The organism is Bacillus sp. F19, from assembly GCA_023823795.1.
Lineage (GTDB): Bacteria > Bacillota > Bacilli > Bacillales > Bacillaceae > Bacillus_P.
Genome location: CP085710.1, coordinates 4,958,784 through 5,016,454 on the forward strand (window position 1 = coordinate 4,958,784; position 57,671 = coordinate 5,016,454).

55 protein-coding genes and 3 pseudogenes (2 of these 58 cut by a window edge) are annotated in these 57,671 nt (G+C 40.0%); 16 read left to right on the top strand and 42 right to left on the bottom strand.

Features of this window, described 5'->3' with window-relative positions:
• Positions 1-234, top strand: the 3' portion of a protein-coding gene (locus LIT25_25445; protein USK36411.1) for a general stress protein. Its footprint begins 114 nt before the window's first position; the window shows 234 of its 348 coding nt (coding positions 115-348); its start codon lies beyond the left edge, outside the window; the stop codon is at positions 232-234.
• Positions 235-271: 37 nt separating this feature from the next.
• On the opposite strand, the gene LIT25_25450 is transcribed toward LIT25_25445, so the two are convergent.
• The 4 genes from LIT25_25450 to LIT25_25465 all read right to left on the bottom strand — a co-directional run bounded on the left by LIT25_25450 (position 272) and on the right by LIT25_25465 (position 2,962).
• A complete protein-coding gene (locus tag LIT25_25450) occupies positions 272-949 on the bottom strand; it encodes a uracil-DNA glycosylase (protein USK33798.1) in 678 nt (225 codons plus the stop codon).
• Positions 950-971: 22 nt separating this feature from the next.
• Positions 972-1,274, bottom strand: a complete 303-nt coding sequence (locus LIT25_25455) for a metalloregulator ArsR/SmtB family transcription factor (protein USK33799.1) — start codon at positions 1,272-1,274, stop codon at positions 972-974.
• A gap of 17 nt (positions 1,275-1,291) precedes the next feature.
• Positions 1,292-2,056: an SDR family oxidoreductase gene (locus LIT25_25460; protein USK33800.1), complete on the bottom strand. Its 765-nt coding sequence runs from the start codon at positions 2,054-2,056 to the stop codon at positions 1,292-1,294.
• 105 nt (positions 2,057-2,161) lie between these two features.
• Positions 2,162-2,962 (bottom strand): glycosyltransferase, encoded by an 801-nt coding sequence (locus LIT25_25465; GenBank protein ID USK33801.1) that lies wholly within the window; start codon positions 2,960-2,962, stop codon positions 2,162-2,164.
• A gap of 163 nt (positions 2,963-3,125) precedes the next feature.
• On the opposite strand from LIT25_25465, the gene LIT25_25470 reads away from it, so the two are divergent.
• Together LIT25_25470 and LIT25_25475 are read left to right on the top strand one after the other, a co-directional pair.
• Entirely contained in the window at positions 3,126-3,443 is a 318-nt protein-coding gene (locus LIT25_25470) for a general stress protein (protein ID USK33802.1), read from the top strand.
• 254 nt (positions 3,444-3,697) lie between these two features.
• Positions 3,698-4,183: pseudogene (locus LIT25_25475) on the top strand (L,D-transpeptidase).
• Positions 4,184-4,428: 245 nt separating this feature from the next.
• Here the strand turns inward: LIT25_25475 and LIT25_25480 are convergent.
• Both LIT25_25480 and LIT25_25485 read right to left on the bottom strand, forming a co-directional pair.
• Positions 4,429-5,364, bottom strand: a complete 936-nt coding sequence (locus LIT25_25480) for an SDR family NAD(P)-dependent oxidoreductase (protein USK33803.1) — start codon at positions 5,362-5,364, stop codon at positions 4,429-4,431.
• Positions 5,365-5,414: 50 nt separating this feature from the next.
• A complete protein-coding gene (locus LIT25_25485; protein ID USK33804.1) occupies positions 5,415-5,987 on the bottom strand; it encodes a TetR/AcrR family transcriptional regulator in 573 nt (190 codons plus the stop codon).
• 160 nt (positions 5,988-6,147) lie between these two features.
• Between LIT25_25485 and LIT25_25490 the strand changes: the two genes are divergently transcribed.
• Positions 6,148-6,963, top strand: coding sequence for a bifunctional hydroxymethylpyrimidine kinase/phosphomethylpyrimidine kinase (locus LIT25_25490; protein USK33805.1), 816 nt, complete (start codon positions 6,148-6,150; stop codon positions 6,961-6,963).
• Between the two features lie 148 nt (positions 6,964-7,111).
• Here LIT25_25490 and LIT25_25495 read toward each other — a convergent pair whose 3' ends face one another.
• The 7 genes from LIT25_25495 to nfsA all read right to left on the bottom strand — a co-directional run bounded on the left by LIT25_25495 (position 7,112) and on the right by nfsA (position 13,616).
• Entirely contained in the window at positions 7,112-8,062 is a 951-nt protein-coding gene (locus LIT25_25495) for an aminoimidazole riboside kinase (GenBank protein USK33806.1), read from the bottom strand.
• A 568-nt stretch (positions 8,063-8,630) separates the two neighbouring features.
• Complete coding sequence (locus LIT25_25500) at positions 8,631-9,161, bottom strand: chromate transporter (GenBank protein ID USK33807.1); 531 nt, start codon at positions 9,159-9,161, stop codon at positions 8,631-8,633.
• Complete coding sequence (locus LIT25_25505; protein USK33808.1) at positions 9,158-9,724, bottom strand: chromate transporter; 567 nt, start codon at positions 9,722-9,724, stop codon at positions 9,158-9,160. The genes LIT25_25500 and LIT25_25505 overlap by 4 nt, the downstream gene beginning before the upstream one ends.
• Before the next feature lie 27 nt (positions 9,725-9,751).
• Positions 9,752-11,362 carry a gamma-glutamyltransferase family protein gene (locus tag LIT25_25510; protein USK33809.1) on the bottom strand — a complete coding sequence of 537 codons (1,611 nt, stop codon included), beginning with the start codon at positions 11,360-11,362 and terminating at the stop codon, positions 9,752-9,754.
• A 169-nt stretch (positions 11,363-11,531) separates the two neighbouring features.
• Positions 11,532-11,981: an Lrp/AsnC family transcriptional regulator gene (locus LIT25_25515; protein ID USK33810.1), complete on the bottom strand. Its 450-nt coding sequence runs from the start codon at positions 11,979-11,981 to the stop codon at positions 11,532-11,534.
• 163 nt (positions 11,982-12,144) lie between these two features.
• Positions 12,145-12,807: a type 1 glutamine amidotransferase domain-containing protein gene (locus tag LIT25_25520; protein USK33811.1), complete on the bottom strand. Its 663-nt coding sequence runs from the start codon at positions 12,805-12,807 to the stop codon at positions 12,145-12,147.
• Between the two features lie 59 nt (positions 12,808-12,866).
• On the bottom strand, positions 12,867-13,616 hold the full coding sequence (gene nfsA / locus LIT25_25525; GenBank protein ID USK33812.1) for an oxygen-insensitive NADPH nitroreductase: 750 nt from the start codon (positions 13,614-13,616) through the stop codon (positions 12,867-12,869).
• A gap of 249 nt (positions 13,617-13,865) precedes the next feature.
• On the opposite strand from nfsA, the gene LIT25_25530 reads away from it, so the two are divergent.
• Positions 13,866-15,161, top strand: coding sequence for a YjiH family protein (locus LIT25_25530; protein ID USK36412.1), 1,296 nt, complete (start codon positions 13,866-13,868; stop codon positions 15,159-15,161).
• A gap of 104 nt (positions 15,162-15,265) precedes the next feature.
• Here LIT25_25530 and LIT25_25535 read toward each other — a convergent pair whose 3' ends face one another.
• The gene (locus LIT25_25535; protein USK33813.1) at positions 15,266-16,213 is read right to left on the bottom strand and encodes an alpha-L-glutamate ligase; all 948 of its coding nucleotides are present in this window, start codon (positions 16,211-16,213) and stop codon (positions 15,266-15,268) included.
• A 440-nt stretch (positions 16,214-16,653) separates the two neighbouring features.
• On the opposite strand from LIT25_25535, the gene LIT25_25540 reads away from it, so the two are divergent.
• Positions 16,654-16,938: a spore morphogenesis/germination protein YwcE gene (locus LIT25_25540; protein USK33814.1), complete on the top strand. Its 285-nt coding sequence runs from the start codon at positions 16,654-16,656 to the stop codon at positions 16,936-16,938.
• Between the two features lie 55 nt (positions 16,939-16,993).
• Here the strand turns inward: LIT25_25540 and qoxD are convergent, their stop codons facing one another.
• Genes qoxD through qoxA form a run of 4 tightly spaced genes read right to left on the bottom strand, consistent with a single transcriptional unit; the run spans position 16,994 to position 20,976 of the window.
• Entirely contained in the window at positions 16,994-17,305 is a 312-nt protein-coding gene (qoxD, locus tag LIT25_25545; protein ID USK33815.1) for a cytochrome aa3 quinol oxidase subunit IV, read from the bottom strand.
• Positions 17,295-17,936 (bottom strand): cytochrome aa3 quinol oxidase subunit III, encoded by a 642-nt coding sequence (gene qoxC / locus LIT25_25550; protein ID USK33816.1) that lies wholly within the window; start codon positions 17,934-17,936, stop codon positions 17,295-17,297. The genes qoxD and qoxC overlap by 11 nt, the downstream gene beginning before the upstream one ends.
• Before the next feature lie 14 nt (positions 17,937-17,950).
• Entirely contained in the window at positions 17,951-19,897 is a 1,947-nt protein-coding gene (gene qoxB / locus LIT25_25555) for a cytochrome aa3 quinol oxidase subunit I (GenBank protein USK33817.1), read from the bottom strand.
• Between the two features lie 20 nt (positions 19,898-19,917).
• Positions 19,918-20,976 carry a cytochrome aa3 quinol oxidase subunit II gene (gene qoxA / locus LIT25_25560; protein USK33818.1) on the bottom strand — a complete coding sequence of 353 codons (1,059 nt, stop codon included), beginning with the start codon at positions 20,974-20,976 and terminating at the stop codon, positions 19,918-19,920.
• Positions 20,977-21,611: 635 nt separating this feature from the next.
• Between qoxA and LIT25_25565 the strand changes: the two genes are divergently transcribed.
• Complete coding sequence (locus LIT25_25565; GenBank protein ID USK33819.1) at positions 21,612-23,801, top strand: DNA topoisomerase III; 2,190 nt, start codon at positions 21,612-21,614, stop codon at positions 23,799-23,801.
• Between the two features lie 519 nt (positions 23,802-24,320).
• Here LIT25_25565 and bla read toward each other — a convergent pair.
• Positions 24,321-25,250 carry a class A beta-lactamase gene (gene bla / locus LIT25_25570; GenBank protein ID USK33820.1) on the bottom strand — a complete coding sequence of 310 codons (930 nt, stop codon included), beginning with the start codon at positions 25,248-25,250 and terminating at the stop codon, positions 24,321-24,323.
• A 323-nt stretch (positions 25,251-25,573) separates the two neighbouring features.
• Between bla and LIT25_25575 the strand changes: the two genes are divergently transcribed.
• Positions 25,574-27,385 carry a BlaR1 family beta-lactam sensor/signal transducer gene (locus LIT25_25575; GenBank protein USK36413.1) on the top strand — a complete coding sequence of 604 codons (1,812 nt, stop codon included), beginning with the start codon at positions 25,574-25,576 and terminating at the stop codon, positions 27,383-27,385.
• Positions 27,366-27,746, top strand: a complete 381-nt coding sequence (gene blaI, locus LIT25_25580) for a penicillinase repressor BlaI (protein USK33821.1) — start codon at positions 27,366-27,368, stop codon at positions 27,744-27,746. The genes LIT25_25575 and blaI overlap by 20 nt, the downstream gene beginning before the upstream one ends.
• 430 nt (positions 27,747-28,176) lie before the next feature.
• Here blaI and LIT25_25585 read toward each other — a convergent pair.
• Positions 28,177-28,491 (bottom strand): annotated as a pseudogene (locus tag LIT25_25585) (DNA topoisomerase III).
• Between the two features lie 664 nt (positions 28,492-29,155).
• Here LIT25_25585 and LIT25_25590 point away from each other — a divergent pair.
• Both LIT25_25590 and LIT25_25595 read left to right on the top strand, forming a co-directional pair.
• Positions 29,156-29,515, top strand: coding sequence for a DUF1801 domain-containing protein (locus LIT25_25590; protein USK33822.1), 360 nt, complete (start codon positions 29,156-29,158; stop codon positions 29,513-29,515).
• Between the two features lie 155 nt (positions 29,516-29,670).
• Positions 29,671-31,221 (top strand): ATP-binding cassette domain-containing protein, encoded by a 1,551-nt coding sequence (locus LIT25_25595; protein USK33823.1) that lies wholly within the window; start codon positions 29,671-29,673, stop codon positions 31,219-31,221.
• 403 nt (positions 31,222-31,624) lie between these two features.
• Here the strand turns inward: LIT25_25595 and LIT25_25600 are convergent, their stop codons facing one another.
• The 5 genes from LIT25_25600 to LIT25_25620 all read right to left on the bottom strand — a co-directional run bounded on the left by LIT25_25600 (position 31,625) and on the right by LIT25_25620 (position 36,858).
• Complete coding sequence (locus LIT25_25600) at positions 31,625-32,407, bottom strand: polymer-forming cytoskeletal protein (protein USK33824.1); 783 nt, start codon at positions 32,405-32,407, stop codon at positions 31,625-31,627.
• Between the two features lie 15 nt (positions 32,408-32,422).
• Complete coding sequence (locus LIT25_25605) at positions 32,423-33,046, bottom strand: YhbD family protein (protein ID USK33825.1); 624 nt, start codon at positions 33,044-33,046, stop codon at positions 32,423-32,425.
• 260 nt (positions 33,047-33,306) lie between these two features.
• Positions 33,307-34,215 carry a phosphotransferase gene (locus tag LIT25_25610; GenBank protein ID USK33826.1) on the bottom strand — a complete coding sequence of 303 codons (909 nt, stop codon included), beginning with the start codon at positions 34,213-34,215 and terminating at the stop codon, positions 33,307-33,309.
• A 5-nt stretch (positions 34,216-34,220) separates the two neighbouring features.
• Positions 34,221-35,444 carry a DEAD/DEAH box helicase gene (locus LIT25_25615; protein USK33827.1) on the bottom strand — a complete coding sequence of 408 codons (1,224 nt, stop codon included), beginning with the start codon at positions 35,442-35,444 and terminating at the stop codon, positions 34,221-34,223.
• Between the two features lie 103 nt (positions 35,445-35,547).
• Positions 35,548-36,858 carry a cytochrome P450 gene (locus LIT25_25620; protein USK33828.1) on the bottom strand — a complete coding sequence of 437 codons (1,311 nt, stop codon included), beginning with the start codon at positions 36,856-36,858 and terminating at the stop codon, positions 35,548-35,550.
• A 153-nt stretch (positions 36,859-37,011) separates the two neighbouring features.
• Between LIT25_25620 and LIT25_25625 the strand changes: the two genes are divergently transcribed.
• Both LIT25_25625 and LIT25_25630 read left to right on the top strand, forming a co-directional pair.
• Positions 37,012-37,182 (top strand): hypothetical protein, encoded by a 171-nt coding sequence (locus LIT25_25625; protein ID USK33829.1) that lies wholly within the window; start codon positions 37,012-37,014, stop codon positions 37,180-37,182.
• Positions 37,183-37,380, top strand: a complete 198-nt coding sequence (locus LIT25_25630; GenBank protein USK33830.1) for a YwbE family protein — start codon at positions 37,183-37,185, stop codon at positions 37,378-37,380.
• Here the strand turns inward: LIT25_25630 and LIT25_25635 are convergent.
• The 3 genes from LIT25_25635 to LIT25_25645 form a co-directional block, all read right to left on the bottom strand.
• On the bottom strand, positions 37,377-37,586 hold the full coding sequence (locus tag LIT25_25635) for a hypothetical protein (protein ID USK33831.1): 210 nt from the start codon (positions 37,584-37,586) through the stop codon (positions 37,377-37,379). The genes LIT25_25630 and LIT25_25635 overlap by 4 nt on opposite strands.
• A 393-nt stretch (positions 37,587-37,979) precedes the next feature.
• The gene (locus tag LIT25_25640) at positions 37,980-38,552 is read right to left on the bottom strand and encodes a hypothetical protein (protein ID USK33832.1); all 573 of its coding nucleotides are present in this window, start codon (positions 38,550-38,552) and stop codon (positions 37,980-37,982) included.
• A gap of 12 nt (positions 38,553-38,564) precedes the next feature.
• Complete coding sequence (locus LIT25_25645) at positions 38,565-39,746, bottom strand: ParM/StbA family protein (GenBank protein USK33833.1); 1,182 nt, start codon at positions 39,744-39,746, stop codon at positions 38,565-38,567.
• A gap of 424 nt (positions 39,747-40,170) precedes the next feature.
• Between LIT25_25645 and LIT25_25650 the strand changes: the two genes are divergently transcribed.
• Positions 40,171-40,728, top strand: a complete 558-nt coding sequence (locus LIT25_25650) for a GNAT family N-acetyltransferase (GenBank protein ID USK33834.1) — start codon at positions 40,171-40,173, stop codon at positions 40,726-40,728.
• Positions 40,729-41,026: 298 nt separating this feature from the next.
• Here LIT25_25650 and LIT25_25655 read toward each other — a convergent pair whose 3' ends face one another.
• Complete coding sequence (locus tag LIT25_25655; GenBank protein ID USK33835.1) at positions 41,027-42,232, bottom strand: class I SAM-dependent rRNA methyltransferase; 1,206 nt, start codon at positions 42,230-42,232, stop codon at positions 41,027-41,029.
• A gap of 204 nt (positions 42,233-42,436) precedes the next feature.
• Between LIT25_25655 and LIT25_25660 the strand changes: the two genes are divergently transcribed.
• On the top strand, positions 42,437-42,691 hold the full coding sequence (locus LIT25_25660; protein ID USK33836.1) for a GlsB/YeaQ/YmgE family stress response membrane protein: 255 nt from the start codon (positions 42,437-42,439) through the stop codon (positions 42,689-42,691).
• 117 nt (positions 42,692-42,808) lie between these two features.
• Here the strand turns inward: LIT25_25660 and LIT25_25665 are convergent, their stop codons facing one another.
• The 3 genes and pseudogenes from LIT25_25665 to LIT25_25675 form a co-directional block, all read right to left on the bottom strand.
• Positions 42,809-42,898, bottom strand: a complete 90-nt coding sequence (locus LIT25_25665) for a hypothetical protein (protein ID USK33837.1) — start codon at positions 42,896-42,898, stop codon at positions 42,809-42,811.
• Between the two features lie 56 nt (positions 42,899-42,954).
• A complete protein-coding gene (locus LIT25_25670; GenBank protein USK33838.1) occupies positions 42,955-43,269 on the bottom strand; it encodes a hypothetical protein in 315 nt (104 codons plus the stop codon).
• A 310-nt stretch (positions 43,270-43,579) separates the two neighbouring features.
• Positions 43,580-44,239, bottom strand: a pseudogene (locus LIT25_25675) (zinc-binding dehydrogenase).
• 184 nt (positions 44,240-44,423) lie between these two features.
• Here LIT25_25675 and LIT25_25680 point away from each other — a divergent pair.
• Positions 44,424-44,882 carry a hypothetical protein gene (locus LIT25_25680; GenBank protein USK33839.1) on the top strand — a complete coding sequence of 153 codons (459 nt, stop codon included), beginning with the start codon at positions 44,424-44,426 and terminating at the stop codon, positions 44,880-44,882.
• 43 nt (positions 44,883-44,925) lie between these two features.
• On the opposite strand, the gene LIT25_25685 is transcribed toward LIT25_25680, so the two are convergent.
• The 10 genes from LIT25_25685 to LIT25_25730 all read right to left on the bottom strand — a co-directional run.
• The gene (locus LIT25_25685) at positions 44,926-45,615 is read right to left on the bottom strand and encodes a pseudouridine synthase (GenBank protein USK33840.1); all 690 of its coding nucleotides are present in this window, start codon (positions 45,613-45,615) and stop codon (positions 44,926-44,928) included.
• 349 nt (positions 45,616-45,964) lie between these two features.
• Positions 45,965-46,456, bottom strand: a complete 492-nt coding sequence (essA, locus tag LIT25_25690) for a type VII secretion protein EssA (protein ID USK33841.1) — start codon at positions 46,454-46,456, stop codon at positions 45,965-45,967.
• Entirely contained in the window at positions 46,446-49,343 is a 2,898-nt protein-coding gene (esaA, locus tag LIT25_25695) for a type VII secretion protein EsaA (protein ID USK33842.1), read from the bottom strand. The genes essA and esaA overlap by 11 nt, the downstream gene beginning before the upstream one ends.
• On the bottom strand, positions 49,340-53,824 hold the full coding sequence (essC, locus tag LIT25_25700) for a type VII secretion protein EssC (GenBank protein USK33843.1): 4,485 nt from the start codon (positions 53,822-53,824) through the stop codon (positions 49,340-49,342). The genes esaA and essC overlap by 4 nt, the downstream gene beginning before the upstream one ends.
• Positions 53,825-53,851: 27 nt before the next feature.
• The gene (essB, locus tag LIT25_25705) at positions 53,852-55,162 is read right to left on the bottom strand and encodes a type VII secretion protein EssB (protein USK33844.1); all 1,311 of its coding nucleotides are present in this window, start codon (positions 55,160-55,162) and stop codon (positions 53,852-53,854) included.
• Between the two features lie 14 nt (positions 55,163-55,176).
• Entirely contained in the window at positions 55,177-55,416 is a 240-nt protein-coding gene (locus tag LIT25_25710) for a ubiquitin (GenBank protein ID USK33845.1), read from the bottom strand.
• 86 nt (positions 55,417-55,502) lie between these two features.
• Positions 55,503-55,796, bottom strand: a complete 294-nt coding sequence (locus LIT25_25715; protein USK33846.1) for a WXG100 family type VII secretion target — start codon at positions 55,794-55,796, stop codon at positions 55,503-55,505.
• Between the two features lie 296 nt (positions 55,797-56,092).
• A complete protein-coding gene (locus LIT25_25720; protein ID USK33847.1) occupies positions 56,093-56,611 on the bottom strand; it encodes a hypothetical protein in 519 nt (172 codons plus the stop codon).
• An 18-nt stretch (positions 56,612-56,629) separates the two neighbouring features.
• On the bottom strand, positions 56,630-57,289 hold the full coding sequence (locus tag LIT25_25725; protein USK33848.1) for a hypothetical protein: 660 nt from the start codon (positions 57,287-57,289) through the stop codon (positions 56,630-56,632).
• Between the two features lie 263 nt (positions 57,290-57,552).
• Positions 57,553-57,671, bottom strand: partial view of a Zn-dependent hydrolase gene (locus LIT25_25730; protein ID USK33849.1) — the end only. It continues 1,177 nt past the right edge of the window; the window shows 119 of its 1,296 coding nt (coding positions 1,178-1,296); its start codon lies beyond the right edge, outside the window — the gene reads right to left on this strand; it ends in the stop codon at positions 57,553-57,555.

Genomic DNA, 57,671 nt, shown 5'->3' on the forward strand with positions numbered 1-57,671 from the left:
GAGCGTACAAACCGCATAGCTGACAACGCTGAAGCAAATACCATCGGCATCTCTGAATTAGGTCTTGGGAGTGCGGCCGGCAACATTTTCAGCAAAAAAGGCGATGAGCTTCGCACAAAGTTAGAAGAAGTCGGATTCAGCTCAGCAGAAGCTGAACGCTATGAAGAAAAGCTTGATGAAGGTAAAATCTTATTGCTTGTTACAGATCATGAGCGTGTAACGGGCTGGGTATAATCAGTTAAGAGGAGGTGCGGACAGCACCTCCTCTTTTTTATCTGTTTCTTATTTCCCAGTCAATTTCATTCCGTCCCATTTCCTTCAGTGCCTCATTCGCTCTTGAAAACGGCTTGCTTCCGAAGAATCCTTTTCTGGCGGAAAAAGGACTGGGGTGCGGCGATTCAATCACTATATGCCTGGCTATATCAATCAGTGCTTTCTTTTCTGCTGCATGCTTTCCCCATAAAATAAACACGACTGGCTGTTCGCGCTCATTCAGAAGCTCAATGATGCGATTTGTGAACGTTTCCCAGCCCTGCCCTTTGTGTGAGGCTGCCTGACCTTTTCTCACTGTCAAAACAGTATTCAATAACAGCACACCCTGCTTAGCCCATTTTTCAAGGGAACCATGATTTGGAGGATCATATCCAAGATCATCCTTCAATTCAAGAAAAACATTACGGAGCGATGGCGGCTGCTTGACACCTTCCTGAACAGAGAAGCTAAGGCCGTGAGCCTGGTTTGGCCCATGATAAGGATCCTGGCCAAGGATCACTGCTTTTACATCTTCATAAGAAGTGAATTGCAGAGCGTTAAACAAATCGTCCTTGTCTGGATAGATGGTCTCTGTCTCATATTCTGTTTTCAGAAATTCTCTCAGCCTCTGATAATATGTTTTTTCAAATTCCGGCTTTAGCCACGTCCACCAGCCGTCATGAAGCTGCTGTTTCATCTGTTTTCACCCTTTCTTAAGGTTAAATACAGGTTTCTTCTACTAAGATAATTAATTTTTTCAGCAGGGTAACTGAATCTTCAAGTGCTAATGAATAGAACCTCTTCGTGCCCTGCTGTTCAATCGTCACCAATCCCTGATCCTTCAATATTTTCAGATGATGGGAAATAGCTGGTCTTGAAAGCCTGGATTGATCGGCAATTTCATTCACAGTCAGCCGTTCTGTTTCTGCTAATAAAAGAATAATGTCCTGTCTCGCGGGATCGCCGAGAGCATGGAATAATGGGATGCATGAACGAAACGTATCAATGGCTTGGTCTCCCATTTTGCTTCACACCTTTCTTAAGCGCGCTCTTGCGTCTTCCGCACAATGCCTGTTACCGTTTTACGCGGCATGAATCGTACAGCTGCTGCAAGAATTGTATTTTTAAAGCCTGGAATAATCAGCGTCTTCCCTTTTTTCATCCCTTCATATGCCGCATCAGCAACGGTTTTCACATCCATTACTCCGCTTTTAAAGAGCTTGGATTGTCCAAGATTGGCGCGTTCGCTGAAGCTTGTTTTAGTAGGGCCGGGACATAAAACATAGACTGATACACCAGTGCCTTTCAGTTCATTTTCAATTGCTTCACTAAATGATAACACATAAGCTTTTGTCGCGTAATAGACAGCCATCAATGGACCGGGCTGAAAAGCGGCAGTGGAGGCAACATTTAAAACCTGGCCTGATTTTTTTGATATCATATCAGGTAAAAATAATTTGGTTAACAGCGTGATTGATTTGATATTCAAATCAATCATATTCAGTTCCTCTTCCGCAGACGTGTTTATAAAATCCCCATATAAACCAAAACCGGCATTGTTCACTAAAACATCGACATGAATCTTCTTCTGCTGCAATTCCTGAAACAATTCATGAATTTGATTCATATTACTTAAGTCCAGAGCTTTGACGATTGCTGTCGTATTTTTAAGTTCGTCTGCCAGTTTCATTAGTTTCATTTCGTTTCTTGCTGTCAAAATTAGACGGAAGCCATCCTCTGCATACTTATAAGCAAGTTCTCTTCCAATTCCATCTGAAGCTCCTGTAATTAATACGGTTTTCATTTATATAAACTCCTTTTTGTTTATTAGTTTAAATGTTTAAACATATGATATCATAGAGATTATAACTTTGCAATCATCAAACAAAAACTCCTGCCGCAGCAGGAGTCAGATTAATCTCGATATCATTGGCTTCCCGTCCCAGACAAGCAGGCTTAGCGCCTCTCTTGCCTTTAACTCGGGTTCTTCTAATAAAACAAAGAAGTTTTTTTGAGGAAGCTCTCCCAATTGATGCTTTTCACTGAGCTTTTCAAGGTAAGATTGTCTTCTTTCATTAAGAGCTGCAGATTGATGATTGCCTGTATCAGAAAAAGCATAAATAACGCTTGCTACCGGTACCCGCTTCACTTGAAATTTTCCTGAAACTCTTAAAAAGAAGTCCCAGTCCCAATAATTGTGAACCTCTGGATCAAAATATCCGATCGACTGATGGACATTTTTTAAATATAAGCTTCCTGATGGCACAAACGTTGAGAAGCGCCTCATTTCTTTAGCATCATATGTATAGGCAAATAATCTGCGGCTGATTGGCACGCGTACTTTGTTTTGGTCCTCAAACCCGACAATCTCAACATCTGAATAGACAAGATGCGCATCTGTCAGTTCATGAACCATTCTTTCAATATGCCCAGGGGTGAAATAGTCATCATCATCACTCAGCATAATAGCATCGCCTTCTGCCTGTAAAGCTCCGGCGTTGCGGGCATGAACATGTCCTGCATTTTCTTCTAGATCAATGATGCGTATTGGAAGATCATGATAGGCATCCTTTAAAGAGTCTACCGGTTCCCCCCCATCATTCACAACAATAATTTCATATGGGCGGTATGTTTGACGGGCAATAGATTCTAATAGCTCGGCAAGAGTGTAAAGACGGTTATACGTCACAATAATAACTGAAACACGCAATCCGGATCTCCTCTTTTCCTATTTATTTCTACTGCTCATTAAATCATAAAAGGAAAAGATTGCTCAAGGCTGATACTTTAGACTCATTTATGAACCAGCTTGTTTTTAATACTTGTACATTGGGTATTTATTAACTATCAGCAGAAAAAGGAGAGAGATTAAAATGAAAACATTTGTAGTTGAAAATGGTGTTCAAGCAACTGAAAAAATCAATCACCTTGAAGTTGAAGGGTTTGTGAGAGACGATATTTATCTTTTCGCACATGACCCGAACCGCTCAAAACATCTCACTTCCGGTACAGATACTGAAAGTGTCGGCGTTTCCGAGCAAGGCGTATTTTCATCAATGAAAAATGTTTTCCGTTCACGTGGAGATGAGCTTCGCTCGAAAATGGCATCTCTGGGTTTAACAGAGAACGAAGCAGCTCATATGGAAGAAGAACTTGATAAAGGCAAGGTAGTAATTGTAGCACACCAATAATTCATACAATCTATATTTCCCCCTACTAATATAGATGTATAGGCGGGTCTCATATCTCATGAGACCCGCCTTTTTTATATTTTATAATTATTGATGGAACAATTTAACAAAAAACTCCGTCTTATGCTATGAATAGAGTAAAAAGAGAAATGCCTTTAATTATCAGCATTAGACAAGAAGATTCTACATGTTCCTCATTCTTTGTCTGGTAATCTTTTCTTGTACTTTTTTAAATAAAAGGGGACTAGAGAGAAATGAAAAAATGGTTTGTGCTGTTTGCCGCTCTTTTCTTATTTGCATCTTTTGCCGTGCCAGCTAAAGCAGACGCTGTGCCTCAGCTCATCATCATTAACAAGAGCACGAATAAACTTGCATTTTTTGACAGCGGCCAGCTTGTTAAAGTATTTAATGTCGCAACAGGGAGAGATAATTCGTTTACCCCGGAAGGAACGTTTCCAATTGTAAACAAGATTAAAAATCGTCCTTATTACAAAGACAATATTCCAGGAGGCGACAGCCGAAATCCGCTCGGAGACAGATGGCTCGGTCTTCATGCTCTTGGCACCAATGGAACGACTTATGCCATCCATGGCAATAACAATCCTAATTCCATCGGAACTTATGCCAGCGCAGGCTGTATTCGCATGCATAATGAAGAAATTCGCTATCTATTCGACCAGGTACACACAGGCACCTCTGTTATCATTCTTCACTCAAACCAATCCTTTGAAGCAATAGCTGCCGCAAACAACTATCCAAATACTGTACCCGCAGATTCAGCACCTGTTCAGGAAGAAAAGAAACCGCAGTCTCCTGCTAAAGAAAAACCCGCTCCCGCACCTATAGAAGAGCCAAAACCTGAGGCACCAAAACCTGAAGAAGAAGATCCTTTATCGTGTATCAAAAGCAAAATTCAAGGCAAAATCTATTTTCCAGATATTCATGTAAAAATAGATGTTGCGTGTCCTGCAAAAACCAGCTGACCTTAATGGCTGGTTTTTTGCATGGAGGAAATGACTGCTCTTATGCCCAAGTCAATTGGAGTTCTAGGAAGCGGACCAATTTCTTTTTCATATTTGGATCCTGATAAAAGGACCGGTTTTTCAGTTAAATACATCATTTCAACCGTTTCCCTCATTATTTTGTCGAAAAGACCAATGAAGGAAATCATGCCCTTTTTAACAGTTATCACTTTTTTGCTGTAGCCAGTTGCATCACGAACCACTTTAACGAATTCTTTCCCAGTCAGTGTCCCCGCACCTGGAATATTCCAATTCTGCTGATAGGCATGAGGAGTGAGGGCGAGCTCTACTGCAGCTTTCGCACCATCAGGAGTATAAATATACTCTCTTTCAAGATCCAATGAGCCTACAAATTGGGAAGTGCGATTTTGCAGCATTTGATTGAGCGTAAAATGTATATAGGTGTTTTCAGCTTTTGGACCATAATAATCAGGAAAATGAATAATGAGATAAGGAATTTCTGCTGACTTCACCATCTGTTCAAGCTGAAGTCTGATTTTCCCCTTTTTCGTATGCGGTTTTTTTGAGGCTGCCTCTGTGACCGCCTCTGTTTGTCTTCCATAGGCGTATATATTGTCAGCGAGAATGAAGCTTGAGTTTTCCTGTTTAACAGCCTGCAGCAAGTTTTGCATAATATGCGGATGTCCATCCCCCCACTCAGGATAAGGAATATTAATACTGTGAAAGATAAGATCTTTCTTCCTGCAAGCCTCTGCTACTTCATCTTGATTCATTGCATCGCCTGGATGAATATTCACTTCTTTTAAATGACCAAAAAGATCTTTTAACTTTTGTTCATTTCTTGCAAAAGCTGTAACCTCAAATCCTCTGCTTTTAAGTTCCATGACAAGCGCATACCCCATTCCGCCGGATGCTCCAAAAACAATTGCATGCTTCATTTTCATTCTCCTCCCACTTATTAACCAGTGTTCAATTAAAGACAAAAAAATTAAGTTAAACCTTTCATTAGAAAAAGAACATGTGACTTCATCAAAGGCTCCACCTCTTTAAATTTCATCCCTGTCTTGCAGTAATGCGTTACAAATCCATGAAGGGATAAAAAGACAGACCAAATAACAGTTGCTGAAACCTGTTGTTCTGATAACGCATAAATAGACTGAGCAAATTTTTCGTAGCTCACGTTAGGCTCATGAATCAAATAGCTTACAACCTCTTCATCCTTTGTTAAAAACATGAGTTCATACTGACTTTGGTTTTTTAATCCGAATTCAATATATCCCTCCAGTATTTTTTTAATTTTCACTTCGTTATCTAGTCCTTCCTGGTCTAATACATCCTTCAGTTTTTCATCCAGGAGTTTGAAATCTGCTTTAACAAGCGCGTAAAAAAGCTCAGCTTTATTTTTAAAATGATAGTAGATGGCTCCGTGACTATAATTCAGTTCTTTTGCGATTTGCCTCATTGAAACGTTCTGATAGCCTTTTTCATGAAATAATTGATGTGCAGCTTGCATGATGGATTCTCGCGTAAGCTCTTGATCGACTGCTCTTCTTGCTGCCAAATTGACCACCTCGCTTTATTTAACCATTGTTCAAAAATATTATATGGGCATCTTATCCATTTTGCAACCTATTCCTCATCAATGGCTAACCTTTTTCGAAATTGATATAATAGCTTTGAAAGATTCGTTTTCAATCACCTGGATGGAGGTACACACACTTATGACAATGAAAAAAGCCTTAACATTTGCGGGATCAGATAGCAGCGGCGGTGCTGGTATTCAGGCAGATTTAAAAACATTTCAAGAACGCGGAGTATATGGGATGACGGCTTTAACAGTCGTTGTAGCGATGGATCCGAATAATGAGTGGCATCATCAAGTATTTCCCGTGGAATTAGATACCATTAAAGCTCAGGCAGCAACCATCGTTGAAGGAATCGGTGTGGATGCAATGAAAACAGGCATGCTTCCAACTGTAGATATCATTAAACTTGCTGCTGAAACAATAAAAAAGAATAATCTTGAAAATGTAGTAGTTGATCCTGTTATGGTGTGCAAAGGAGCGGACGAAGTTCTGTACCCTGACCTTGCGGATGCATTGCGAGAAATCCTTACACCGCTTGCAACAGTTGTTACTCCAAACTTATTTGAAGCTGGCCAGTTAAGCGGCATCGGGACAATTACAACGGTTGACCAAATGAAGGAAGCAGCAGTGAAAATCTTTGATTTGGGTGCTAAATACGTGCTTGTCAAAGGCGGCGGCAAGCTTCAGCATGAAAAAGCAGTGGATGTTCTTTATGATGGAACTGAATTTCAGATTCTTGAAGGCGAGCGCATCGATACTTCTTATACACATGGTGCAGGCTGCACGTATTCAGCTGCCATCACGGCAGAGCTTGCAAAAGGCGCATCTGTTAAAGAAGCCATCTATACAGCTAAAGAATTTATTACAGCAGCCATCCGCCATTCCTTCCCTCTTAATGAGTACGTTGGACCGACGAACCATGCTGCATTGCGATTATACGAGAGTGAATAAAAGGAACCGGCCTATGGCCGGTTTTTGATTTAGTTACGCCAGTTTAATATGATGTGACACCTGATTTTTATTGCCGAAAATAAAGACTGCTTATCCAAACGGCAGCCTTCCAGCGCATTATAAATCCCATTTCTTCTAATCAAATACTTTATGCATTGTTTAGAATGTCATTTACCTCTTGAAGAGTCGGCAAAGCGGTCATTGCCCCTTTAACAGATGCAGCCAGTCCTCCTGATACACTTGCAAACCGGCCAATGTCCTGTAACTCATTTTCCGAAAGCGAGCTTAGATTTCCATCATACTCATTTAATTTATATAAAATACCTGAAACAAACGCATCTCCTGCGCCTGTTGTGTCAACTGCATTTACTTTCATTGCATTAATTCTTGCATTCACGTTCTGTGTAAACGCATAGCTCCCTTCACTTCCGAGTGTTACAAGCAGCAAAGGAATGTTATAGGCAGAAAGCTTCTCTACTCCTTTTTCAATCGTTGCTTCTCCCGTTAAAAATTCAAGTTCCTCTTCAGAAATCTTGATCAGATCGGCAGAATCAAACATAGAAAGGATCGTTTCACGTGCAGCATCCTCGTTTTCCCATAAGCTCAATCTTAAATTGGGATCGTATGAAACAATCATTCCGTTCTTTCTTGCAAGCTCAACTGCCCGGATCGTGGCGTTTCTAGAAGGCCCGCTGATCATGGAAATAGAATCATAATGAAGGATTTTACTGCATTCAAATAGCGATTCGTTCAATTCTTCCCATTTTAAAAAACGGTCTGCACTTGGATCAATATAAAAATCAAAAGAACGCTCTCCATTTTCAGCCAATGTAATAAATACAGCCCCTGTTCTCGCTTCATCTGTCAGCAGCATATGATCTGTATGAACCCCAAAAGAGGCTAAAGTATCTTTTAAAAAAGTCCCGAGTACGTCATTTCCCACTTTTCCAAGAAAAGCAGACTCAGCTCCAAGTCTGGCTAACCCAACAGCAACGTTTGCAGGCGCACCACCTGGGCTCTTTTGATAGATCAAATTATCTGAATCAACTGGAATGAAATCTATTAATGCCTCTCCTAAACTGATAATCCCTTTTTTCATGAATGCAGCTCTCCTCTCAAGTGAAAAAAATCAGGCACCAAATAGCCTGATTTTTAGTTATAGCTTACTCAATTCTTTTTTTAGATAACAAGTCCTACTTTGGTTTCTTCTTCTTTTCTTCCAACAATGCTGAAAAAGCACAAATACATGTGTTTTTTGTAAATTCGTGTAAACGTTTTTAAAGTTTTTGTTAAATTATTAGATATTCACACCTTATTCCACAATTCGACAACGGTTATCCACAGAAGTTATCAACATATCCACAAATTCTATCCACATTTTGTGTGGGTACAATTGTTCCCCACTATATATGCAGAGGAAATACATTTATTCACAGGTCTGTTGATAAGTCTAAAACTATTGTGGTTAACTCAAATTTAACACAAGAAAAGCGGAACCGCCGTTTAGCTCAGGCATGGCTGAAAAGTCCGGGTTTGACTTTTTGGCTGGATTTGTTCTGGCCGAGGAGCTGGGCGATGGAGCTAGACATCGAACTGCAAATTTTTTTTTGCTAACTATAAAAAACCCTCTTCCATTTTTGGAGAGGAACCAACAGAATGGAACCAGACTATGAAAGAAAAACCCCTCCATAAAGCAGAGCTCCGGCTATGACATAGGCAGGATGAACTTTCATTTTTTCAAGCAGGACGAAACTAAGGATAAAGAGCAGCAGAGTATGCCAAATTCCAAAACCAAGAACTGCATTATCCAGGAATTGATAGGTCATGACTCCAAGCATAACCGCGATGACAGGCCTTACAACCGTGGAAAGCCTTTTTACCTGAGGCGATTCCTTATATTTCATTAAAACCTTTAAAAGAATCAGCATTAAGATCAATGAGGGAGCAATAGTGGCAAACAGCCCAACTGCTGCCCCAAGAAAGCCTCCCTGCTGATAGCCGATAAAGCCGGCCATTTTTGTTGCGATCGGGCCTGGGAGTGCGTTTCCAAGTGCCAGTGTCTCACTGAATTCACTGACGGTCTGCCATTCATAGCGGTCGACAACTTCTTTTTCAATAAGAGGAATGGAAGCTGGACCTCCGCCAAACCCGAAAATGCCCGGAAGGAAGAAAGCCAAAAAAATGTGCCAGTAAATCATGAATGCATCCCCTTCTCGTTCTTTCCACCGCTTTTCTCTTTATAAAAAATAGCCCACATCAGCAGAACGCCAATTAAAATACCCGGATGAATATGAAGAGCTTCCATTAAGACAAGGGATGCTCCCATAAGGATAACCGTTTTAACCAATCCAAAGGACTGCGATGATTTCTTCGCGAAATCCCATGTAAGAGTTAGCAGCATGACAGCAACGACCGGCAGAACGGCTTGAGACATTCCTTTGACCCACGCCTCATCTTTATAAGCATTTAAGGCTGTCAGCAGTAAAATCATCAAGAATACGGTTGGAAGCGCTGTTGCAATTACAGCATTCAGCATGCCTGCATAGCCTCCGATCCGATATCCGATGTAACCGGCCATTTTCGTTGCTATTGGACCCGGAAGTGTATTCCCGAGTGCCAATACATCTGAAAATTCATCATCATTCATCCATTTAAATCTTTCTACCACTTCTTTATGCACAAGCGGAATGGTCGAAGGACCACCCCCAAACCCAAGCATGCCTGACCTGAAAAATGCGATGAAAATATTCCACTGTTCCACAAAAAGGTCACCTCATTCTCTCTTCACTTACCAAGACGCAATTGATCCATCTGCTCTTGGCTCTGTACCGCCAGTAAGCACACCTGTATCAGGATTCCTCCAAATAATCTGTCCGCGTCCAAATTGGCCTGTATCCACTGTCTTTTGAATTTGATGCCCTTTTCGGACTAAAGCCTGGGCAAGATGCGAAGGAAAATGCGGCTCAACAAGGACCTTTTTTTCCTCAATCCACTGCCAGCGCGGTGCATCAAGAGCTGCCTGCGGATGCAGGTGAAAATCAATGGTATTCATGACTACCTGCAGATGTCCCTGCGGCTGCATATACCCGCCCATTACTCCAAAAGGCCCGACAGCCTGATTATCCTTTGTCAAAAAACCCGGAATAATAGTGTGGTAGGTTTTCTTCCCTGGCTTTAAGGCATTGGGATGTGTTTCATCAAGAGAAAAATCATGCCCTCGGTTTTGCATAGAGATCCCCGTTCCCGGAATCACAACGCCTGAACCAAATCCCATGTAGTTGCTCTGTATGAAAGAGACCATATTGCCTTCCCCGTCTGCTGCCGCCAAATAAACAGTGCCTCCCCTTGCAGGCTCATATGCTTCCGGTAAAATCGCCTCATCTTTTATTTCTGCTCTTCTCCTTTCTCCGTATTGTTCTGACAGCAGCTCTTCAGTTGTGATCTTCATCTCTTTTGGATCTGTTACGTATGCTTTCCCGTCTGTAAAAGCGAGCTTCATCGCTTCAATTTGTTTATGGTATGTATCTGCATTGTCCTTCTCGGTTACCAAATAGCCTTTTAAGATATTGAGACCAAGCAAAGCGACTATCCCCTGGCCATTAGGCGGGATTTCCCATACGTCATATCCTTTGTAATGCACTGAAATCGGATCGACCCATTCTGCTTCATAAGAAGCAAGATCTTCTTTTGATAGAAAACCTCCATGCTTTTCGACAAAGGAGCTGATTTCCTCTGCTAATCGTCCGCGGTAGAAGCTTTCCCCGTTCGTTTCTGCTATCTCCCTTAATGTAGCTGCATGATCTGGAGAACGCCAGATTTCCCCGATTTTAGGGGACCGCTGATTTGGTGCAAATGTAGTAAACCACGCTTCAAACTCAGAACCTGTTAGAGTGGTTTTGAATTTTTCATAAGCAAGAGACCAATATTTTCCCAAAATTGGAGTCAAAGGATATCCTTCTTCAGCATATGCAATCGCAGGAGAGAGCACTTCTTGAAGAGGAAGTCGCCCAAACCGCTTTGATAGCTGTACCCAAGCAGCAGGAGCACCTGGAACTGTTATAGGAGTTACTCCATGAACAGGCATTTTTGGGTATCCTTTAGCCTTTACAGCCTCAATGGAGAGCGCTGATGGGGCAGGGCCGCTTGCATTTAGACCATACAGGTTCCCATTTGTCCAAACCAGAGCAAATGCGTCTCCTCCAATTCCATTAGAGGTTGGCTCTAGAACCGTTAAGGCTGCGGCAGTTGCTATCGCCGCATCGATAGCATTGCCGCCTTTTTTCAGGATATCCAATCCAGCCTGCGCGGCAAGAGGCTGTGAGGTTGCGACCATTCCATTTTTCGCAAAAACAGTCTGCCGCTCTGAAGGATATGGGTGATTTAAATAATCAAAGTTCATATTGTCAGATCCCCTTATAGTCATAGTGTTTTAAAATCTATCCATAAGCAAACAATTGTTAAGCATCTTTCTTTTTATAGTTAACTTTTGTAATATCCATCTCCTATTTTAGATTATATCTGAATATGTTAAATATTCAATCTATTCGAGGTGCAAACAGCTCACTAATCTATAATTTCAGTCCATTCCTGCTCTTAAATCTGCGGAGTAAGATGTGGCTCTCAACCCTCGTTATCCCTTCTAAAGCATAAAGCTCATGATTAATGAATTTTTCAAGAGCCGTGAAATCCTCAACAAGCACGTGCATATGAAGAGTACTCGGTCCTGTCATTTGATAGCAGCTCACGACTTTAGGATTGTCTGCAAGCATTTCAGCAACCTCTAGTAAAAAGGCAGGCTCACAATCCACTTCAAAGAATGCAGATACAGACCTGCCAACCTTCTCTGAATTGACGACTACTGTAAATCTTTCGATTACACCCTCATTTATTAATTGATTGACTCTTTCTCTTACGGCAACCCGGGAAAGCTCTAACTCTTTTCCAATATCCACATAGGACATGCGGCCATTATCCGTCAGCAATTTTATGATTTTCCGGTTGGTCTCATCTATTTTCAATCTCCCCACCCCTTTCATTAGAAGCCATGTCTAACCCTCCAAATAATAATTTCATTATACTCACAGCAGCTTTTTTAAAAAAGGTGTTCCATTAAAAGTTTCTCACGTTCCACGTGAAACAAAAACCAACAAAAAAAGACCAATTAAGGTCTTTTTCAGCAGTTTATTTTGATAACACTCTGACAAATTCTTTTGCCGTATTTGTACTTGATTGCGGATTTTGACCAGTAACCAGCTTACCGTCAACTTCTACATGCTCAGTAAATTTTGGAGTGGTCACAAATTCTGCACCAAGCTCTGTAAGCTTTGTTTCTAAAAAAAAAGGCATGTATTGATCCAATTTGGTGTCCACTTCTTCTTCATTCGTAAATCCAGTTAATCGTTTGCCATCCACTAACGGTTTTCCATTTGAAAGGACAGGACCAACGAAACCAGCAGGACCGTGGCAGACAGCGCCAATGACTTTATCAGATTCTGCGAAATGAACGAGCAGATCCTGCAGTTTTTTATTAGAAGGGAAATCAAACATGGTTCCATGACCGCCAGGAAGGAATATAGCTGCATACTCATCTGCTTGAATTTCATCCAGCATCTGAGTATCTTTCAGCCTGCTGATGGGCTCTGACCATATATCCTGTTCCACGCCTTCTAAGCTGCTGGGATCAAGAGGAACATCTCCGCCTTTAGGACTTGCTACGGTAACCTCATAACCATGCCCTGTAAATTCCTCATACGGTTCAGCAAATTCTGACAGCCAAAGGCCAGTTTTATGTTCATCTGTAATTTTGTTTGCAGTGGTCACAACGACTAAAATTTTTTCTGCCATTCTTACCGCTCCTTCATGAGTAAAATCAAATTTATTCATACGAAGTAAGTTTTCCCGGCTTATCTTTTATTAAACCCTTTTGATTCAACAAACTCTTTCATATACATTCTCGCCGGCTTAGAAAGCATGGCTGCCATTAGACTTGTCCAAGTATCCGTTCTCTTTCCTTCAGTCCGCTCATGGTAATAGGAGGAGATGACGCGATTATAGTCTTCTAATTGCCGGATATATTTTCCGCCGTCGGATTCGTAAGCTTCTTCATGGTATATATGTTCCGGCTGAATTCTTGGCTTTTTATCCGGATTTTGGGCCGGATGGCCAACAGCAAGCCCAAATAGAGGCACGACTCTGTCTGGTGTTTTAAGCAGCTCTGAGACCTCGTTTAAGCTATTTCGCAATCCTCCGATATAAACGGCGCCAAGTCCCATCGATTCAGCTGCAATGACTGCATTTTGTGCTGCAAGCGAAGCATCTATTGCAGCCACCATGAATTTCTCTGTGCTCTCGAGCGTTTCATCTAAGTTCACGCCTTCCATCTCAGCCAATACTTCATGCCGATGCAGATCTGCGCAAAAAATAAAGAAGTGTCCGTTCCGAGCGACATAAGACTGATTGCCTGCAAGCTCTGCCAATCTCTGTTTTGTTGCTGGATTTTTCACGCCAATTATGGAATACGCTTGAATAAAACTAGAAGTCGAAGCTGCCTGGGCACATTCAATGATTGTTTTGATTTGTTCATTGCTGAGCGGTCTTTCTTCAAATTTTCGAATTGAGCGATGGGATAAAATCGTGTCAATTACTTGGTTCATTATTCAGGTCTCCTTTATTATTTGTTTTAACTATCTTACCTAAGTTCTGATCATCTTGCAGTTAATAGGATTAAGTAAGTTTTGTACAGGGTATTGTTTACGTGAAAATACAGGAAATTTGCTTAAAAGCATTGGCGTTTTCGCCAAGTTGTATTAAAATAACATACGTTACATAAATATGTACTAGAGTAAGGAGCACACAAATTGACATCACGGACTAAAAGCACAGTGAAATTTATCATCCCTTCTATGCTTGGAATTCTATTATTTATGGTTCCAATTAAATATAATGATGAGGTTACCATTCCAATTGCTATCCTTTCTGGGATTCTTCAGAAGGCACTTGGTGAATTTTTGCCTGCCATTATGACAGTCATCATTATATTAACTTTAATAGGTACTCTTATTGCTAAGACAGCTAAACCTGGTTTTGTTAAAAGAAGCCCCTTCTTTACAGCTTTGTTCGATGTTCCTGTAATATGGGTTTTCGCCAGATTAATTGGAGCTATCTTTGCCGTGCTGACTTTATTTAAAATCGGACCTGAATGGATTTGGTCTGAAAATACCGGCGGACTTCTCTTAAATGATCTTCTTCCGATATTATTTTCAGTATTCTTTTTTGCAGGATTATTGCTGCCTCTTTTGCTGAATTTCGGTTTGCTTGAGCTTTTTGGTTCATTGCTTGCCAAGTTTATGAGACCTGTATTTAAATTGCCAGGCAGATCCTCTGTTGATTGCGTCGCATCCTGGCTTGGCGATGGAACAATTGGCGTATTGCTGACAAGTAAGCAGTACGAAGAAGGCTTTTATACGAAACGTGAAGCTGCCATTATTGGCACAAGTTTCTCTGTCGTTTCGATTACCTTCAGTTTAGTTGTCATCTCTCAGGTAAACCTTGGACACATGTTTGTCCCATTTTATTTAACTGTTACGTTTGCAGGAATTATTGCAGCTTTAGTTCTGCCTAGAATTCCTCCATTGTCCACTAAACCTGATACTTACTATCACGGTCAGGATAAAAAGATCACAGAAGCTGTGCCTAAAGGTTTTACCCCATTTAGCTGGGGCTATAAACAGGCACTTGTTCAGGCAGATAAAAATAAGAGTGTCATTTCTTTCATTCAAGATGGTACAAAGAATGTCCTTGATATGTGGATGGGTGTTGCCCCGATTGTCATGGCACTTGGAACTCTTGCATTAATGGCAGCGGAGTTCACACCCGTATTTGATTGGCTTGGGATGCCGTTCATTCCCCTGCTTGAACTGATGCAAATACCAGAAGCAAAAGAGGCATCCAAAACACTTGTTGTCGGATTTGCAGATATGTTCCTGCCTACTGTATTAGCAAGTGAAATTACGAGTGAAATGACCAGATTTATAATAGCTTGTGTCTCTGTTACCCAGCTTATTTATATGTCTGAAGTCGGCGGGCTGCTGTTAGGTTCGAAAATCCCGGTTTCATTTAAAGATTTAGTGATTATTTTCCTTCTTCGGACATTCATTACACTTCCAATTATTGTCGGAATTGCACATTTGTTGTTTTAAAATTTCAAAAAACGCATGGAACTTTTTTGGTCCGTGCGTTTTTTGATTTGCTGTGAATTCTGCAGTTTTTTATCATTTTATAGATGATTCAGCATTCTTAGATCTTAAGCCGTCACTGCTGTCTTTTCCAATTCAGCCTTAAGCAGCTTGGCAATCTCAAGCATGCCGTACTTCCCTGCTGCTGCCTCTGCATCACCATTATAGTTAGTATTTGTATTTATATCGTACGTATAAATGGTTCCGTTCACATCGCGGATGAATTCGATTCCAGCTACCTTAATATTGTTTGCTTCCAGCATGCTTTCATATTTAGCGATGATCGGATCATAAAAACCTTCTACAATTTGAAAATTTGGTTTTTCCGGCACTTCTTCTCCAACAGGGCAGAACAAGTCTCCAATTTGGCATGCATCAGCAGGGCAGAGCTCAAAGCCTTCTGAAGTATCCACACGCACTGCATAAAGGAACTTGCCGTTTACAAACTCACAGCGGGTGATATATGGCTCTGGAGCTTGAATGTATTGCTGAATTAACGTAATGCCATCCACAGGCTCTTCAAAATTTGGACCTGCAGCATATTGCTTCAAGGCCTCCACTGAATGGAACAGCTGAACTCCAAGACCTTTCCCAGCCCGGTTATGCTTTGTAATAAACGGCTGTCCCTCAAATTCTTTGGCTGCGTTCAAGATGGCTTCTTTACCCACAGCTGCAATCGTTTTTGGGGTTTTGATGCCGTGCTCATTTAATGTCATATATTGAGCAACCTTGCTTACTTCTAATTGAATCGAGCGGCTGCCGTTAATTACTCTGCGATTATGTCTTTCGAGCCAGGACAATACAGATGCCGTAAGTTCTGGAGCAAATCGGTGACCCCTGGTGTGAGAAGATGCACTCATCCGGTTATAAAAAATCCCTTCCGGAGGTGCTTCATCTAAGTTAATCATGCCTTGATCCAAATGCCATTCTTCATAGGGCACCTCAAGCTCGTCCAGCCTTTTTGTCAGGTGAACCGTCCACTCTTTGTTTTCATGAATGATGTAAACTTTACTCAATTTAATATCCCCCATCCACTATCGTTTTAAATTAGTGTAATCCTACTATATCGATCAATTATCTGTCAATTAATTGCCGCCTTAAGTAAAGTTGGATTTTGTTGAATTACTCCGATGACATTAAGACGTACTTAAAAAAGTATACATTGCGAAAGTGAGCATAAAATGCGGAAAAGCAGGAGGACTTTAAACTTGAAGATATGGGAAAGTTTCAGAGAGAAATAATCCAGATAGAAGCAAAAGGAATAAAAATGACTATAACCTATAGGTATTTTCAGTATTTTCAAAATTTATTTACAAGAAATAGTTAGAAGTACTGGAATTTTAATACTGGTATGATATACTAATTGTAACAAAACGTTCACAAAGTGTTTCTCAGTTTGTCACAATTAAAATAAAGTAAGCGTTGACAAGAACTATATAAAAGGGAGTTGTTAAAAATGGATGTATTTTTCGTATATTTACTTATTGTAAGTGCTACTCCGCTATTCTTGTGGGATCAGCGTAAAAATCTGGCACTCCTTCACATACCGTTTATTTTATTGCTTTGGGTGTACTTCGGCATGTACGCAACAATGGATCTGAATATGGCCATGCACGTATTTGGAGGTTCTCTATTTTTTATTAATCTAGTTTTTGCACATGTTGCAGCCTATCTCATTTATGCAAAACCAATCATCAAACGCAAAACAGACCCTAAAAACAATCTCGATCTCATTAAATAAACAATCATGCAAAAACACCCTGACCAATTCCGGTCAGGGTGTTTTTGATTATATTTTAATGGTCGTTCATAACCCATACAGATCCAAGAACTGTTACTACTGCAACAAAGATCGCGAAAGCTGTATTGACTACCTGAACGTTTCCGCTTTCTGATTCCGTCATATGCATGAACATAAATAGCTGGATGCCAGCCTGAAGGAATGCAAGTGTGAAAACAACAGCGATTTTTACTGATAATGCATAATCAGTATATAATCCAAGCCATAAAGCTACAAGTGTCAATACGATCGAGGAGATAAAACCAATTACGTGACTCCAAGGAAAGTGGTTGTGACCCTCTGCCGTTTTTTGCTGATTAGTGGCCATGTGGACTTAATCCTCCCATCATAAGGAGCAAGTACACTCCAGTAAAGATGAAAATCCAGACAACGTCTAGGAAATGCCAGTAAAGACTTGAGATAAACAGCTTCGCAGATGTTTGAGGTGTTAACCCGCGTTTCTTTATTTGCATTAAGATAAAGCTGATCCAGAATATCCCTATAGTGACGTGAAGTCCATGGGTTCCTGCCAAAACGAAGAATCCAGACCACATTGCACTAGCCTGCAATGTAGCACCATGGTGAACATATTCTACAAACTCATAAATTTCATACCCGACAAAGCCTAAACCTAATGCCAATGTGATAATGGTCCACATAATAACGCCTTTTTGATTATGACGACGCAATTCGTGAATAGCAAGACCACATGTGAAACTGCTTGTTAACAGCAGGAACGTCATAATCAGTACGCCTTCGATCTTGAAAAGATCAGTTGGCAGAGGTCCGTCTGCTGTCATCGGTGCTAATACAAAGTAGGTGGCAAAGAGCGTTGCAAACAGCGCAATTTCAGCACCTAAGAAGATCCAGAAGCCCAGAATATTCAATCGGCCAATTTCCGATTGATATTCAAGAGGCAAATTTGGATCATGTTCTTCATGATGATGTGCATGTTCCATAATTCACGCCTCCTTTACACAGATATTTTTTGTTCTGTTTCTTTTATTTCGTCAACACTTACATAGAAACCATGATCTTGTTCAAACGATCGGAGAATCATGCAAGCAAAAATTCCTATTAAACCTGCAATAGCTGGAATCCACCATTGGAAAACAAGAGCGAAACCGCTGATGAAGAAGAATACTGACATAATAAACGGTCTGCCTGAGTAGCTAGGCATATGAATTGGCTTATATTTAACTTCTTTTTTCTTGCCTGTTTCTTTTTCTTCCATTTTCATGTGCCAGAATGCATCAAGACCCTTAACCTCTGGTATAACTGCAAAGTTATAATGAGGAGGAATCATGGTAGTTGTTGCCCATTCAAGCGTACGGCCATCCCATGCATCTCCTGTTTGCTCACGTGGTGAGTAACGGAAGCTGTAGTAGATGTTATAAACAAGAACAACAAATCCTAATGCCATTCCAGCTGCACCGATAGATGCAACAACATTAAGATCAGTCCAGCCGTCTGCTGCGCCGTATTGGGAAATACGTCTTGGCATACCTGCTAAACCTAGGAAATACATCGGGAAGAAGCATAAATTAAAACCGATTGTAAAGAGCCAGAAGCTTACTTTACCGATTCTTTCGTTCAGTTTATGTCCAAACATTTTCGGATACCAGAAAACCAGACCAGCGAAACATGCAAACACAGTACCCGCAATTAATACGTAATGGAAATGAGCAATAAGGAAGTACGTATTATGATACTGATAATCTGCTGCAGCCATCGCAAGCATAACCCCTGTTACCCCGCCGATTACGAAGTTTGGAATAAATGCAAGTGACCAAAGCATTGGTACAGTAAATCTGATTCTTCCTTTGTAAAGTGTGAAGAGCCAGTTAAAGATTTTAACACCTGTTGGTATGGCAATCGCCATTGTCGTAATCGAGAAGAATGAGTTAACAAGCGCTCCTGAACCCATTGTAAAGAAGTGATGGACCCAAACGACAAAGCTCAAGCCAGAGATAGCTACGATGGAGATAACCATCGCTTTGTAGCCGAACAAGGTTTTTCTTGCAAACGTCGAAATAATTTCTGAGAAAATACCGAATGCCGGCAAGATAACGATGTATACCTCTGGATGTCCCCAAACCCAGAACAAGTTTGCCCATAGCATTGGCATACCGCCATTCTCAAGGGTGAAAAACGCTGTTCCGAATAATCGGTCAAACGACATCAATGCAAGTGCAACCGTTAATACCGGGAAAGCGAACACGATAATCAAACAAGTGATTAAAGATGTCCAAGTAAACATAGGCATACGCATTAGCGTCATACCTGGTGCACGCATCTTAAAGATTGTGACCATAAAGTTAATACCTGTCATAAGTGTACCGATCCCGGCAATCTGAAGTCCGAGGAGGTAATAGTTCTGTCCAGGTCCAGGACTTGCTTCTGCTCCCGCGAGAGGCGTGTAGCTCGTCCAGCCTGCATCAGGTGATCCGCCAATAACAAATGAAATGTTAAACAGCATGGCACCAATAAAGAATGTCCAGAAACTTAAGGAGTTAAGATACGGGTATGCCACATCCCGTGCTCCAATTTGCAGAGGAACAACAACGTTTATTAATCCAATCAGGAACGGCATCGCCATAAAGATAATCATAATTGTTCCGTGTGTTGTAAAAATTTCATTATAATGCTGTGCATTTAAAAACTCTGATCCCGGAAGCGTAAGCTGAACACGCATAAGCAGCGCGTCAACCCCTCCGCGGAACAGCATCAGAATTGCAGCAATGATGTACATAATTCCAAGCTTCTTATGGTCGACAGTTGTAATCCATTCTGTCCATAGCCATTTCCACTTTTTAAAATAAGTGAGTACGAAAATAACGGCAATCGAAGTTAATAAAATAGAGATTTGCGCTCCTAAAATCATCGGATCGCCGGTTACAATAAATTCATCCCATTTCATAGTTGGTGTTTCCTCCCTTCTCAGTGAGAATCGTGTGCTGAATGATCTTCAGTCTGTTCTTCTGATTCATGTTCTGAATGATCTGTTTCCTGTTCGGAGTGGTCTTCTCCATGTTCTGAATGACCTTCTGATTTAATAGAATGATCGATGTTCATTTCTTTATTTGGATCTAATTTCTCTAAATGATCCACTTCATCATGCTTGTGCAATTCATAGCCGGATTGCTCGCGGACTCTTACTGCATATTCTGAGTCTTTCGAGTGATCCACCCAGCCAAGATGCGTGTTAGAGAATGTCATTTTTCCGGTTGTTCCCGGAAGCATTAGCTGATCATATTGATCTTGTGTTAATTCAGGAGCAGAGTCTTTCGTTTTCTCTACCCAGTCTTCAAATTTATCTTCAGGCATAGCTTCTACATTGAATGTGTGTCTTTCAAAGCCTTTACCTGTAAAGTTTGCATTTCGTCCTGCATATGTTCCAGGCTCATCTGCCTGAAGGAAAAGCTTTGTCTGCATTCCTGACATCGCATATTTCTGTCCGCCTAATTGAGGAATCCAGAATGCTGTCATCGTATCAGCAGATGATAGTTTAAATTCAACTGCACGATCTTCAGGAATGTTTAAGTAGTTAACTGTTTCAATCCCCTCTTCTTCATAAGAGAAAATCCATTTCCAGTCAACAGATGTAGCATGTATGACTAAAGGTGCCTTGTCTTTTGAAGACTCAGGAGCCTCTTCTAGTGCATAGATGGTTTGCACTGTAGGAATTGAAAGTGCAATAACGATAAGGATTGGAATAACCGTCCATACGATTTCAAGGAATTTGCTTCCTTCCATTTCAGGCGGTTCATATTCCATGTTGTCTTTGCGCTCACGATACTTCACAACAATGATAGTAAACAGAACAAAAACAACAGCTAGAATGAATAGCATAAACCCTATCGACAAGAGAATAAGGTCACTTTGTGCAGCTGCAACTGGCCCTTTCGGATCTAATACGACGAGTTCACTGCATCCGCCAAGTAAAAAAACAGAGAGTAATAGACCTAACGCTAAAAATGGTTTAAACAGCTTGAACACCAGGTTCACCTTCCTTCCTAAATAATAACTGATTTCACTATTATCCGGATGCTAAAAGAGCATGCCTCTAAATTATTTCAGAAAAACGATGATTTCGTTTTCTTTTCCTCTATATGCTAGCAGAGCAAGCTTCCTGATGTGATGCCATTTCTTAAATGTCACGAGAATTTCATCAGTCGTTCAAACAAATGTCACATTTTTTTCATACTTTAGTCATATTTATGTAATTCCTTGCTTTTATTGGAATTAAAAGTGCTTTAATGAAAATTTTTCTTTTTAAGGATAAGTTAGACAGCGGGTTTGTCAAACCTTTTTATACCCTATTTTATATGTGATCAAATTAACAAGAGTCTTCCAAACTCTCAGTTTAGAAGACTCACTGTAAATTTCTGTGAAAGCATGGGAAGACAGTCTCAGCTAAAAAACCAAGTTAAGATTTATTCAAATATAGAAACTACAATTTCTCCTAAAAAGTTAAATGAGATTTCTAAAGAAAATATACGCTTAAAAAAAGAAGTTGAAATTCTCAAACAAGTGATGTCTATTATGTCCTCTAAATAGGAGTGTATGGGCAATTTCCTCCTTGAAATTATGTTATATTAGACGGTAAATAGTTAGTAAGGGAGTTTGAACAAATGTCAAAAAGTGTGGTAATTGCTGAAAAGCCTTCAGTTGCACGTGATATTGCAAATGTATTGAAGTGTAATAAAAAAGGCAATGGATTTTTAGAAGGCGATAAATACATCGTTACGTGGGCATTAGGACATTTAGTTACACTAGCAGATCCAGAGACATACGATATTAAATATAAAACATGGAAACTAGAAGACCTTCCTATGCTTCCTGAACACATGAAGTTAGTTGTCATGAAACAAACTGGAAAGCAATTTAATACTGTTAAAACACAATTAAATCGCAGTGATGTGAATGAAATAATTGTGGCTACTGATGCAGGGAGAGAAGGAGAATTAGTTGCTCGTTGGATTATTGATAAAGCAAAAGTTCATAAGCCTATCAAACGTCTCTGGATTTCTTCTGTAACAGATAAAGCTATTAAAGATGGATTCAATAACTTAAAGCCTGGTAAAGCTTATGAAAACTTATATATTTCTGCAGTAGCACGTTCCGAAGCTGACTGGTATATCGGTTTAAATGCAACTCGTGCTTTAACAACAAAATTTAATGCACAATTAAACTGTGGACGTGTTCAAACACCAACAGTTGCAATGGTTGCAGCACGTGAAGATGAAATTACGAATTTCAAACCTCAAACATATTATGGAATTGAAGCCCAAACAGATGGACTTACTTTAACGTGGCAAGATGCAAACGGAAATAGTCGTAGCTTTAATAAAGAAAAGACTGATGCAATCGTGAAATCACTTGGAAGTAAAGATGCAAAAGTTGTTTCCATTGATCGCAAAGCAAAGAAAACATTCGCACCTGCTCTATATGATTTAACAGAGTTACAACGTGATGGGAATAAACTCTTTGGCTATTCTGCTAAGGAAACATTAAACATTATGCAAAAACTGTACGAGCAACACAAAGTCTTAACTTATCCCCGTACTGATTCACGTTATTTATCTTCAGATATCGTTAGTACGCTTCCAGAGCGTTTAAAAGCGTGTGCTGTAGGTGAATATCGTTCTCTTGCAAATAAAGTGTTAAATAAACCTATTAAAGTGTCAAAAGGGTTTGTAGATGATAGTAAAGTAAGTGATCACCATGCCATTATTCCAACTGAGAGTTATGTAAATTTTTCATCATTTACTGACAAAGAACGCAAAATATACGACCTTGTCGTGAAACGTTTCTTAGCTGTTTTATATCCTGCATTTGAATATGAGCAATTAACAGTGCAAACGAAAATCGGTGATCAAAAGTTTATCGCTAAAGGAAGATCAGTGATTAATTCTGGCTGGAAAGAAGTTTATGAAAACCATTTTGATGATGAAGAATCAACAGATGATGTAAAAGATCAGCTATTACCTCGTATTGAAAAAGACGATGTATTAAAGACAAAATTAATCACTCAAACGTCAGGCCAAACAAAGCCCCCTGCACGCTTTACTGAGGCGACTTTACTATCAGCAATGGAAAACCCCACGAAATATATGAAAACAAACGATAAAAAGCTTGTAGACACGTTAAAATCGACTGGTGGACTTGGTACAGTAGCCACTCGTGCTGATATCATTGATAAATTATTTAATTCGTTCTTATTCGAAAAACGTGGCGGTAAGGAAATCTATATCACATCTAAGGGACGTCAGCTTTTAAATTTAGTGCCAGAAAAATTAAAATCTCCTGCGACAACAGCTGAATGGGAACAAAAGCTTGAGCTAATCGCAAAAGGGAAACTGAAAAAAGATGTGTTCATCAATGAAATGAAAGATTACACAAAAGAGATTGTCAGTGAAATTAAAACTAGTGATAAAAAATATAAACATGACAATATCTCAACGAAATCTTGTCCAGACTGTGGTAAGCCAATGCTTGAAGTGAATAGCAAAAAAGGCAAAATGCTCGTCTGCCAAGATCGTGAATGCGGTCATAAAAAGAACGTCGCTCGCATAACTAACGCACGCTGCCCTCAATGTAAAAAGAAAATGGAACTACGTGGTGAAGGCGACGGTCAAATCTTCACATGTAAATGTGGATATCGCGAGAAACTATCTGCTTTTGAAGCAAGACGTAAAAAAGAGTCTGGTGGAAAAGTGGATAAACGCTCTGTCCAAAAGTATTTAAAACAACAAGAAAAAGAGGCTGAACCGATTAATAATCCATTTGCAGATTTATTAAAAGGGATGAAGTTTGATTAAATTATCAAAATAGAAGTGCCTATCTAGAAGTTTAGATAGGCACTTCTATTTTATTATGTAAAATGTGTTGAGAGATAATAAAGTTTGATAAGACACGCCTAATAATCTTGATAAATAAACAAACGAAAAGAGATTGTTTTGAAAAAAGATGATCAAAACAGGCTCTTCTTATATAAATTTGAATAATTCTTTTATAATAAATTTCGATCATTTTTGTGTTCCTTAATGAACTAAAGCACCTTATAGTTTAAGTACATTATTTCACAATCTTTCTTAAGGAATAAAAAAAGCGGCCTTCATCTTAAAAGGTCACTCATCGTTAGCTGTCCATAAAAAATTGAATGTTGAAGCCAGGAACTGCCCTGTTAGCCAACCATGCTGCACTTCATAGCACCACAGATAATGAAAGACTTTCGTTCTTTCATGGGAGTTGAAGAAGGGTCACCATAACAATCGTTATAGGAATTAATCTACTAAAAAAGGTCTACTTAACGTAACCTTTTTTAGTACAATCATTTTCTATTTATTTTTGACTTTAAGGGCCTTAATTACTTCTTCTGTTGCCTCAGCAATAAGCTCGTCGTTATAATCAGCATCTTTTTTATCACGACTTGAAAGTACAGCAAGAACAATAGGATCTCCTTTTGGTGGCCAAATGATCGCAATGTCATTTCTCGTACCATATGATCCTGCTCCAGTCTTATCAGCCACTTCCCAACCTTTCGGCACTCCAGCACGAATTAATGCATCTCCAGTAGTATTTCTTTTCATCCAATCTATTAAAAGTTCACGTTTCTCAGTTGGGAGTGCATCTCCCAGTGTAAAAGCCTGAAGACTAGTAGCAAGTGCTCTTGGTGTACTCGTATCATGAGTTTCACCTGGATTAACTTCGTTTAACTCTGGCTCATATCGCTCAGGATTGGTAACATTATCACCAATTTCCTCCAGTGCTTTCTTAAATCCAGTCGGTCCCCCCAGTTGCTTAAGTATGAGATTCGCCGCAGTATTGTCACTGTATCTAATAGAAGCATCGGAAAGCTCCTTAAGAGTCATCCCCGTATCAACATGCTTTTCTGTAATCGGATTATAATTAACAAGATCCTCACGTGTATAGGTAATTCTTTGATTAAGGTCTTCTATTGATTTCTGTTGTAAAAGTGCTCCTACAGCTAGAGCCTTATGAGTAGATGCATAAGCAAAACGCTCATCTGGATGATAGGTTACTGTTTGGTTTGTACCAGTATCCAACGCAAAGACACCAAGTTTAGCATCAAATTTTTCTTCAAGCTTAGCAAAATCATGATTATTGGCAGTTTCTTGTTTTTGGGGTTTAGTTAATTCAGCATGAACGTTATTGTTTGAACAACCTACAAGCGTTGCACATGAAAGAAATAGTACAGCAATTTTTCTGAATGTGGAAGTACTAAAAATGTTGCTCAATGATTTCATTAAAATTCAACCTCTTTCTAAAAAATATTTATTATGTATTCTCCTGGGATAGCAGCCGGATCTTTAACTCTTGCACCCTATCTTTTGTTCATGATGTAGACCTCCTAATTATTTGATTAGACTCTTATGTACGAATTGAAAAAACAACCTCATGCAAGGAGTTTTAACGGATTACATTTGTAGTCTTATTACATCTGTAGTATAGTATTACATATGTAATCAAGTAAAGTCAATTCTTTATTTTTTTACCATCAAGCCACTATAAATATGCTATATACCTGTTTTTTGAAATTTAAAAATCAAGAGAGTTGGTATTGAAGGACATGTTTTTAACTCATTTTATAATAGGTCTATTGGTGTCTTCATTTTCCGTTACTGTTATTCTACTTATACGAAAATGGTTTGGAAGACAATTAACAGCAAAATGGTACTATCATTTGTGGATGTTTCTTTTTATGGCTTTAGCACTTCCATTCATACCTACTGATTTATATAATTTTAGTTCTCTCTTTAGCGGTGGGGATACATATCAGACTAATGCACCCAGCTCTAATATGGAAACAACTGGAACAGATATGATACAGGGCCTACACCTAATACAAGACTTTTCTGTATCGGTCAATCGGCTGGACCTGTCCTTACTTAATATGGGAGTGATGGGTTTATGGATGTCAGGGATGCTTTTATTTACCTTTACTATGGTTCGTGGATGGCTCACACTTAGAAGGATAAAGAATTATTCTTCTGCGTTTTCCAATCAAGAAGTTCTCGTGCTTTTCGAAGAATGCAAGAAAAGACTACAGATTAAAAAATCAATAAAGATTGTTATTTCGAAAAGAGTCCAATCTCCAATGATATTCGGACTTTTTCAAACATATATCGTCTTACCTTCTCAGCATGAAAACTGGCTTAGCCTGAAAAATTACGAGTATATCTTTCTTCATGAACTGAATCACTATAAAAACAAGGATTTGCTGACAAATTACGTGATATTGTTCTATCAAATCATTTATTGGTTTAATCCCCTTGTCTGGCTTGCTTTTAGAGAAATGAGATTGGATCGGGAAATCGCATGTGATACATCTGTTTTACAGTTACTAGATGATAATTCATTTAGTGAATATGGAAATACAATCATTAATTTTTTGGATCTTTCAAAACGGTCAAGCAAGCTACAGTTAGTGACACAATTAAAAGGTTCGAAGCTTCAAATCAAAAAACGAATTGAACACATTTCTGCCTATAAGCATTCCGCAAAAAAATCAATAAGAAAAAGCGTCTTTATTTATGTGTTGGCCAGTATCATTTTGACAATCCAATTACCTTTCGTTTCCGCATTTGCGACGGAAAACGACCGATACTATTTTAATAATGACGGAGCAGTTTATGAGGATTTACATCAATTCTTTAAAGGGTATGAAGGAAGCTTTGTTTTATATGATCATAACGCACAGCAATATCGCATTTATAATGAAGAGAAAAGTACGTTGCGGGTATCACCTGATTCCACATACAAAATCTATAGTGCCTTATTTGCACTAGAATCAAATGTGATATCACCCGAAGAATCCACCCTTTCATGGGATGGGACGGAGCAACCCTATGACGCTTGGAATATGGATCAGGATGTCTCATCTGCTTTACAAAAATCTGTAAACTGGTATTTCCAAGAATTAGATCGTAGAACAGGATTTGAAACAATACAATCCAATCTACAAGAGATAAACTATGGAAATTCCGATGTATCTGGGGAATTTGGTGAATTCTGGCTCGAATCCTCATTAAAAATTTCTCCAGTCGAGCAAGTCCAACTGCTGCAAGCCTTTTATTACAATCAATTTGGATATAAGGAAATGAATATCCAAGCTGTGAAGGAAGCACTACTCTTAGAAAAGAATGAAGAAGCTCGCCTATCAGGAAAAACAGGTACAGGAGCAGTGAATGGAAAAAACATCAATGGTTGGTTTATCGGGTATGTAGAGACGAAGAACAATACTTATTTCTTTGCTACCAATATACAAAATGAAGATGATGCATCTGGAAGCAAGGCAGAAGAAATTACTTTATCAATTTTAAAAGATTTAGGAATCTATAAAGAAAATGGAGGGGAGAAATATGGAGAAAAACATTCCTAGTATATCAGAATCAGAATGGGAAATCATGAACGTGCTTTGGGATAAAGCCCCTCAAACAGCGAATGACATCATATTTTCCTTACAGGAGAGTACCGATTGGAAGCCGAAAACCATACGCACTCTTCTCGATCGATTGGTTCAAAAAGATGTAGTAGGTGTCAATAAAAATCTAAGAGTTTACACATTTTACCCGCTCTATACACAGGAAGAGTGCCAGCGTGCCGAGACCGAATCATTTATCAACCGTATCTATGGAGGTACCCTGAAATCCATGCTTGTCCAATTCATTCAGGAAGATACCCTATCTGATGATGATATCAATGAACTACGCTTTATTTTAAATAAGAAACCTAAAAAGTAATAATATTAAAAAAGTCGATTTGGAAATTTTTCCAAATCGCTTTTTTCGGTCGAAATCGAAATAGCGGGAGACATATTTCTCATGTAATTATTGCATTCTTCTCTGTAAATACTACGCCCGTTAGTCATAAACTAAAAAACAAGTGTAGAGCTACACACGAAAGGAGCCATTAACTATGAAGGATGTACTTTATTCAAGATTTTGGAATCACATTAATTATAGTTTAAATAAGTTAAACTAAAAAAATTGAAACAGATTGCTTTATTACTTAAAACTTTAAATTATTCTCACCCCATATTGACCAAAAAAGTAGTTATATGAAGTCTTTTATTTATGTGCATTTTCAATAATCTAAGATATCGCTGTTAAATCAAGATTAAAAGGAGTTTTAGAGTTTATGTGCAGCAGTGTTTTATAGAGATAAATCCACGTCTGTTGCAATAACGATTTCCGTTACGTCTTTCCGGTTTAATAAAGCTTTAACTGCGTGAAATTGTTTGCTTGTTTTTTTAATAACGACAAGCTTCAGTTCCTGCGGCAGCATCGGCAAGTCTTCCATTTTCCACGTTTTATAAGAATCACTGTAAGCCTCTGGATCTGCATGCGTCACAAGGTGCCCAAGCGCCCAGGTAACAATGTGCGAATTGCCTTCAAAGTATCCGTTGCCTTTTTTTCCGCATTGTAAGACTCTTGCTAAATCCCTCCCTACAGAGGGTTTTTCTGCAAGTACGACGATTTTCCCCATAGTCACACTCCTCACTTTCATTCGATATTATATGGTATCACAAAATGCTGCCAAAAGATTTGAACCAATCATGATAGGGATCACCAAAAATTTAGCGGTTAAAATCTATGCAGCCTGCGTACTCTCCATTTCTGACTATAAAATTGGCAGGATGGAAATCATCAAGCAAGAGAACGCAGGGACGATCTTTCAAGATACTTGAGTTTTCATCGATGAACCTTATTGTTTTCTCGCCATATTCTAAATGAATACCGCTTTCTTTGTAATGCTTTCAGATAGCGCTCATGCTCCGCCGAAGCCGTCTCATACCAGGAAAGAGGCGATGATGGCGCTTGAATTTCCAGAATTCAGCAGGAATGGAGGATTTTATTTTAAGTTTTTCTATCTCTTTTAATATCAAAAATTCTTTTCATTTTGCTTCGTACTTTTTCAGTTCTGCGGTACGGAGGACATATTTTTTCCGCTTTTAAAAACAGCTATAACCTTTAAGTGGTTTGAAAAACCTTTATATACTTTTTTCTATATTCATAAATCTGTCAAAATACATGGCTAAATCAGTTTCTCTCATCGTCTTTCCCTTTTGCCTTAAACCAAGTTTCCCCTTTTATGTTACCATAATTAAAAGAGATTCGTGATTTTGACAAGCAGAAAGTGAGGTACCTTGATGCACTCCGACGTACAGCTTTATTTCCGCAAAGCAAAAGAAGAACATCTGGAGGATATGCACATGCTCCGGACAAAGATTCTCTCGGCCCTGCCCGAGGCAAAAGAAGGATTTGAATACGGATTTCCCGTTTATTACATGGACGGTGAGCCCATCGTCGGCTTTGCCGGCAGACAAAAAGGTCTCATGTTTTATGTAATGGACCCAAATATCGTAGCAGCCTATCATGAAGAACTTGCAACCCGAATTACAGGGAAAACCTGTATTATTATAAAAGAAAATTCTCAAACCTCTAAGCAAACCATTTTAAGATGCATAGATAATATGCTTGCAGATTTAATGAATAAGCATGTCATGTAACAGCGGAATCGCTGCTTTTTTTGTTTATAAGCAAGCTTGATGGGATTATGAAGTGGTGCCATAATGTTCCGGCTTTCCGGTATAGCTTAAAACATAAGGATTTAGTATGATGGAAGAATGAATATTTTAGAATGCAGCGGAGGGTTAAATAGAATATGAGTTTACTTACAATTGAGAAGTTAAGCCACAGCTTTGGTGACCGGACATTATTTAAAGACGTTTCCTTCAGACTTTTGCCTGGAGAGCATGTTGGTCTTGTCGGCGCAAACGGTGTTGGGAAATCGACCATGATGAACATTATTACGAAAGAGCTGATCCATGATTCAGGCAAAATGGAATGGACACCCGGCGTTCATTACGGGTACCTTGACCAGCATACTGTGTTATCAAAAGGAAAAACAATTAGAGACGTTTTAAGAGACGCTTTCCTGCCTTTATATAAAAAAGAAGAAGAACTGAACGAAGTCATTGGACTTATGGGCAGTGCGAGTCCAGAAGAACTGGAAGAGCTGCTTGAGAAAATGGGGGAAATTCAGGATCACCTTGATGCCGGCGGATTCTATTCCCTGGATATTAAGGTAGAGGAAGCAGCACGCGGCCTTGGCCTTGATGCAATTGGACTCGACCGTGACGTATCTGCACTGAGCGGAGGACAGCGGACTAAGGTTCTTTTGGCAAAGCTTCTGCTTGAACAGCCTGAGGTTCTTCTTCTGGATGAGCCTACCAACTATTTAGATGTTGAACATATCCAGTGGCTGAGCCATTATCTGAAAGAATACCCGAGCGCATTTTTGCTGATCTCCCATGATACTGAATTTATGAATGGGGTCGTTGATGTTATTTTCCACTTGGAATTTTCCAAACTGACACGCTATACGGCTACTTATGAAAAATTCCTGGAGCTTGCGGAAATCAATAAAAACCAGCATCTTCATGCTTATGAAAAGCAGAAGGAATTCATTAAAAAGCAGGAAGATTTCATAGCTAAAAATAAAGCGCGCTACTCAACTACCGGACGTGCAAAAAGCCGTCAAAAACAGCTGGACCGCATCGACCGGATTGACCGTCCTGAAACAGCGATGAAGCCGACCTTTGAATTTAAAGAATCACGAGGAAGCAGCCGATTTGTGTTTGAAGGTAAAGACGTTGAAATTGGATATACACACCCGCTTCTTCCAAAGCTCTCAATGACCATTGAACGCGGAGAAAAAATTGCGATTGTCGGGTGCAATGGAGTAGGTAAATCTACTCTGCTCAAAACAATCTTAGGAAAAATAAAGCCATTAGGCGGTACGATCCAGCTTGGCGATTTCCTTTTCCCTTCATACTTTGAGCAGGAAGTAAAAGCAGAAAATATCACGCCAATTGATGACGTCTGGAATGCATTTCCCGGCCTTGATCAGCATCAGGTTCGTGCGATGCTTGCACGAGTAGGCTTGAAGAATGAGCATATATCCCGTCCATTAAATCAGCTTAGCGGCGGAGAGCAGGCAAAAGTCCGCTTATGCAAATTGCTCCAGTATGAAAGCAACTGGCTCCTTTTCGATGAGCCGACCAATCACTTGGATGTAACAGCCAAAGAAGAATTAAAGCGCGCATTAAAAGCATACAAAGGCACAGTCATTCTCGTATGTCATGAGCCTGACTTCTACGAAGACTGGATTACAAAGGTCTGGAACGTGGAAGAATGGGCGGAACAGGCTTAAGAAGTTTACATTAGCAAGAAAAACAGCCGGCATGTGTTTCCGTCGTTGGGACGTGGCATGCCGGCTGTTTTTCTTTTTCTGCTGTGGGTATTCAGGGCAGGATTTCTAAAATATGTCTTCTTCAGCGAGGAAATAGAGATTTTTGCTGATACATGATTGTTTTGGCGAATAATCCGTCATTAGAGCAGTATGAAAACCGTCGAAAAAAAAGATTAGCTATTAAAGTCATCAAACAGGCTTTAATTTTTTCAAAATCGGCTAGTATAATTTGAATTTTCGCTAGTAAAATCTCGAAATCGGCTATAAATAAAGCTCTGGTCAGGCTGAACTAACCGATCATGCACTCTTTTTGCCTGAGCCTAAGCTGATGGAGAATTTCTTCCTTGACTCGTCCGCTTTTCTGCTATATCTTCACAGACTCATGCACAGAAGCTTTTGGATGCACTACAAGCGTTCCAGTATATTCTATCGATCCTATTTCACAATTTTCACCGATCGTTATGTGATTTCCCCTAACTAACTTAGCTTTAGTATAATCAAGCTGGATGTTGTCTCCTTCAATAACCTCCGTGTGAAGACAAGGGTCTGATTTTAAGAATTGGAACAGCCGCCTAAATAGATTAAAAGACTTTTCATTGCTGACCGTAATCTTCTCGCCGCCAATTTCCTTCACCTTAGAAATATGCTCCACATTAATCTGTATATCATCAGCGCTTAATAGTCCTCCGACCTGAATTACGCCGTTTGAACGGAAGAATTCTGCTTCGCAATTGCCTTCCGCTGTCAACAGGCCGTTTACTTCGATCCGTTCAGAACTGATTTTCCCAAGAACTTTGCCTGAACCGTTTATCGTTAACTGACTTACCTTTACATCCTTCAGCATCTTTGCAGAGCCATTTACAGTGAGTTCCTGTGCTGTTACTTGATCCTCAAGCTTTGTACTTCCATTAATTTTCACTTTATGGGCATCTATCGCGCCTTTTAAAGAGGACGATCCTGAAATTTTGATGCTTTCTGCTTTTACATTGCCTTCAACTTTTCCAGAGCCATCGATCTTTAGCTGAACACACTCTACATCTCCATTTATTTTGCCGCTGCCATTTATGGATACGTTTTGAAAATGTCCGCCGCCTGCAGAGCCAGATCCATTTATCTTTAAATCTTGTAATTTGGTTGACTGTTCCATTTTAATCTCTCCTTTTTAATGAATAACAGATAGCCGAAGCTTTAATTGATTCACTAATTCTCCCAGGCTGATCCTGATAAATGTTTCAGACTCGCTTATGATTTGGACCGGCGGGCTGATGAAAACCCAAAATATGACGTCTTTTTTTCGAAACGCGATAAGTTCACTTGATTTATTTTCAACTTCTTTATACCTTTTCATCATAAAATCAAGCAGTTCTTCACATTGTCTGATCTCAAGTTTTTTACTGTTCACCACTTCCTCGGCAACTGTTAAAAAGAGGATAGAGTTAAAATCAAAACGTTCATTCACGAACCTTGATTTGAATGCAGTCATGGTTTCAGATTTTATAACCTTATGCTTCAAAAGCGCAGCTGCTGATAGTGCCACATCCGCCGGACGAGGAGAAAAGAATGCCGATAGATCATCTAATGAATACTCATCTTTCATATCCTTGATGGCTTCAATCCGCTTTAAGATTTTCTTTTTTGGAAAAAAGGTTTCCTGTCCTGTAAAGCTTGATTTTTTTATAAACCAATCTTCAGGAATGATATTTTTTCTTTTCCACCTGTACAGCTGTCCATATGATATTCCCGTTAGTTTAAGCAATTCCTTTTTTGAAATGGTCTCTTGTTCCACATGCAGGCTCCTTTCGAAGAACAAAACATTGTTGCGTTATAATTTAATGTAACATAACATTGTTTTGTTGTAAGCATGCAATCTTTACTTGAACAAAAAAGAACTGAGTTCATTTTATTGAACTCATTCTTCCTTGGTACACCGTATCCCTCTCTCATCTTGAAGATCAATCAATTCCATATTTAAAAAGGGGAAAAAACAACAAAGTTTACGCAAAGAGCAAACAAAAAAAGACCAAGCCCATTTTAAGGGCTTAGCCTTCAACAACTCATCGCATGCTTTAATGCTTTTTCAATATTTCTTGTCAGCTGCGAGTCACCCAGATCGATGCCATAGATAAAGAGAACCGCAAGGGTATAAACAGCTTTAAATCGTGCTAATTCAGACGCTTCTTCACTTATTTGCCCGTATTCTTTAAAAAAAGAGGACCTTGCTTCTAAAGGAAGAAGGCTGTAAACAGCTGACAAATCGATGGCAGGATCCCCAATATGAGTGTCTCCCCAGTCAATTATGCCAGACAGTGAACCCTTTTCGTTCACTAAGATATTTCTAAGATGCAAGTCTCCATGCACTAGACACTTTTCAGATGCTGGACCAATTGGGACAAGCATCTCTGCATACTTCTGCAGCTTCTTGACACTATTACTTTCCGGACGAAGACTGTACAGCTTTTCTGCAGTTTCATTTAGCATCGGAATCCGTTTGTTCATATCAAGTCTTCCGAGGAAATCATACTTAACTCCCGCCATCAGCGCTTTATCCACAGGAATTGCGTGAAGTGTTTTTAAAAACTTAGCCAATGGAATAGCCATGCTGGCGCGCTGCTTTTCCGTTAATTCAACTGGAGGCTGACCTGGAAGAAAAGAATAGCCAAGATATGGCCATTTATAGTCAAATCCAGGAGAACCACTGAAAATAGGCACTGGTATCGCCATTCCCATGTCAGGCAGTATGGGCAGTAGCTGCTTTTCTGTTTGCAGTAAATCGACAGCAATCTGCCTGCGCGGGAACCTGAAAACATAACGTCCGTTCACTTCGAATACCGTATTGTCAAATCCTTTTCCGAGCAGTTTCGCATGAACAGAGTGAAGTTCGGGAAAATCCTTTGTGATTAGCTTTGCAGCCAGGGACTCTGATACTGTTTGTTCCGGAGACCAAGGATTTCCCACAGTATTTACCTTGGCCTTCTTGGTACTTTTCCGCGTTTGGATTGTGATCCTCTTTTTGCTTTTTCAGGACGGTAAACCTGTTCTTTGTTTTTGGGCTGAGATGTGTATTCGGAAGAGGGAATGTCAATCTTTTGTCTCGGAAGTATTAGCGCAATCCCCTTTTCAATTGTATGGAGATCTTCCATATCTTTTGGCGCGGCAAATGTTACAGCCACACCTTCATCACCGGCTCTTCCCGTTCTTCCAATCCGGTGAATATACGTTTCTGCATCGAGAGGCATATCATAGTTATAGACATGGGTCACCCCTTCTACATCAAGTCCTCGTGCTGCTACGTCTGTGGCAATCAAATATTGAATTTTGGCTTCGCGAAAAAGTTTCATTACCTTTTCTCTTTTAGCCTGTGAAAGATCGCCGTGGAGCTCTTCTGCTGCATAGTTCCGAGCCTTCATGGCATCAAACAGTCTGCCTGCCCTTATTTTCGTCCTGCAAAAGATGATCGCAAGGAAGGGACGCTGCTCGTCTAAAAAGCGAAAAAGAGCCGCCTGCTTAGCCCTGTCGTTCGTTTCAACTACAAGCTGTGTAATTTTTTCAACAGTAATCCGCTTTTCCTGAACTGTAATATCTTTGGGATTTGTCATATATTGCTTGGACAAGTCTCTGACTTTATTCGTGATTGTCGCTGAAAACAGCAGTGTCTGTCTGGAATCGAAGGTTTGGGCTATGATTTCTTCAATATCTTTCAGGAAGCCTGCCTGAAGCATTTGATCAGCTTCATCAAGGACAAGCGTGGATACTTTTGAAAGATCAATTGTCTCCCTCCGTATGTGATCCAAGATGCGACCTGGTGTCCCTACAGCAATGTGAATGCCGCGCCCCAGTTTCTTAATCTGACGCTCCACATCCTGTCCTCCATAAATGGCAAGAACACCTGCCTCATTCAGTCTGTCTGTAATCTTCTTTATTTCTGCCGTGATTTGGATGGCAAGCTCCCTGGTCGGAGTAACAATCAGCGCCTGAACTGCTTTATCCTCCGTATTGATTTTTTCAAGAATCGGCAGAACAAATGCAAGCGTCTTTCCTGTTCCTGTCTGGGCTTTCGCTATAATATCAGCCCCTTTAAGGACAGCAGGAATTGCTTTCTCCTGTATTTGAGTAGGGCTTGAAATACCTTGGTGCTTTAGTGCTTTACTTAATCTATCGGAAATTCCTAATGCTGAAAACGTCATTCTTCTATCCTCTCTATTATCCGTCGTTGCTTAGATTCTTATTGTACACTGTATTTCATGAAAAAACTCAGACAAGTAATCGTCTATTTCCCAGAAAATATGTTTATCTTTTTAATGCAGTCATATGAATCCCGTTTTTGATGCGGAGAGAGACAAGCGGTTCAGGCTTCAGAGCTCGCCTTTCATCCGCAAGCTCTAAACGAAAATGCTTTAGGACTGCTGCAGAGATCAGCACAGCTTCCATCATGGCAAATTGGCTTCCAATGCAGCCTCTTGACCCGCCTCCAAATGGAAAATAACCGTACAGGGGAATTTGATCCTTCTTATCCTTTGAAAAACGGTCAGGAACAAATTGATTTGCCTCAGGAAAATAAGCAGGATTGCGATGAATCACATAAGGACTGATTAGAAAAATTGAGCCTTTTTTAAATAGGTGATCACTGATTTCAACATCTGTTTTAGCCTCTCGCAACATAATCCACGCAGAAGGATAAAGTCTGAGTGTTTCCTGTATGATTTGATTGGTAAAAGAAAGAGTTTTTAAATCCTCAAATTTCAAGCTGTTTTGAAAAAAGCCCAGCTCTCTAAGCATTCTTTCCTCAACATTGGGATGTTTGGCAAGAAGGGCAAAGACCCACGTTAATAAATTTGCAGTCGTTTCGTGTCCTGCAATTAATATCGTGACAATTTGATCTCTTATTTCTTTTTTTGATAATGATTGACCGTTTTCAAATATTGTTTCAAGAAGCAAAGACATAAGGTGATCTCCTGAAGATTGCTTCATTCCTTCTTCAATTAGAAAATCAGCCAGTTCATCCAGTGTTTTGACTCCCTTTTTGTAGTTTCTATTTTGAACAGTAGGCAAAAAATCAGGGGGAGGAAAGGGTGTCAGCAAGGATTTAGCCGTTTTTTCAATGATATCGCTTACAGCTTTAGTAATATGAGTCGTATTTGGAGAAAGCTCGACTCCAAACATTGTTTTGACGATGATCCGAAGCGTCAGATTCATCATATCTTCATGAATTGGCCTCGTTTCTCCAGATTCCCATGAGCCGATCAAGTCCTGAGTCATTGAGGTTACAGTTTCTGCGTAACCGGCGATTTTTCGTTTGTGAAAGGCAGGCTGCATCATTTTCCTCTGCTGCCTATGCTCCTCGCCCCCGCTTGTTAAAACACCGTTTCCAAGTGTTTTCCCAAGTGTCCGTGCAGAAGAACCTTTTTCAAAATACTCTTCTTTTAATGTTAAAATCTGCTTAACAGCGTCTCTGGAATGGATTATGTAAGATGTATTCTTTGAATGTGGATTTATAGCAACAATGTCCCCTTGTGTATGGGTATTTAAAAGAAAAAGGAGAGGGTCTTTTCGAAATTCTATATAGTTCCGCAGCTGGCTTCCGCCTAAAGGTACATTCATATCGACGCTCCTTTTCAAATTCGTTACTAATAGTATACAGCAGCCCTGTAAATTAATCAGATTCAGGGAATGCTTTCAGAGAGAGTTCTATTTTTATTTTGTGAATGATAGTATAATGACTGTACATCTTAATCTAAAAGGGAGGTTTGTCCTATGTCAGAAAAGAAAATGACACTTGAAGAAGCGATTAAACAAAAGCTTGCCAGCAAAAAACAGGCACAAGCGAACGGAAATGCCAGTATGAAAGGTTCTAATCAGACAAAGAACATGAAGAGCCAGGTTTCTAAGAAAACAAATAATCAGCGCAGAAGAATGGGTGTTTAAATGAACGGTCAAAACCGCGAACATATTAAACCCGGTACGCCTGTTCAGATTGTCCTGAAGCAGGATCAGCGATCTGGAAAGCTTACGGGCGGTGTTGTAAAAGATATTCTGACAAAATCTGCTTTTCACCCTCACGGAATAAAAGTGCGCCTTCAGGATGGTCAAATAGGCCGAGTAAAATCAATTGATGCTCCTTAAGATATTTCAGTATAAATGATTTGCTGATAAGGATCATAAACGAGGATATAAACGGTCAATTGCCCTTTTATCACCTCTATACTCTGTGATAACCGGAATCCAAAGTGTTCGTAGATCCTGACATTTCCCAGTGTTTCCATCTCCAGAACGCTGAATATCCTCCTGAATTCAGCCTCTTTTAGCGCCGCTCTATTCTTTTGACTCATAAACTTTTGGCCTCTATATTTATTATCAACTGTGACCATGTCTACTACTAGATGTGGTTTTTGTCTTTCATAAAAGCCATTCTTTGTGAAATAATGGACAGTTTTCCCGCTTTTTTATAATAGACACTAACGGCACGTCCTTTATTAGCAGCACGCTTCTGAAAATTGTTTTTAAAATTGCTTTGTATAATCGCTTTAACCAAGACAAAGAAGCTAACATCCGCTGTTAGCTTCTTTTAAGATTAAGGGAAGTATAAAATTTTGCGCATATATGTCTAGCTCCATCGCCCAATTCCTCGGCCAGAACAAATCCGTCAAAAAAGTCAAATCCGGACTTTTCTGCCAGATTCTTATCTGTCTTTCGGAGCTAAACGGGCGCTTCCGCTTTTCTTATCATTTATTCATTTTAGAAAGAAACCCGCCGATCAAATCATCCGCTGTTTCTTCTTTTACTTCTTCTTCTGCTGATGAAGCTGACTCCTGCAAAGCTTTTTCCCAATCGAAATCATCAAGCCCTGCATTTTCATCAAAATCCTCGTCAGGCTCAGGTTCCTGCATAGCCGGACGGCTGCCAGACGGAAAGGCTGTTTCCTGCAAGTAAAGGGCCTCGTCAATATCAAGTGCCCTGCTGTTAAATGAAGCTAGAAGGGAAGCTGCTCTAATTGGATCAGCAAGAATCTGATACACGATGCTTCCAAGCAGCGCTTCAGAGTGCTCGTGTTTAATCCAGTCTCTCTGCGCTTTGCTGAGTTTTTGCGGAAGCGGAATTGTGATGCTTTCCTTCTCTTTAACAAAAGAATCACCGACTCCTTGTGAGACAAATTCAGCAATTTTGCTTGAGAAGTTCCTTTTTTCCGTTTCTTTCAGCTTCTGCAGCTGTTTTATTATGTGCTCAGGAGTATCTGAGGGGATGCGAAACGTAATCGCCTGTCCCCTTTGAATTCCTGATGAAGCGCCTTTATTCATAAAACCACCCTATTATTTGGTAGTAGCTGCTTTTTTATCTTCACTGCTTTTTTCTTTGTTTGACTTGCGGTAAAAGTCAAAAACGAGCTTATAATAAGCATTTGCCATCATCCAGATGCTTTCATTCTCATCTTCAAAGAAGTCAATATTGTAGCCGTCAAGATTGTTATTAAGCGTTTTAAGGTAATCTTTCAGAACAACCGCTCCTCCGCCGACAAAATAGCAGATTTCAGTTTGTGAATTCTTTTGCCAAACGTTGCGCAGGTGGCGATATTGCTTCTTCGCAAGATCTAAGAGAATGCGATCCGTAATATCATGAACGCTTGTGCGGCTACCCCTTACATAGATATGATTGCGGTCAGTCTTCTTGGTGATGATTTCTACTACATCACGGCGGCTGTCAAGTTCAACACCATGCTTAGAACGGATCTCTTCGCGGATTGCTTCAAGTGATTCTACAACGCCAAGGTTAAAGCCCTGTGCTTTATCGTCATCTACATTGCGGTTTTTAATCACTGCGATATCAGTAGAAAGGCCACCGATATCCTGGATGATGATGCGCTTATCAATCAAGTCTTTATTGATGATGTTTAAATCCTTGTCCATCACTAAGTTGATATAAGCTGCAAATCCTTCAGGATATACTTTCACTTCGTCAAATTTGATGTTTACTTTTAATCCCTGATATTTAGGAGTAATCAAAAATTCAACCTGATGAACATTTCCAAGAAGCTTAGAGCGGTAACCGACATCCTTGCCTTCTTTTGCTTCTCTTAATGGAAGTCCAGTGCCGAGAGTATATGTTGCATCAATGACTTTGTTATTTCTGCGGAACACCTTTTCATTTTCAGGTTTTACTGCATCAAGTGCAATTGAAGCAAACAGCATAACTAGCGTTTGATCTTCTTCTGATTTGCTGCTGCCAGGATCAAGCTCAGAAGCATTGTCGCTTTTTGTAGCTAAGTGTCCAACACGGTAAATAGCATTATTTTCTTTTAAAGCAGGGGAGTGAACTTTAATATGGATTCCATCAAGCGGATCCTTGCTGTCTAATTCTTCGATTCCAATAACCGGACGATCTTCAATGTCTCTTGCAATGACATTCGGTATGTATAGTTGAGAGTCGTATTTTCCGAAAATTGCTTTTACTGCATCATTTCCAACATCGATTGCTGCGATTCTAGAATTACTCATGAACACCATTCCTTTCACTTCATGAATTAGTATAAAAATCCATTCTATTAAAGAGTATTAGAGATTGATAGTTTCGTCAATAGAGTTAAAATGATTACGTTTTTGTATACTTGTTTACAAAAGTGTTTACAACGTACACAAATATGTTTACAACGTCAACATTTTGTATACATCCCTTCATACCAGGATGCGTACATACTTGTATACATGTATACATTATTTGAAAACAATTTGTTACATTTTGTTTACAAGTACACGTGAATTGTATACATGTATACATTGTCCCTTAATATGGAAATCGGTGGCGGTCAGCAACAGCTAATTCATTTTGTTAATCTTGAAATTAGTGAAAATAGTGACAGGTAAAAAAGCGTTACGCGTCGAAATAGATCATTTTAAAGGAGAAAAAGGAGAACGAAAGAAAATGACATCATTTCCACAATTAGAAACAAACCGTTTACGGCTAAGGGGTATTGAGAGTTCTGACGCCGTGAAATTGTATGATTATTTCTCAAACAAAGAGGTAACAAGGTATTATGGAATGAATTCTTTTAAAACATTAGAGGAAGCAGAGACTCTGATTCATACGTTTCAAATCGGCTATCAATCAAATAAACTCATACGCTGGGGAATTGAACTCAAAGAAACAAATGAACTGATTGGAACTTGCGGATTTCACGCACTGTCAAAGAAGTACAAACGAGCTGAAATAGGCTATGAAATTTCTCATCTACATTGGCACAAAGGCTTTGCATCAGAGGCCATTAAGGCCGTACTTGCTTTTGGGTTTAAGGAGATGGAGCTAATCCGAATCGGGGCGGTGGTTATGCTTGAGAATTCCCCTTCCAGAAGCGTTCTTCTGCGTTTAGGCTTTAAAGAGGAAGGAAGGCTAAGGAATTATATCATCCAGGATCATATGCCATGCGATGTTATCATGCATTCTCTCCTTGAGGAAGAATGGAAAAAAAGCAGCTTCAGTTGATTGCTGCTTTTTGATTATATTGGTTACATTTCAGTCTAAAGCAGGCTTTCAAGCCATCTTTAACGACAAACATAATTAGATTTCATTATTAGCAGGTAATGTGCTGAGCCCCCCTTTTCATTGAGAGGGATAAAGATTGTCCTATAAGAGAAATAGCAGAACCGGTTGGTGCCGTACCATAAAAATAATCAACTTCTCTGAAAAAAGGCACACAACAGAGTCTAATTTCTTCATCTTCTTGTTTCTTTTTAATCAAATATCATTCTAAACTAATCTGAACCAAAAGAAAATCCAGTCATTATTTGACTGGATTCAGCTTTTCTATAAACACTACTTTTAAATAATTTCCCTCTTGGAATTCTTTTATCGTTTTAAAGTCATCCGGCAGAGAAAACTCTTCTTTTATCTTGTATTTTCCGCCAGCTTCTTTAAAGGCGGTGTCGATAAAAGCTTTAAATTTCTTCATTGAGAACGTGCTGCAGTTTGTTGATGCGACAATGACCCCATGTTCTTCCGTTAAAGCAATGGTTTCTTTAAGCAGGTCCTTATAGTCCTTTGCAGCACTGAAGGTATATTTTTTAGATCTTGCAAAGCTTGGCGGATCAAGAATGACAAGGTCAAACTTCAGATTTTTTTTCAGTGCATATTTAAAGTAATGAAAAACATCTTCAACAATAATATCCTGTGCTTCATAATCAATCTCATTTATGCTGAATTGCTCGATGGTTTTGCCGAGACTCCGGTTTGCAAGGTCAACACTAGTTGTTTTTACAGCTCCGCCGAGTGCAGCAAATACAGAAAACGCACCTGTATAGGAAAATAAATTCAGAACTGTTTTTCCTTTTGCATAACGGTCTCTAATGGTCTTTCTTACATCCCTTTGATCAAGAAAAACACCAACCATTGCGCCATCGTTTAAATATACAGCAAATTTCACGCCATTTTCCTTTACGATTAACGGAAATTCAGGCCTATGCCCTTCTACAAACCCATCTTCCTCAACAAACTTTCCTTGTGAATCAAACCGTTTTTTCTGATAGATCCCGCGGATCTCAGCACTCTTCTTTAAGGCCTCAAGAATGAAAGAATTAAATTGGTAAATCCCTTTACTGTACCATGTCATCAAATAGTAGCCGTCAAAATAATCGATTGTTAATCCGCCAATACCGTCCCCTTCACCGTTGAAAACCCGGAAGGCTGTCGTTGCTTCGCTTTGGAAAAGGTTCTTCCGGAACTCGATGGCAGCTTGGATTTTCTGATCAAAGAAGGCTTGATTCATTTCTTCCCTTTCACTTGAAGTGAGAATCCAGCCGATTCCTTTGTTTTGCTTTCCGTAATATCCCCTGCCAATAAACCGCTGCTGATCATCAACCAGTCTGATAAGCTCGCCTTCATGCTTTAAGTTAGAAAGATTAACGACCGAATCCTTTTGAATCAGGGGGCTGCCGTTTTTCATTTCCTTCACATATTTAGATTTAATCGTGAGTGCTGTCTCTGTTTTCATAGTTCCGTCCCATCTCAAAAAAATTATGCTTATCTTATTGTTACCATACTACATGAAACAACTTGCACTTTCTAGGAAAGTTCTAATTAAAAGAAAAGGAAATTTTTATAAAAATTTCAGCAAGATGTTTCTTTTCTAAAAGGCAGGGGAATAACAGCCATAGAAATAAATACCACCCCATCTTAAGAAAGGCGGAATTTAAAAATGGGCTTTATTTTATATCTTATCGTTGGCGGATTAATCGGATGGTTAGCAGGAGTTATTTTAGGTAAAAACGTACCTGGAGGCATTATAGGAAACATCATTGCCGGTATCATTGGTGCATGGATCGGCGGAGAACTTCTTGGCACATTTGGACCAACTTTAGCAGACATCGCCATTATCCCTGCATTGCTTGGAGCTATCATCTTTGTTTTCTTATTAAGCCTTGTATTGCGATCAATGCGCAAAAAAACTTAATGAATTAGAACGGAACACCTGCTGAAGAATCAGCAGGTGTTTTTTATTTGGAAAAAAGCATTAAAAAAACCACTGCTTTTTTTAGCAGCGGTTAAATGTTTATTAGTAAGTTGTGCGTTAGCCATTTTTACGCTTGTTAAGCATTTTCTTTACAATAGGATAGACGATTGGAGCATATTTTATCGCTTTTCTAATCAGTTTTTTCAATGTAAACTCCTCCTCTTTTCATATTATTTTCCCAAAAAGAATGCATAGTAAACACCTTAAGAACCAAAGTACAAGTGGTAATGTGTTTGACAGCCCGGATTAAAGGCAGACCGGCACTTGGGACAGGTATTGCCGCTGTCCATATATTCTTGTATCGTCATCACATGACGGCAAGAGCCGCAAAGTACGGCAGGCATGTCCCGTTCTGCTTTATCCCATACCTCCGGATTGTGATCTGCAAGCTCCCCGTGGCATTCAAAACATGCATAGTAGGTATCACAGCATTTAAATTTAATCGCAATAATATCTTTGTCAGTCGCATAGTGACGGCATCTTGTATTTGCATCAAGAGCCACTCCTTTAACGGTCATTAAACGCACACTCCATTCTAAAAAAGCTTTAATTTAAAGAATAAGGATCCATAAATATCACTTATTCGAAGAATAAAAAGGGTTAATTATCAGAATAAGCCAGAAACAGGGCTATATGCACCGATTTAAGTATAATAAGGTTACCTTATAATCCACACGAAATGAAAGCAAATAGCGGTATCAGAGCGTCAAATAACAGCATCTTAAGCTGTGGGAATAGATATTGAGCGATGGAGCTAGACAGCAATGCGCAAGATTTTATACTTTCCTCTATCTGAAAAAGGGGCTAATTAAAAAAGCAGCCTCCTCTTTATGGAATTAAAACAATTTTCCCCGTACTTTTTCTGCTCTCTAGATAACGGTGCGCTTTAGCGCCATCTTCTAGAGCAAATCGGGCAGGTTCAGCCATTTTAAGTGAACCTTCCGCAATCCACCCGAACAGTTTCTGTGATCTCGAAATGCGCTCTTCTCTGGACGTAAGTACATTCCAAAGATCACCTCCTGTCAGCGTTTTTGAAGTATCCATCAGCATTCTCGGGTCAATATGAACAGGGTCTCCCCCTGCCATTCCGTAGAAAACAACGGTTCCGCCAATGCGGGTCGCATTAAAGCTGTCCATCAGCGTTGAACCGACTGATTCATAAACAACATCTGCTCCTTTTCCATCTGTCGCCTCAAGGACTTTCTGCTTCCAGTCATCGTTGTAAACAAATGCCTGCTCTGCACCTGCTGATTTTGCGACCCTTGCTTTCTCATGAGCAGATACAAGCGCGATGACTTTCCCGCCCAATAAGCGAATGATCTGAACGAGCAGCTGCCCTACACCGCCGGCTGCAGCGTGAACGAGTGCCGTATCACCCGCTTTTATCTTATAGCTGTCAGAAGTCAGATAGTGGGCTGTGAGCCCTTGAAGAAGCACGGACGCTGCTGTTTCAAATGAAATCTCATCAGGCAGCGGAATCACCTTTTTATGCAACGATTACCTTTCCTTTAGACCGTCTTGATCTTTTCCATATTTTTTATGGCCATAGTTTTTCATTTTTTTGCCCTCACTAAGTTCTTATAGTATTGTCTTCGTTAATTCCAGCCAAATAAATGGTTTTCGGCTCCCTGTGATATAATAAACAGATTGAATCGATTATCGGAGGAAATGTATGCTTACTTTTGAACAAAAACTTGCTGTTATTGAATCATTTAAAGAATTGCAAAGAAAGAACGTTTCCCTTGGAAGAATCAACTTTCATTTTGAGGAAAGTATTTACGATAAGAAAAATGTTGTCTATCATCTTCATCCAAACGGAAATGGTTTCGTTTATACTGAATATGTAAAAGGGTACGCTGCGAATGATAAAGGCATGGTTAACATTCGTGATTTTTCTGAAGAAGAATTGCGCAGCATCATCAAAAAATCTATTCACTCGCTTTCTGTGCATGAAGACGAACAAATAGAAGAATTTGAAGAAGAAAAATGGACAAATGAGGATGGACAGACTCTTGTTTTGATTCAGGAAGATGATATGTGGAATGTCTACGCTGGGTTAAACCTTGACGGCACGTTTACCACTTATAAAGAGGCTGCAAATTACTTGCATGAAGAAGGATTTTCAGCTTAAAAAAGAACCGCGGGCACATGTGATGTGTCACGCGGTTTTTTCTTTAAGCAAGCCTGCTCATCAGCTCTTCAATCTCATATACAGTCAATTCGCGCCACTCCCCGCTGCTTAAGCCTTCTACAGACAGATTCATGATCCTCTTTCTTTCAAGCCTGACTACCCTATGGCCAAATACTTTGCACATTCTGCGAATTTGACGATTAAGTCCTTGAGTAAGAATGATGCGGAATTCGCAATCGCTGATCCTCTCCACTTTACACGGTTTAGTTGTCACGCTGAGTATTTCTACTCCGCCTGACATGCCAAGAATAAAGTCATCGTCAAATGGCTTATCTACCTTGACGAGATATTCTTTTTCATGGCCATGTTCATATCGCATGATTTTGTTTACGATTGCTCCATCATTCGTGAGCAAAATTAACCCTTCTGACGCTTTATCCAGCCGGCCAACAGGAAAGATCCGTTCGGGGAAATCCATAAATTCGATAATATTTCCCTTTACATCTTTTGCTGCTGTACACGTAATACCCACTGGTTTATTTAAAGCCAGATAGACGGGCATGGCTTTAGGCGGGATCGGACTGCCGTCAATCAATACGATATCCCCTTCAGTAACCGTGTCGCCGGCCTCACACGTGACTCCATTAATGGTTATCCGGCAATCAGCAATAAGACGGTCGGTTTCACGCCTTGAGCAGCAGCCTGTTTCACTTATATATTTATTTATTCTCATAGGAATGTTTCTCTTTCATATTCATAGATTCCTTTCATCATAGCACGAAGGATGTTTTTTGCTCTACATCCAAAATAAGTAAATCATTACTTAATCCGGCAAGCAATGATAGAGTCTTTTAGCAAAAATCGCCCATTTATTTGCGAAAGCTGTACTTTTATTAGCAATTTTCTTCATTTTTATAGCGGATTAATCAACTTTATTAGCGATTCGAATTTTTGATTTATCCTTTTACTTACTGCTTCAGCCGTTATTCTTTCCAATCCTTACTAGCGGCATGCTTGAGGCGCGCTGAATCTAGATATCGAAGCACAAAAAAAGACAGCTTATAAAAAGCTGCCTCAATCTCTTATTCTGTTTTTTTGCCTTGTGTCATTTTTGGAATCAAAAGCCCAATCATTAGGATGACGCCAATGGCAATCAGGAGAATATACGTCATCATTAAGCCGGAATTTTGGCTAGTATCTGTATTTTCCGTTGCGGTCATACTCATCGATGGTTCTGCAGTGCCGGAGAATAAATCCATTTGTTCAGCTTTGGATTTAATTGTGTTTTTCTCTTTTGTGTAATTAGTGAAGAGCTGTTCCTGCAGATCATCCTTTTCATCCCTTGATGGCTTTTCAAAGGTTAGATCTTTTTGCTCTTCCGGTATTGAGTTTCTTTTTTCATAAAGTGATTCTTCATGCAGGTAATCCGTGTTTTCCTTAAGTTCTTTTTCCTCATAGATATTAGGATCGAGTTCCTCAAGGTTTGCTTCTGTCTCTGCTTTTACTGCAACCCCGCTGGTCAAACTAAAGATAACCAGAAATAGGGTTAGCGAAATGCCTGTTTTACACTTCATGGGCATGTTCCTGATTAGCCTTTTCGTTTGTGTTTTTAAGAGCATTGACAACAAACGGCAGGATGGTCAGAACAAGGAGGATGCCGATCAGCACAATCACTCCCTGAGTAAATAAGTTATTTGCGTCATATTGGATCGAGATGTACACCTTAGACATCGGATCTTCATACGTGAAGTTAGGCGCTGCTAATGCAAGCAAAGGACTGATAAAGAACGCAACAAGACCTACACTTGCAAGCCAGCCTGTAAAATTGCCGAGCAAGAACGCTACCCGTACAATTGTTGATGCTGCAAATAACAGGAGGACTGTAAAGATTGACCATTGAATAGCACGTTCATCTGTAAGCGTGTATATATTTAAACCGAATACGCTTATAATGAGCCCCACAATTAAGTTTAAAAGGCCAAACATAGAGCCTCTTACTAATAACGGTGCTGCTTTAAAATAATGACTGAAGAATCCGATCAGCAAGCTGCTGATTAGGATGATAACCAGAATAACGACCGGCGGAACCGCTTTTGCCTGAGCAGCCGGTGCTTCCCCGCTTATTTGCAGCGGATTGGCAAGATGCTCATAAACATAGCCGTTGTTCTGTCCGTCTACAAACGTATTGCCGAGAATACTGAAAACGTCATCTCTGACAAGCTGTGTTGAAGCTACATTCGTTGCCCATTTATCATTTAATAGATCTGCTTCAGATTGAACTTCATTCACTTTTTTCTGGAGGACATCCGTACTGCTTACAACCGTCTCCTGTCTGTCCCCAAGCGAGTTTATCAAGTCCGTAATCATAACCAATTCCTGACTGATATTTTGCTGATTGACAACAAGTGTTGTACCGTCCGAATTTTCAAGCGGCATTCTAGAAGCTGTATTTTCTGATTCCTGAACTTGGCTGAGTACGTTATTTGCGCTCTCTTCCATAGAAGCAAGATCCTCTAATATAGCTGTCTGCTGAGCATCGAGCTCCTTGCTGTATTCATCCATGAATGCAAGAGCGGAAGCCTGGACTTCTTTCATTTCTTCTTCAGCAGCCGGCAGCTCCTGATTCAGCTTGTCCCATGCGCCTTGTTCTTCTTCATTGATTGATAGAATGCCAGCCACTTTCGTTTTTTGCATTTCATCTGCAAGGACAGCATCTTTGGCCGGATCTGATGAGTTATTCATACGCTTGGCGGCTGCCTCATACTGGGACAAAATCGTATGGTATTTCAGTACATCGTTCATTGATGCATTTCCGATAGGCCTGCTGAATACACTCTCAAGTCTTTGCTTTCTTTCAGGACTGAGCGAGTTAAGAATGGTTTGTTCTTGTTCCATGATGGCAGCTGAACCTGAGTTCATATTACCTGTCAGCTGTTTGATCTTTTCTTCCAGTTTGCTGTTTTCATCTTTTAGAAGCTGATTTTCTTCTAATAGTTTTGCATTGTCTTCTGTCAGCTTTTCATAAAGAGCAAGTAATTTATCATACTCGGCTTTCCATGAGTTCTGATCTTCTTTTGACTTAATCGATTCTTCGATTGCAACAAGCTGGGCTGACATAGCCTCTAATTCAGTTATCGCTTGTGTTACTTGATCCGGTTTAGGGTCCGGAATGGTTTCCAGAATTGTCTTCAGATTTTTCATCTGTTCTGAAACAGCAAGAATGTTAGCCCGCTCCTCTTCCATGTTGGCAGGACTTTCATTTTCTCCAGGAGTTTCTGGTTCTGCGACCCCTCCATCATCATCAGGAGGCCCTTCCTCTCCGTTACCTGGTTCCTCCCCAGGACTTCCTTGCTTAAGGTTTTCCCTAAGAGGAATGAGCTCCCCTTCAAGACGGTTCAGTGTATCCTGGTTATCCTTCATAATATACATGTCCACATAATTACGGTGAACAGTCTCAAGCTCTCTTGCCTGGCGTTCCACTTGGCTGAGCCTTACACTGCCAAGGTTTTCTGCTGTTTTTTGATTCTGATCAAGCTGCTGCTGAATGTCAGTCATTCTTGATGCAAGCATGCTTCCTTGTTTGTTAAATGCCTGCTGCGTTTCATTCTGTACTTGATCCACTTCCGCACTGCCACCCTGAATGGCCGTTAAACTTTCCTGCTGGGCCAACGTCAGAAGCTGCTGCTGATCTTCTTGATATGCCTGATATTCTTCAACATACTCTACGAATGAAGCAAGGTTTTTCTCAAATTGCTCGACCGTGTTTTTTTGTTCAGGCGTTTCTTGTTCAGCCTGTTTTATTGTCGTTTGCAATTGCTCAAGCATTTGCTTTTGCTGATCTAATTCCCCAGCCAGATCTTTAGAGCTTGGTTTATAAAAATTCAGCATGGCATTTTGAAAGGCAATTTCCTTTTCAAGAATGCGGTCAAACTCTTCTCTTACATTCTCCATGTCCTGTGCGACATAGCTCCAGTACAGCGAAGACATTTGCTTATTTACGCGGCCTGTAGCGTCTTCCAGTGCGCGGAGCACTCTTTGTCTGTTTTCAGCATTCAGCTGATTTTGGACCACATATTCAAATTCTGCTTTTGAAGGCTGCTGTTCATTGTAAGTTAATATGTTGGCAGAAAAATTGGAAGGAATATAAATGACAGCATCGTACTGCCCGTTTTTCAGTCCGTTAACTGCGGCACTTCTGCTTAAGATTGTCCAGTCATACTGGGAATCCTCGTCTAGTATCCCTGCAACTTCCTTTCCGAATTGAACAGGTTCAGCTTCTGTATTTTCCCCTTCAGCCTTTTCTGTTCCGATGTCCTCATTAACGACAGCGATGTTTCTTGTAGCTTTCTCCTTTATTTCCAGCGGGTTGTCCCCGATGACTTGGAAGAAAAGAGCAGGCACTGCTAAGATAAGCAGCACCGCAGCTATCATTTTAATCGTATGTTTTCTTTGATCTGTCATGTGTAGATCTTCCTTTCAATGACACAAAGAGGAATTTGTATTTTCGTTTCTTTGCCATTTTCCACATAGTATCCGAAGCCTGGGTGAATATCGCTTTCTTTCCGGCTGTAAGGCAAGGTATATAGGGTTTGCTCTGATTTTTTCATTAAAATGAGCGCCTGGCGGATTTGTTTGATTTCACTTGTGAACGCATCAAATCCTTTTGTCAGCTCGTTGTTATTTCCTGAAACAATGACATTAAAGCCGAGGTGGCTGTAGTTTTTCATAAATCGTGTCAAACGGTCTTGCAGCATACTGTCAAGAGATTGCTGGAATCTTGAATAGCCGTCAACGACAAGCATAACCGGCGAGAAAGCTAAATTATTTACAATACCCTGCTGGATTGCTGTAAGGTAGGTTTGTTCTCTGTCTTTAAGAAGTTCTTCTGTTCGATCAAGCCACGACGATATTTGTTCTTTCGTGTCAAGATAAGCAACCTTTTCTTCAGAAGCATAGCTTGCCAGTCCGCGGTCAATCGAATCGAATATACCGATAGATTCAGTTGGCTGAAGCAGCGCTGTGTTCAAGATGACTTTAAGAACATTTGTCTTCCCTTTTTGAGTCTGGCCGAGGATGATGCAGTGCTTTGTTTTCGCCAGATTCACGCTGACAGGCAGAACATGCTCTTCATCAAGTCCGATTGGAATCACGCCTGTTTTATGAGCATCAGCAGTGAACTGTGTAAAGTTGATCATGGTCAGTTCAGCAGGAAGCATTGGGACAGGACGAGGAAGCTTGGCATTCTTGTGCTTCACCTTCAGCATTCCAATATCTTCTTTAATGGAATCAAGCAGCTCATAATCATCCTCTCCATTAGCAGGCAGGAAAATTTGAGAGAAATATGCCTGATCCTTCTTGATAATGGCGCGTCCCGGAATTGGTTCAGGCGCAAACGGAACTTTTCCAATGGCCATGTATGTTTCAGTCGTATCCATAAGGTAATGAAGGATTTTCGTTTTCATGCTGTTCATTAATGATTGTCTGACAGACTGTACCCTTGTGGCAGTAAAAATCATAAAGATGCCCAGAGACTGGCCATCACGCGCAAACTGAATCAGCTGCGTTTCAAGCTCCTGCATTTCCTCTTTCACGAGATCAAAATTATCAATGGCAATATACATAAGAGGGAGCTTGTTTTTACTTAATGAATTGTACATTTTGATGCTGCTGACCTCTTGCTGCTGAAACAATTGCTTCCTCCGCGAAATCTCATCTTTTACGATTCTCATAAACTTATCAATTTTCAGCTCTTGATCGAGCTGGAAATAATCCGCTGTATGCGGCAGCTGTCTAAGCGGCAGCAATGTCCCATTGCCGTAATCTATGACGTAATAGTGGGCTTCCTCAGGGCTGAGCCTTGCCGCGATGCTTAAAAGCAGAAGCATCACAGTATGTGATTTCCCATAGCCGGAAGAACCGAAGATGGCGATGTTGCCGTCATCCATCAGCTGATACGAGTATGGGGTCTGGCTTTGCTTTTCAGGCTCATCAATCAGACCAAGATATATTTCCTCATGCTCCTGGGAAGCATATTGATGGCGTGAAATTCTGTTTTCAAGCGGCGGGAGCCATGGGCTGTTCAGCTTGCGAATACCCATTTTCGTCTGCAATTCTTCAATTTTATCGACGATCACTTCAATCTGTGATTCCGTATCTTTTTTATGCTGTTTAGAAGATGCGACATTTGATAACGGCTGCAGACCAAGGTCTGTCACGATCGCTACCTCATCTTCCGACTCTGATGTTTCTTCTAGATAAGGCGCCCCGCTCCATGCTGATTGGAACAGCTCGTAAACCTCATTATTGCCTACCTGCAGGTAGCCTCTTCCTGTAATGGTAATAGAGGCGGCATCTGCATTTTTCAAAATCTCTTTACTGTCGCTTGCATCCTGAACCTTAAGGGCCACTCTGAATCTGGCATTACTCCAGATTTGATCATCGATGACTCCACCAGGCTTTTGTGTTGCCAGGATGAGATGCACGCCTAAGCTTCGGCCGATGCGCGCTGTGCTGACAAGCTCCCTGATAAAATCAGGCTCTTCGCTTTTTAATTCCGCAAATTCATCGGAAATTAAAAATAAATGAGGCAGAGGTTCTCCGGCCTGATTGCGTTTATAAAGACTTGTATAATCATTAATGTGATTGACCTGATACTGATCGAATAGACGCTGGCGCCTTTTCAGTTCACTTTTGATTGATGCAAGGGCACGGGCACTGAAGTTTTTGCTGCCTTCAATGTTTGTGATCGTGCCAAGCAAATGCGGCATGTTTTTAAACGGCTGCGCCATTCCTCCGCCCTTGTAGTCAATCAGCAGAAAAGCTACCTCATGTGGGTGGAAATGAACAGCCAATGACAGAATATAGGTTTGAAGGAATTCACTTTTCCCTGAACCGGTAGTACCCGCTAATAGACCGTGAGGCCCATGAGCTTTTTCATGAAGATTTAATTCCACTACATCTTCCTTGCCCTTTAGTCCTACTGGAACAGCAAGAGATTTTGCCGATTCCCGCGTCTGCCAGTTTTGCTCAATCGGAAGATCATCGACTTCTTTTACATTGACCATCTCTAAAAAGGAAACGCTTTTTGGAATCGAATTTGTCATTCCCACTTGGTGATCTAGCGTACGAAGCATCCGGGCGAACGACTCATTTCCCTCACGCTTATGTATATCCAGCTTAAAAGGAATCGCAGCCGCTTTTTTCTCCTGAATGAGAATGTCTCCTTCTTGATCGTTGACGTACCTCACAAGCGTGTGGATGTTATCAGACAGGCTCTCTTTCGCTTCGGCAGCAAAAATAACGGAAATGCCCAAATGTGAAAACTCGCCTTCTAAATATTCCAAAATCACATGATCAGAAATAAGCTGCTGATTAGTAATAACAAAAATAATGTGAGGTGCAAACCTTGTGTTTTCTTTCTTTTCTTCCAGATCACGCTCACGCAGCATTTCATAGATCGAAGTAAGCAGCTGGTCTCTCGTCTGCTCGTTATAAATCATGCCTTTTGCAAATGCGTGCGGAAGCTGAAAATGCGGAAGCCATTTCAGCCATTCCCAGCTCTTGTATTCTTTTTCATTAAAAATAAACACAAAGCGGACATCATGATAGCTGTGTGAAAAAGCAAGCTGTCCAATTAATTGATGAAGTTCATTTTTCATGATTGCTTCTTTCCCGATCAGTCCCATAGCACCCTGAGAAAGGTTCACACTGATTGGCACTGAACCAATTTCCCTGTATACCTTTTCCATTTGCTGTGACTGTTCAAGCAGATCATCCACTTCTCTGTTCGCCATATCGTTTGAGCTAAGTGAAATTTGATAGCTTGATTTAACGGTGCCCGTTCCGATTCGAAGCTCCAGAAAGTCATTGCTTTCAGGCGTTCTTTCCCAAATTCGGTCTGATATTTGCCGCGTCATATACTTCATTTGTTCAAAAGAAGGAAAGTGGTAAGAAAGAACCTGGCGCTGCTTTTCAGCCGCCTCCTGAAGCTCATGGCGTTTGTTTTCAAGGTATTGTGTGTATACGCGGAGTCTGCGCTCTTGGCGTTTCCTGTAATTTCCTTTTTCTCTGAAATATTGCGCCGTTGACGTGATCAGCGTCATCACAAACATGACCATGGAGACGATGATAAAAATGCCTCGCGGAGCAACAAGAGCGACAATTCCCATCGCAATCATCATGACAAGCGGCGGCAGAATAATCAGCCACAGGCTCCGTGATTGATCGTCCCCTTCCTGCGCTGGGAAAGTGAGCGAAATTTTATCTTTCGGAAGCTCATAGATCATCCGCGGCGTGCGGCGGTAGATCGGATATTTTTTGCTCATTTCAGATCTTGGTTTTTCCGTATGGGGCAGGCTTGAATGAAACTCGTCTATGCTCAAAACCTGTATCAAATCGGCTTCTATCAGCCGGACCGTCATAAACGGCCAGAAGAGAATGTCCCCAATTTGCAATTGCGTGAGACCCTCTATCTTCCTTCCATTCAAATAGACCTTTTCACCCTCAGGCGAGACCTTCCAATGACTTCCTGCTTTTAACAAGGTGAGAGAGCCTTTTCCAAGAACGGGAAAAGTACCCTTATCTTTATAAATGTGAGCCTCTTTAATGGTCGCTGAAAAAGAAATTTCTTTTTGAAATCCAATATAGTAGGCTTCTGCTTTTTCAGGCGCCGGTGTTAAATAAATTGTCAGCTGTTCTGATTGATCGTCAAGACGAAATGGCTCTTTTACTGCAGCCTTTCCAATGGGTTTGTCATTCTGAATAATGACAAATCCATCTATTTCCTCTGTTTTTGCAACGGTTAAAGCTCCTTCAGAAAAAGGGAAATTCCTGACTGTCAGCGTGTGCTGAATCTCTGATCCGATGGAAATCGGACGGAACGCATCTTCGTTCACCTCATATTGCTGATAGGATTCACCGTGAAAAACCCATAAAATACTCATGAAATCACCTCCTGGTGCCTATAATCGTCAGTCAGAACCCGATTTTGCAGGAGCGGCTGGCTTTTTCTCCGCAGCTTTCGCCTGCTCAGCTGCTTCCTTTGCCTCTTCTTCTGCTTTCTGCTGTTCTTCCACTTGCTCTTTCGCCTTCTGTTCTTCCTCTAACTTCTGTTCTTCTTCTTTCTTCTGGGCTTCCTGTTCTTCTTTAAATTGTTTTATTTCTGCATCAATTTTTTGAAGTTCCTGCTGCTTTTCTTCACTGTTCATTTCGGTATCTGCTTTTATTTGATCCTGGTATTGAATCAGTCCAAATACAATCAAATCCCGGTCCTCAAGATTTCTTGCAAGTTCGAGTGCTTCTTTAGCCTCGCCTCTTCCAATATGTATCCAATACTCAAGGTACTGCGGATCGGATTGAAGGGTCAGCGTGTTTTGCACGCTTTCCTTTTGGTCTTCTGTCAAAGATTCATTGACTATGTAAGACGAAGCTAATTGAAATTTAACAACATTAGGCATTTCTTCTATGCTGTAGCCTGCAAGGGTGCTGACTACTTCACTGTAATCGTTGCCCAAGTAGTATTCATTGCTCTCTACAAATGCTTCTTGTTTAGGGTGAAGGGAAAAAAGGGAATAAGCTGTATAAACAAGTGCGGGAACAAGCAAAACAAGAAAACCCAGAGCTATGTATCGTGTAAGCTTCCATTTCTTTTCCGGAATGGAGACAAGAGCTGCATTCTTCTTGTCGATTTCCCTCATGTTCTTTTCTATCAGGGTTAACAATTCAGGATAAGTGACCGCTGAAAGCAATTCCCTTGATGCTGGTGAAATGTCCAAAGTTTCATTGAATTTCAGATATTGCATAAAGGTATATTTGGAATCAACTGCAGCTGCAACGCAGGCTTTCAATTCCTGCCAAAGCCTGTCACCGTCCTGTTCATACGGAGGAATGCTTTCCATTACGCCGTAATGAAGAAAATAAGGCGTAAAGCTTTGATCAAATAAAATGTTTTCAGGACATACAATCAAATGAAGCCGCGATAACGAGTGGTTTTTCACCTTTTTTACCAGCTGATAGGAAAAATTCCACTTGCTTCGCTCTTCTTTTTTAATTAAACTGGAAAAACCTAAATAAGTCTCAGGCGGCTGAACATGAACCCTTAATTCATCTTCAGTCAGAACGATTTCCCGCTTAATGGATGGATCCATTTCTTTCAGCATATCGATTTCTGCTGCTTGATCCAGTTTTACTTTTTCTGTTTGAAAGATGAAAGTATAGCCATCTTCCTTCGTTATGACAGCTTCAAGCTGCTGCTCTAAATATGACGGTTTTTTTTCTGACATTGAGAATGACTCCTTCATAGGATTTCAAAACGATCTCCTGTTGTAATTCCGCATTCTACAAGCTTATGGTTGCCTGATAGGACAATCTGCTTATTGGGAACGCGCACCCAATACCCTTCTCGAGGTGGGTCAGAAATGCATCTTGTCTGCCATACTATATCCACTACTTTTTTGACAGAGTGATAATTTGATAGACGCAAATCAAATGTTTCTCCTGTGTAATGCTTCAAATCGATTGTCACTTCAATATACATGCCTTTTCACCTCAAAATGAAGAAGCGCCGTCATCTGATTTAGAATGGGCGCTCCTTTCTGCACTTCATTAGATTGTCAGATCCTATTAACCGCGGATTTGGCCTGCAATGTTTGCATCAGCCTCTTGAAGAGCGTGTGCTGTCTTCTCTAATTGTCTTGAAATATCTTCTACTAAATGCTGCATATCTATGAAAGAAGGCTTAAGCTGTTCATATTGATCTCTGAAAGCGTTGCTTGCTTCCCCTTCCCACATAGCCTGTAATTGACCAATCATGCTGTCTAGGCGTCCAATAAGAAGACCAAGCTCTCCACCTTCATTGTTATAACGTTTTGACATATCGACAAGTTCTGCAGGGGTAACGCGAATAATTCCTGACATTTTCATCTCTCCTTTTACACGAATTTACATTAATTGTATAAACAAAGACCATGAAGGTCAATTGTTACTTCTAGAATACTAGTAAAATAGTACATTATATCTACTATTATGTAATAGAGGAAGAATATTACTGGATTTATCATTTCTGTTATTAATTACCCATGTAATTTACCAATAAAATCTATTTTAAGGGAATTTTTATAATATTTTTCCATACTTTTAGTGGGAAAGTCCTATTCTTGATTCCCGGATTATTTGTATTAGTCTAAACCAATTAATGAATTAATTTTCATATTCTATATATAGAAAAACTGGATTTTTTGAAAGTAAATGACTGAGTGCGTGATTTTATCCAACCGGTTCTTTCTTGTTTGATCACCACTCGTTTTTTTGATTTCGTTCGTAACCAAATCATTAAATCTAGAAGCATGTCTATACTGATTTGTGCTTTGGCCTGTATATATGCCTAATGCATTGTATATCCAATCAAGCGGTGCCCCATCCTTGCTGTCTTTTTCGCTGTGCTCACTTCCTCTAGTAATAGTATAGACTTGGTTAATTCCCTTTTCTGTATCGAAAAAATGGATGATTGTTCCATCAAAGCCCGAATCTAAGTCACCTTTTAGGAATTCTTTTTTATATTCCTTAGAATGGTAGACAGTAATCTTTTGAGGTGGTTCAATCCCTGTCTCTTCAATAAATATTCTTCGAATAACTTCTTCCGACAAAAGTTCATCATTAGGTCCGTATTCTAAGCCGGTAATCCGGGCTCTTAATAAGTCGGAACTCAACACTTCTTCTGAGTTATTTTCCACTTCTTTCACCTCGAATTATTAATCCAGGAAATGAATTGATTTCATAAACCCTAATGTTTTTTCTTCTTCATTTACTGAATTAATGTCACATTTTTTCTTTGTGTCGGAACACATGACATAATGTATAAAGCTCACTGCTTTATCGCTGTCCTTTGACATTATATATCCAAAAAATATGTGTGTTGCTGAATCTTCATTTTCAGGTTTATACTCTTTTTTTCCAAAATAAATCGTTTTATCTTCAAATTCTTCTTTACTGTATTCACCTTCATACTTCACACTATCTGATAGCAAAGATAAGTTTGCCTCGACCTCTTTAGTTACTGGTTGATCTTCATATGTTGCAATTACATAGTATGAAATATTTGAAGATTCATTGGTTTCACCAAAATTAACTGTTTCAAAATGATCTTTTTCTCTTTCGTAAAACATCTCATCTAATGTTGCGTTATCAGGAAATTTCATAGAATAACCATTCGTTTTTGATTTGAATGTATAATACCCTTCTTCAACCTCTTCGTTTGAAGCCATAAATTCTCGTGTAAACTCATCTTTAAAGGCTTCCGTTTCAGGCATTGAAGAAGGATCTATTTTACCGTTTTCTTTTTCTTTGCTCATTCCGCAACCCCCAGTAATGATCAACATTAAAACCAGACTAAGCTGTATTATTTTTTTCAATGGATGGGCTCCTTTCGGATATCTCGTATGTACTCCATCTAATTACCACCACATTTTCCCACTAATGTTCAATATGAAACCTGAATAATGAAAAACTAACTACTTAATACATGTGAGTTATTGCTTATTAAATTCCATATAACCCCTTATTTCCCAGCAATTATATGACTATGTTTCTATTAGATTTAAACTTATCTTTTCAAAAAAACCTCTTCCAAATACGGAAGAGGTTTTTTTACTTAATCATTTCATTGACTCCTCACCTAGCTATTTGCAAGCCTGGCAAGTGATTCTTTCAGCACCTGTACACCTCTGATGCAGTCAGGGAGTGATGTCCACTCCTCCGGTGAATGGCTTTTCCCGTTTAAGCTCGGCACAAAAA

What these genes read in the sequence shown, in the direction of transcription:
- LIT25_25450 (USK33798.1), bottom strand. Translation starts at nt 949, where the DNA reads ATGAAACAGCAGCTTCATGACGGCTGGTGGACGTGGCTAAAGCCGGAA.
- LIT25_25455 (USK33799.1), bottom strand. Translation starts at nt 1,274, where the DNA reads ATGGGAGACCAAGCCATTGATACGTTTCGTTCATGCATCCCATTATTC.
- LIT25_25460 (USK33800.1), bottom strand. Translation starts at nt 2,056, where the DNA reads ATGAAAACCGTATTAATTACAGGAGCTTCAGATGGAATTGGAAGAGAA.
- LIT25_25470 (USK33802.1), top strand. Translation starts at nt 3,126, where the DNA reads ATGAAAACATTTGTAGTTGAAAATGGTGTTCAAGCAACTGAAAAAATC.
- LIT25_25480 (USK33803.1), bottom strand. Translation starts at nt 5,364, where the DNA reads ATGAAGCATGCAATTGTTTTTGGAGCATCCGGCGGAATGGGGTATGCG.
- LIT25_25490 (USK33805.1), top strand. Translation starts at nt 6,148, where the DNA reads ATGACAATGAAAAAAGCCTTAACATTTGCGGGATCAGATAGCAGCGGC.
- LIT25_25495 (USK33806.1), bottom strand. Translation starts at nt 8,062, where the DNA reads ATGAAAAAAGGGATTATCAGTTTAGGAGAGGCATTAATAGATTTCATT.
- LIT25_25500 (USK33807.1), bottom strand. Translation starts at nt 9,161, where the DNA reads ATGATTTACTGGCACATTTTTTTGGCTTTCTTCCTTCCGGGCATTTTC.
- LIT25_25510 (USK33809.1), bottom strand. Translation starts at nt 11,362, where the DNA reads ATGAACTTTGATTATTTAAATCACCCATATCCTTCAGAGCGGCAGACT.
- LIT25_25520 (USK33811.1), bottom strand. Translation starts at nt 12,807, where the DNA reads ATGGCAGAAAAAATTTTAGTCGTTGTGACCACTGCAAACAAAATTACA.
- nfsA (USK33812.1), bottom strand. Translation starts at nt 13,616, where the DNA reads ATGAACCAAGTAATTGACACGATTTTATCCCATCGCTCAATTCGAAAA.
- LIT25_25530 (USK36412.1), top strand. Translation starts at nt 13,866, where the DNA reads ATGCTTGGAATTCTATTATTTATGGTTCCAATTAAATATAATGATGAG.
- LIT25_25540 (USK33814.1), top strand. Translation starts at nt 16,654, where the DNA reads ATGGATGTATTTTTCGTATATTTACTTATTGTAAGTGCTACTCCGCTA.
- qoxD (USK33815.1), bottom strand. Translation starts at nt 17,305, where the DNA reads ATGGCCACTAATCAGCAAAAAACGGCAGAGGGTCACAACCACTTTCCT.
- qoxC (USK33816.1), bottom strand. Translation starts at nt 17,936, where the DNA reads ATGGAACATGCACATCATCATGAAGAACATGATCCAAATTTGCCTCTT.
- qoxB (USK33817.1), bottom strand. Translation starts at nt 19,897, where the DNA reads ATGAAATGGGATGAATTTATTGTAACCGGCGATCCGATGATTTTAGGA.
- LIT25_25565 (USK33819.1), top strand. Translation starts at nt 21,612, where the DNA reads ATGTCAAAAAGTGTGGTAATTGCTGAAAAGCCTTCAGTTGCACGTGAT.
- bla (USK33820.1), bottom strand. Translation starts at nt 25,250, where the DNA reads ATGAAATCATTGAGCAACATTTTTAGTACTTCCACATTCAGAAAAATT.
- LIT25_25575 (USK36413.1), top strand. Translation starts at nt 25,574, where the DNA reads ATGTTTTTAACTCATTTTATAATAGGTCTATTGGTGTCTTCATTTTCC.
- blaI (USK33821.1), top strand. Translation starts at nt 27,366, where the DNA reads ATGGAGAAAAACATTCCTAGTATATCAGAATCAGAATGGGAAATCATG.
- LIT25_25590 (USK33822.1), top strand. Translation starts at nt 29,156, where the DNA reads ATGCACTCCGACGTACAGCTTTATTTCCGCAAAGCAAAAGAAGAACAT.
- LIT25_25595 (USK33823.1), top strand. Translation starts at nt 29,671, where the DNA reads ATGAGTTTACTTACAATTGAGAAGTTAAGCCACAGCTTTGGTGACCGG.
- LIT25_25600 (USK33824.1), bottom strand. Translation starts at nt 32,407, where the DNA reads ATGGAACAGTCAACCAAATTACAAGATTTAAAGATAAATGGATCTGGC.
- LIT25_25615 (USK33827.1), bottom strand. Translation starts at nt 35,444, where the DNA reads ATGACGTTTTCAGCATTAGGAATTTCCGATAGATTAAGTAAAGCACTA.
- LIT25_25620 (USK33828.1), bottom strand. Translation starts at nt 36,858, where the DNA reads ATGAATGTACCTTTAGGCGGAAGCCAGCTGCGGAACTATATAGAATTT.
- LIT25_25625 (USK33829.1), top strand. Translation starts at nt 37,012, where the DNA reads ATGTCAGAAAAGAAAATGACACTTGAAGAAGCGATTAAACAAAAGCTT.
- LIT25_25630 (USK33830.1), top strand. Translation starts at nt 37,183, where the DNA reads ATGAACGGTCAAAACCGCGAACATATTAAACCCGGTACGCCTGTTCAG.
- LIT25_25635 (USK33831.1), bottom strand. Translation starts at nt 37,586, where the DNA reads ATGAGTCAAAAGAATAGAGCGGCGCTAAAAGAGGCTGAATTCAGGAGG.
- LIT25_25640 (USK33832.1), bottom strand. Translation starts at nt 38,552, where the DNA reads ATGAATAAAGGCGCTTCATCAGGAATTCAAAGGGGACAGGCGATTACG.
- LIT25_25645 (USK33833.1), bottom strand. Translation starts at nt 39,746, where the DNA reads ATGAGTAATTCTAGAATCGCAGCAATCGATGTTGGAAATGATGCAGTA.
- LIT25_25650 (USK33834.1), top strand. Translation starts at nt 40,171, where the DNA reads ATGACATCATTTCCACAATTAGAAACAAACCGTTTACGGCTAAGGGGT.
- LIT25_25655 (USK33835.1), bottom strand. Translation starts at nt 42,232, where the DNA reads ATGAAAACAGAGACAGCACTCACGATTAAATCTAAATATGTGAAGGAA.
- LIT25_25660 (USK33836.1), top strand. Translation starts at nt 42,437, where the DNA reads ATGGGCTTTATTTTATATCTTATCGTTGGCGGATTAATCGGATGGTTA.
- LIT25_25670 (USK33838.1), bottom strand. Translation starts at nt 43,269, where the DNA reads ATGACCGTTAAAGGAGTGGCTCTTGATGCAAATACAAGATGCCGTCAC.
- LIT25_25680 (USK33839.1), top strand. Translation starts at nt 44,424, where the DNA reads ATGCTTACTTTTGAACAAAAACTTGCTGTTATTGAATCATTTAAAGAA.
- LIT25_25685 (USK33840.1), bottom strand. Translation starts at nt 45,615, where the DNA reads ATGAGAATAAATAAATATATAAGTGAAACAGGCTGCTGCTCAAGGCGT.
- essA (USK33841.1), bottom strand. Translation starts at nt 46,456, where the DNA reads ATGAAGTGTAAAACAGGCATTTCGCTAACCCTATTTCTGGTTATCTTT.
- esaA (USK33842.1), bottom strand. Translation starts at nt 49,343, where the DNA reads ATGACAGATCAAAGAAAACATACGATTAAAATGATAGCTGCGGTGCTG.
- essC (USK33843.1), bottom strand. Translation starts at nt 53,824, where the DNA reads ATGAGTATTTTATGGGTTTTTCACGGTGAATCCTATCAGCAATATGAG.
- essB (USK33844.1), bottom strand. Translation starts at nt 55,162, where the DNA reads ATGTCAGAAAAAAAACCGTCATATTTAGAGCAGCAGCTTGAAGCTGTC.
- LIT25_25710 (USK33845.1), bottom strand. Translation starts at nt 55,416, where the DNA reads ATGTATATTGAAGTGACAATCGATTTGAAGCATTACACAGGAGAAACA.
- LIT25_25715 (USK33846.1), bottom strand. Translation starts at nt 55,796, where the DNA reads ATGTCAGGAATTATTCGCGTTACCCCTGCAGAACTTGTCGATATGTCA.